This is a genomic window from Nocardioides potassii (assembly GCF_021648885.1).
Classification (GTDB): Bacteria; Actinomycetota; Actinomycetes; order Propionibacteriales; family Nocardioidaceae; genus Nocardioides; species Nocardioides potassii.
The window spans coordinates 459,001-512,716 of record NZ_JAKJHZ010000007.1; the positions used below are offsets into that span (position 1 = coordinate 459,001).

The window sequence follows — 53,716 nt, forward strand, 5'->3', positions numbered from 1 at the left end:
CGACGCGCACGGTGGGAACACCGACACCCGCGGTGTCCGTCCCTCGATCGTCGTCCTTCCCTCCCTCGACGTGCAGGCGCACGTGAGGCCGATCGCGACCAGGGGCGGGGCGCTGACCCCACCACCAGACCCGCGGGACGTCGGCTGGTGGTCCGGTGGCGCGCGACCCGGCGCGCGGCGGGGGGCCGCCGTGCTCGCGGGCCACACGGTCCACACGGGTGGCGGTGCCTTCGACGACCTCGACGACCTCGACGAGGGCGACCGGGTGATCGTGCGGAGCGCTCGGCGCACGGTCGCCTACGAGGTGGCGTCCGTACGCGTGCTCAGCCGTGCTCAGCTCGCACGTCGCCACCGGACGATCTTCGCGCGCTCCGGTCCCGGCCGCCTCGTGCTCATCACCTGCGAGGACTGGGACGGCGCGGCGTACCTCAGCAACGTCGTCGTCACGGCCCGGCCGGCCACGGCCTGAGCACGCTGACGTCAGAGACGCTCGCGCAGCCAGGCGAAGTCCGCGACGTGCTCGGCGGCACCGCCGGGCGTCTCGCAGATGACCGGGGCGCCGGCCTCGCGGACGACGGCGGCGAACTCGTCGGGCGGCAGGTGACCGTTGCCGAAGTTGGCGTGCCGGTCCGCGCCGGAGTCGAAGTCGTCACGCGAGTCGTTGGCGTGGACGAGGTCGATGCGGCCGGTGATCCCGCGGACCTTCTCCACCGCGTCGCCGAGCTCGATGCCGCCCGCCCACGCGTGGCAGGTGTCGAGGCAGAAGCCGACCCGGTCGGCACCCTCGGCCGAGGAGATCGCGTCCCACACGCCGGCAATCCGGTCGAGATGGCGGGCCATCGCGTTGTCACCGCCGGCGGTGTTCTCGATCAGCAGCGGGATCTTGATGTCCGTCGCCTCGATCGCCTTGCGCCAGTTGTCGAAGCCGACACCCGGGTCGTCGTCCTTGTTGACGTGTCCGCCGTGGACGATCAGGCCCTTCGCGCCGATCTCCGCGGCCGCGTCCATGTGCTGCTGGAGCAGCTTGCGGCTCGGGATCCGGATCCGGTTGTTGGTCGTGGCGACGTTGACGATGTAGGGCGCGTGGACGTAGAGGTCGATCCCGGCCTCCTCCGCCGCCGCCCGCAGCGCCGATGCGCCACCGTCGTACCGGACCTCAGGACCCTTGTAGCCCTGCGGGTCACCGAGGAAGAACTGCACCAGCGTCGTGTCACGCGCGACCGCCTCCGCGACCGGGTCGGTCTGCTCGACGTGGGCTCCGATGGCGAGGGTGCTCATGGCGTCCAGCCTAGGAGCACCCACAGACAGCCGACCACGACGGCGACCAGCGCTGCCACGGCCGCCCACGCCGGCCAGTCGACCGCGCCCACCCCGGCCGTACGACGACCGCGCGGCGGTGGTCCGAGCCGGTCGGGCACCGGTGGTCCGACCGGGTCCGGCAGCGGTAGCCGGCGGAGCAGCCGCAGCGCCGCGCCGGAAGTGGCCAGGCGCTGCTCGGGGTCCTCGACCAGCAACCGCTCGACGAGGGGTCGCAGCGGGTGGGAGGGGACCGCGGTCTGCCGGGCGGGGGGCAGGCCGGTGATCATCTCCAGCACCACGCGGCCCGCGGCGTAGAGGTCCTGCCTCGGGTCGGGTGGCGCACCGCGTGCCTGCTCGGGCGCCATGTAGCCGTCGGTGCCGATGGCGCCCGGGACGGTCGTGAACCGGTGGTCGGCCACCGGCGCGGCGACGCCGAAGTCTCCGAGGCGCAGGTGCGGGGGCCTGTCACCGGTCGCCTCGAGCAACAGGTTGGCGGGCTTCACGTCACGGTGCACGAGCCCGGCGGCGTGCACCGCGGCCAGCGCCTGGAGCAGCTGCTCGCACAGCAGCCCGGCCGTACCGGCATCGAGCGGGCCGTGCTCGCGCAGGAGGTCGGCGACCGAGCCACCCCGCACGAGCTCCATCGCCAGCACGACGAGGTCGTCCTCGGCCGCCCACCCGTGGGGGGCGACGACGTGCGGGTGCCGGACGCGCACCGCCTGCTCGCGCACGAACCGGGCGAGCACGGCCGAGCCGTGCTGACCGAGCACCTTGACCGCGACGTGGCGGCGGGTCCGCTGGTCCCACGCGCGCCAGACCGACCCCATGCCCCCCGCACCGACCTGGTCGAGCAGGGCGTAGCGCCCCGCGACGACGGTCGGTGATCGCCAACGTCCTGCAGGCACCCGTCGACGTTAGGGGTTCGCGGGGCTGGAGCGCTCGCTCCATCCACAGCCGGTGCCGACGGAGCGCTTGCCGGGGACGGGCCCGTCGATGCACGCTGTGCGCCACGGCCGGATCGCGGCACAGGGGGAACGATGACCGACGCCATGCCTGCACCTGACACGGCACCCGCGCTGAATCCACCCCCACGGCGGCGCAACGAGTACGTGCTGGGCGTCCACGTGGGGGACTTCCTCGTCGTCGGTGCTGGTGCCTGGGCGATCATCGGCTCGGTGCAGGACTACTACACCGTGAGCCTCGCAGGCACGGGAACGGACGCCTTCGACGCATGGCACGGCTTGCTCAGCTCCCTCGGCGTCGTGCTGGCGGTCGCAGGCTCGCTCGTGCTGGTGATGTCACTGGCAGGCGTGGCCCGAACGCCCCTCCGGTCGGTGGTGCTCGTCCTCTACCTCACCGCCGCGGCCGCGACCCTCGCGTCGTACGTCGTCACGCCGAGCGGGCTGTGCGACGACCTGGTGTGGCTGGACACGGGCTGCGCCGGCGCGGAGGTCCACCGCGGCGACGGCTTCTGGCGGACCCTCATGGGCACGGGGGGCGGCGCCTTCGTGTTCGCCTACTGGAGCATCGTGCATCGGCTGCGCCGGCGGGCCGCCTGACGATTCCGGCCGGCCGGCGTCGCGCTGGTAGCCTTCCCCGGTTGCCTTCGGGCGACCGCGACGCCCGGCCCGTGCCGTACGCGTCACGAACGCACAGTCCTCCTGCCACGGAGAGCCCGTGGCCGCTCTAGCCCAGAGGAGGTGGAGACCGCTATGCGTGCCTATGAAGTGATGGTCATCCTCGACCCGAGTCTCGACGAGCGCACCATCGAGCCGTCGCTCGACAAGTACCTCAACGTGATCCGCAAGGACGGCGGCTCGGTCGAGTCCGTCGACGTGTGGGGTCGTCGCCGGATGGCGTACGAGATCAAGAAGAACGCCGAGGGCATCTACGCCGTCGTCAACCTGACGGCCGAGCCCGCGACGGTCAAGGAGTTCGACCGCCAGCTCACGCTGAACGAGTCGATCCTGCGCACGAAGGTCATGCGTCCCGACGCTCACTGAGCGCCTGTGGATGAGCCCTTCCGGCTGTCGGTGATCGCCTGTTTGATGGGCATCACCGGGAGCACCCCCCGGATCAATCAGCGCAGCAGCAGCACTTTCTGAGGAGACCTGGCATGGCAGGCGAGACCACGATCACCGTCATCGGCAACCTCGTCGACGACCCGGAGCTGCGGTTCACCCCCTCGGGGGCACCGGTCGCCAACTTCCGGATCGCGTCGACGCCGCGCACCTTCGACCGCCAGAGCAACGAGTGGAAGGACGGCGACACGCTGTTCCTCTCCTGCGCGGTGTGGCGTCAGGCCGCGGAGAACGTCGCCGAGTCCCTCCAGCGGGGCATGCGTGTGATCGTCCAGGGTCGCCTCAAGTCCCGCCAGTACGAGACCCGCGAGGGTGAGAAGCGCACCGTCTTCGAGATCGACGTCGAGGAGGTCGGCCCGTCGCTGCGCAACGCATCGGCCAAGGTCACCAAGACGCAGCGGTCCGGCGGCGGTGGCGGCTACTCCGGCGGCGGGGGCTACTCGGGCGGTGGCGGCCAGTCCGCTCCGGCCGACGACCCGTGGGCCAGCCCGACTCCGTCGCAGGGCGGCGGCAACCAGGGCGGCTGGGGCGGCCAGTCCGGCGCAGGTCAGTCCGGCGGCCAGGGTGGCGGCCAGTCCGCTCCGCCCAACGACCCGTGGGCCACGCCCGGGGTCAGTGGCGGCAACGACGAGCCGCCCTTCTGATCTGGGGAAATCTTTCATCAACCACCATTCCGTCCCTGATTGCCTTCAGGGCCGGGCTCACTGAAAGGGAGCACCACAATGGCCAAGGCAATTCTGCGCAAGCCGAAGAAGAAGGTTTGCCAGTTCTGCAAGGAGAAGGCGACCGGTGTCGACTACAAGGACACCACCCTCCTCCGCAAGTTCATCTCCGACCGCGGCAAGATCCGTGCCCGTCGCGTGACCGGCAACTGCGTCCAGCACCAGCGCGACGTGGCCATCGCCGTCAAGAACGCGCGCGAGCTGGCCCTGCTGCCCTACACGTCCACCGGTCGCTGAGAGGAGCACGAGACATGAAGCTCATCCTGACCCAGGAGGTCGACGGCCTCGGCGCCCCCGGTGACGTGGTCGAGGTGAAGGACGGCTACGGCCGCAACTACCTCGTCCCGCGTGGCCTCGGCATCAGGTGGACCCGTGGCGGCGAGAAGACCATCGAGTCGATCAAGACCGCCCGCACCGCTCGCGCGGCGCGCGACGAGGACCACGCCACCGAGATCAAGACCAAGCTCGAGGCGAGCCCGGTCAACGTCAAGGTCCGTGCCGGTGAGGGCGGCCGCCTGTTCGGCGCCGTCACCACCTCGGAGATCGCCGACGCGATCGCCGACGTCTCGGGCGAGAAGGTCGACCGCCGCACGATCGTCGTGGCGAACCCGATCAAGACGCTCGGCTCGCACTCGGTGTCGGTCAAGCTGCACGACGAGGTGTCCGCCACGGTGGCCCTCAACGTCGTCCCCTCCTGATCGAGCCGCGACACCCAGCACCACCACGTACGGCCCGCTGCCTCTCCGGAGGCGGCGGGCCGTTCGTCGTTCCATCCGGGGCTTGCCGGGGGGCTCGTGCGCTACTGGGTGGGGCGCTCGCAGAGGAAGGGAGGGCGTGAGCCGCCGGAGTGGTACTCGTAGGTCGTGCCGTCGACCTCCAGGGTGATCCGGGCGCCCTCGATGATCGACATCGTGTAGGTCATCCCCTTCTTCGCACACCCGCGGCTCCCGTCGCTCCAGGCCACCTCCTGGACCGCGACCACCGTCACGTCGGCGGCGTCGATGCCCAGCACGGCAGCGAGGTCGTCGACCGACGCGCGGACGTCGGGCGCGTCCGCACCGGGAACGGGGGACGAGTCGTCGCTGGGCCCTCCACTGGGCGTCTCGGTCGGGTCGTCCACTGCGGTCTCCTGGGGTGCGGTGGGTCCTGGGTCGTCGCCGCACCCGGTGAGGAGGAGGCCCAGCGCGACTGCGCCGAGCAGGGTGCGTGCGCGGACCACCTCGACAGCGTAGGCCTCACCGCGTGACCGGTGCTCCCGTGACCAGCCAGGCGTCGCCGCGGGCGCGCCACACGAGCAGCGCACCTCGCGCGCCCATGAACACGAAGGTCATCGCCACCCAGACCATCACCAGGCCGTGCGGGAGGGTGGCCGCCCACAGTGCGGCGGGGGCGTAGGCCGCCAGCACGACAAGACCCGCCCAGGCGAGGAAGGCGCCGTCGCCGGCACCGATGAGGACGCCGTCGAGCACGAAGACCACCCCGGCGAGCGGCTGCCCGACCGCTGCGACGAGCAGCACCGGCACGAGCAGGTCCTGGACCGCCTCGTCGCTCGTGAAGAGCGCGCCGACGACCGGGGACACCGCCGCCAGGACGACGCCGGCGACCAGCCCGCTGCCCCAGCCCCACTGGATCATCCTCCGGGTCAGGCGTCGGGTGGACTCGACGTCCCCGCTGCCGAGCGCGCGGCCGGTGAGGGCCTGGGCGGCGATCGCGATGGCATCAAGGGCGAACGCGAGGAACGACCAGAGGGTGATGGCGACCTGGTGGGTCGCGACCGGTACGTCGTCGCCGCCGCCGACGCGGGCCACGGCGTAGGTCCCGACGAGCAGGCACGCCCGCAGCGCGAGCGTACGGATGACGAGGGCGACGGCGGCGTGGGCGGCCGCGCGGATGCCGGCGAGGTCGGGGGTCAGCGGGGCGCCCTGATCCCGGGCGGCGCGGACCACGACCGTGACCAGCCAGGCGGCGGAGACGACCTGGGCGACCACGGAGCCGATGGCGGAGCCGGCGATGCCGAGGTGGAGGCCGTGGACGAGCAGGAGGTTGAGCGCGATGTTGAGCCCGTTCCCGACGACGGCGACGACCAGTGGCGTACGTGTGTCCTGCAGGCCCCGGAGCACGCCGGTCGCGGCGAGCATGACCAGCAGCGGCGTGGTGCCGAGGAACGCGACCCCGAGGTAGGTCGCGGCGTGACCGGCGACCTCCGTCCCGGTGTCGAACGCCCCGACGAGCACCGGCGTGCCGAGGATCCCGAGCACCGTCACGACTGCCCCGATGGTGATCGCGAGCCACACCCCGTCGATGCCCTGGGCCAGGGCGGCGCGCAGGTCTCCCGCCCCGAGGTGGCGCGCCACGCTCGCGGTGGTGCCGTAGGCGAGGAAGACGCAGAGCCCGACGACCGTCTGCAGGACGACCGCGGCGATGCCGAGGCCGGCGAGCTCGGGCGTTCCGAGGTGCCCGACGATCGCCGCGTCGGAGAGCAGGAACAGCGGCTCGGCGACGAGGGCGAGGAAGGCGGGCACGGCCAGCCGCAAGATCTCGCGGTCGACGGCTCTCACGAGGTTCACCCTAGGAACACCTCGTCCTGTCCTCACGCGGCGCCTGCCCTAGTGGACGCGGCGCGCGTCGTACATAGTCCGTTCGGACCAGCTGTGCATCGTCGTGTGGATGAACCGGCGTCGAACGGGCGTCGCGACCCGATGTCGACAAAGCAACAGGCGTCATCCAGATGGCGGACAGGTGAACAACCCCGCGGGCCACCTATTCTCCGTCCACAGGGTGTGCATGACGTTCGCGCAGGTCAGAGCAGTATGGATCCCGAACAATTCCTGATGTCCACAGGACGGTCCACGGCCCCTCCACGGCCGTCGCGGTGTCGTCCACGGCACTCACCAGGTTGTCCACAGAGCCTGTGGACAACTGGCTGTCCAACGGTCCTCGGAGCACGTAGGTTCGCCCGCGGCGAGGGTCCCCGCTCGGGTGCTGCCGACACGCACGACGTCGTAGGACGCCGCTGTCGGTGGTCGTCCCTAGCGTCGTGGCACGGTCAGGGCAGCAGCACCAGGCAGCACGGCAGCACGGCGAAGGGAGCACGGGTGAGCGTCACCTTCCAGGGTGGGTTCCAGGGGGACACCGACGAGGCGTGGGGCGACGGTCCCGCGGCCTACGAGCCCGGTGAGTCGCCCCGCTCGGCGGGCGACCGGACGCCCCCGCAGGACAACGCCGCGGAGCAGAGCGTGCTGGGCTCCATGCTGCTGTCCAAGGACGCGATCGCCGACGTCGTCGAGGTCATCAAGGGCGTCGACTACTACCGACCCGCGCACGAGGTCATCCACGACGCGATCATCGACCTCTACGGCCGCGGCGAGCCCGCCGACCCGATCACCGTGGCCGCCGAGCTGGTCAAGCGTGGCGAGCTGCAGCGCGTCGGCGGCGCTCCCTACCTCCACACGCTGTCGGCCAACGTGCCGATCGCGGCCAACGCCGGCTACTACGCCGAGATCGTGCGCGACAAGGCCGTCCTCCGGCGCCTGGTCGAGGCCGGCACCCGCATCGCCGCGCTCGGCTACGCCGGGGAGGGCCAGATCGACGACGTCGTCGACAGCGCCCAGGCCGAGGTCTACAAGGTCACCGAGCGGCGGGCGAGCGAGGACTACGCACCGCTCAGCGACATCATGAGCGGCGTCCTCGACGAGATCGAGATGATCGGCAACCGCGAGGCGGGCCTCTACGGCGTGCCCACCGGGTTCGCCGACCTCGACGACCTCACCAACGGTCTCCACTCCGGCCAGATGATCATCGTCGCCGCCCGACCCGCGATGGGGAAGTCGACGCTCGCCCTGGACTTCTGCCGGGCCGCGTCGATCCACAACAACCTGACCAGCTGCTTCTTCAGCCTCGAGATGACGCGCTCGGAGATCATGATGCGCCTGCTCTCCGCCGAGGCGAAGGTGCCCCTCAACCACATCCGCAACGGCACGATGCGTGACGACGACTGGGAGAAGCTCGCCCGCAAGATGGGCCAGGTATCCGGGGCACCGATGTTCATCGACGACAGCCCCAACATGACGATGATGGAGATCCGGGCCAAGGCGCGGCGGCTCAAGCAGCGCCACGACCTCAAGCTCATCGTCATCGACTACATGCAGCTGATGAGCTCGGGCAAGAAGGTCGAGTCGCGCCAGCTCGAGGTCTCGGAGTTCTCCCGCAACATCAAGCTCCTCGCCAAGGAGCTCGAGCTGCCGATCATCGCGCTCTCCCAGCTCAACCGTGGTCCCGAGCAGCGCGGCGACAAGCGGCCGATGATGAGCGACCTGCGTGAGTCCGGCTCGCTCGAGCAGGACGCCGACATGGTGATCCTGCTCCACCGCGACGACGTCTACGAGAAGGAGTCGACCCGCCCGGGCGAGGCGGACCTGATCGTGGCCAAGCACCGCAACGGACCCACCCGCGACCTCACCGTCGCCTTCCAGGGCCACTACTCCCGTTTCGTCGACATGGCCCAGGGCTGAGCCTGACCCGGGACCCGGTCAGCCGACGTACCGCTCGGCCACCTGCTCGAACCGGACCTTCGAGGTGGCGACGATCTCGTCGTAGTCGTCGGCGCCGAGCTGCAGGATCCGCAGCAGCGGTGCGACCTCGTGACGTCGCTCGGCGCACTCGGGCGAGTGCGGGTCCGTGTCGGGGTCGCCGATCTCGGACGACATGACGCATGCCAGCGCCACCGCTGCGCTGATCGCGGACAGGTCGTCGCGCACCTCGTGGTGCTCCCGGATGCCGTCGACGATCGTCAGCGGAAGGCCCCATGCCTCGGCGACCACGCCCCCGATGTCGGCGTGCGTCAGGCCGAAGACCATCCGCTCGGTCTCGAGGACGTCCTGCCCGTCGGTGAGGGCTGCCAGTGCCACGGTGTCGAGGATCTGCTTGCCGAAGTGGCGGGCGAGCACCACCTTGCCGAAGTCGTGCAGCAGGGCGGCCGTCCCCGCCTCGGCGGGGACCGGGACCCGGGCGCGGGAGCGGATCACCTCGGCCGAGATGGACGCCGTCACCGACCGCTGCCACAGCGCGCCGGCCTGCAGGCCGTACGCCGGCAGCGCCTGCAGCATCCGGCTGCCCACGCGGGAGGCCATGGTCAGCGACAGCAGGGTGCTGGTGCCGAGACGGACGACGGCATCACGGACGTTGGTGATGTTGGCACGGTGCCCGAGCGCCGCCGAGTTGGCCCGCCGGAGCACGTCCGCGGTGAGCGAGACGTCCAGGGACACCGTGTCGCTGATCTCCTTGATGTCGGAGTCCGGGTCGGAGACCAGGCCGGCCAGCCTGGCGACGGTGTGGGGCAGCGGCTCCACTGACTCGGCAGCGGCCAGCAGGTCCGCGGTGGGGACGAGGGGCGCAGTGGTCACCTCCTGGTGATCGGCCCGACAGGGGCCGACCTGAGGCGTTCGGGCCGGACGAGCCGGACGAGCCGGACGAGCCGGACGTGGTCTCAGTCCGGTCCGACCGGGTGGGCCAGGTCGTAGGCGCGGGAGACCTTCAACGGGACGACCATCCGCCAGGCGTCGACGACGAGCTCGCGCGCCTCGGCCGGGTCGAGCTCGGCCAGCCTGGCCTCCACCCAGTGGAAGCGCATGTCGGACTCGCCCGGCAGGTGGAACCGGGGGTCGTTCCCGACGAGCGCGGCCCGCTCCTCCTTCGGGAACGCGAACCCCATCACGGCTTCGTCGCGGGAGAAGGCGACGTAGACGATGGACCCGACCCGGAACTTGAGGCGGCCCGCGACGTGGGCGACGTAGGACCGCTCCAGCGCCTCACCGAGAGGCAGGACGTCGTCGACGACTGCCATCGGGTCCCCTCCTTCCCAGCACTCCGAGTATGCGACGGGACACCCGGGACGGGCGAGCCAGATCGGACCGGTCACACCCCGAGGCAGGGCCAAGCCTCGACGGAGGTTGCCCGCCGCTGGGGTGAGGCGATGAGTTGGTCGGTCCGCCTAGCGTCGTGGACGGAGGGACGAGACCCAGGAGGAGAACCGTGGCGCACCAGCCACCCAAGGCCGTGCAGGAGGCCGCCCAGCGCGCGGAGCGCTGGATCGAGGACGGCAAGGCCGGCAAGGGCTTCACCGACGTCGGTCGTCGGCGTGCCGCGCAGCTCGCCAAGGGCGAGGAGGTCAGCGACGACGTGGTCAAGAAGATGCAGGCCTACTTCGCCCGCCACACCGTCGACAAGGACGCCGAGGGCTTCACCCAGGGTGGCGACGGGTTCCCGTCGCCCGGGCGGGTGGCATGGGACGCCTGGGGTGGTGACGCAGGTGAGCGCTGGGTCCGTGGCATCGACCTCGACTGACGACGTGCTCGCCGATGACGCGGCGCTGCTCAGCCTGACCTACACGAGCGCCGCGACCCGCCTGATGTCGGTGGCCGAGCTCGTCGAGCTGATCGAGCAGATCCGCCCCAAGAACGAGCGGCTGGGCGTGACGGGCCTGCTGCTCTACAGCGGCGGCAACGTGATCCAGACCCTCGAGGGGACGTCGTACGCCGTCGAGGCGCTGTTCGACGCGATCCAGGCCGACCCGCGCCACGGCGACGTGCACGTGGTCGAACGCCGCTCGGTCGGCGAGCGCTCCTTCGCGACCTGGTCGATGGGGTTCCGCAACGTCTCGGCCCGCGAGGTCGCCGATATGCAGGACTTCGGCGCCTTCGCCCGCGACTCGGTGGGGCACGACCTCACCCCGCACGCCAGCTCGGCCTTCGAGCTGCTGGAGAAGTTCCGCGTCAACGCGCTCTGATCGCGTCACCCGCGATGCCCCGCACGTCGCCAGCACGACGCCCGGGCGACGCGAGGGGGTGGCCGGGATCACCCGACGAGCGATTGGGCGCCGCCCGGGTCACCCGCCTAGGCTCGGGGACGAAAGGGAGTAGTCCCCAACAGGTGCGTCGACACGCTGACCTCCGGGTCCGGCGCACCGGGCCACCCTCGCGGTGGCGGACGAGACTTTCGACCAGTTCACACGACTCCTGCATGGACGTGCCTGGTCGAAGGCGCGTCCCACTCCCGGGTCGTCCTCCGGCTGGGCCGGAGAGGCCACCATGGAAGCCCTGCTGCTCAGCACCGCCGTCATCTTCGTCGCCGAGCTCGGCGACAAGTCGCAGCTCATGGCGATGACCTTCGCAACGCGCTACAAGGCGCGTGACGTCATCATCGGCCTGACGATCGCCACGGCGATCGTCCACCTCGTCTCGGTGGGCATCGGTGCCGCCATCGGCGGGGCCTTCGCGGACTACCAGGGCGCGATCAACATCGTGGCCGGCATCGCGTTCCTCGGCTTCGCCGCCTGGACGTTGCGCGGCGACGAGCTCACCGACGAGGAGGCCGACAAGGTCCGCAACAGCCAGGGCGCGGCGATCCTCGCCGTCGGCGTCGCGTTCTTCCTCGCCGAGCTGGGCGACAAGACGATGCTCGCCACCATCACGCTGGCCACGCACGAGGGCTGGTTCGGCACCTGGATCGGCTCGACCCTCGGCATGGTCGCGGCGGACGCGCTCGCGATCGCCGTCGGCGCCCTGCTCGGGCGCCAGCTGCCCGAGAAGGCCGTGCGGTACGGCGCGACCGCGGCGTTCGTGGTCTTCGGTGTCCTGCTGGTCGTGCAGGGCGCGACCGCCTGACCCCCCGGCCCACACGTGTCCGGGAGATGGCCCTCCGGGCCGCCGATGAGGGGCCACGTCCCGGACACGTGTGGCGGCAGGCCCCACCCCTCCGGGCTGGACGTCGACCGCGCGGGTCGTACGTTGGGAGCCATGCAGACTCGCACCCTCGGAAATCAGCAGGTCGGCGCCATCGGCCTCGGCCTCATGACCTTCGACCAGACCGGGACGCAGCCGCGCCAGCAGCTGCTCGACACCGTGACCGCCGCCCTCGACGCGGGCGTGACGCTCTTCGACACCGCCGACGCCTACGGCCCGGGTGGCGAGAAGGGCGCCGGCGCGCAGGGCGAGAACGAGCGCCTGATCGCCTCGATCCTCGACGAGCTCGGCGTGCGCGACCGGGTGTTGCTCGCCACCAAGGGCGGTCACGTCCGCACCGACGACGAGGGCGGCGGCTGGGACACCGACAGCTCCGCGGCCCACCTGAAGCAGGCCGTCGACGACAGCCTGCAGCGCCTCGGCGTGGACCAGCTGTTCCTGTGGCAGCACCACCGACCCGACCCGAAGGTGCCCTACGACGAGGTGATCGCCACGCTCAAGGAGATCGCCGACAGCGGCAAGGTCGCGCACATCGGCCTCTCCAACGCGAACCCGGACCAGATCAGGGCCGCGCACGCGGTCCTCGGCGACGCCCTCGTCAGCGTGCAGAACCAGTTCTCGCCGGCCTTCCGCAGCTCCAAGCCGGAGATCGACGTGTGCGACGAGCTCGGCCTCGCCTTCCTGCCCTGGAGCCCGCTCGGCGGGCTGTCCAACGCCAAGGAGCTCGCCGACAAGCACCCCGCCTTCGCCGAGATCGCCGAGGACCGCGGGGTCAGCGCCCAGCAGGTCGCCCTGGCGTGGGAGCTCGCGCAGTCGCCGGTCGTCATCCCGATCCCCGGGGCCAAGCGAGCCTCCTCGATCACCGACTCCGCGGCCGCCGCGGACCTCGAGCTGACCGACGACGAGCTCGCGCGCCTCGACGCCAGCTGAACCGCTCGGCGATGGGCAGGCCGCTCCTCACCCGGGCCGTCGACACTGCGATGGACCGCTCACTGGTCCTCGGCTACACGACGATCGGCCTCGCGGTGAGGCGCGCCCTGCCCGGATGGCCACCCGACCCGGCTCCCCGCGCGCTCGAGGGCCGGCACGTCCTGGTCACGGGAGCGAGCTCGGGCCTCGGCATCGCGACCGTCGAGGGGCTCGCCGACCTCGGCGCGGTCGTGCACATGCTGGTGCGCGACGAGGCCAAGGGCTCGGGGGTCGCCGACCGGATCCGGGCCGCGCGGCCCGGCACGGAGCTCAGGCTCTGGCGCTGCGACGTGGGCGACCTCGACGACGTACGACGCTTCGCTGCCGGGCTGGCCGCCGAGGTTCCGAGCCTCCACGCGATCGTGCACAACGCGGGCGTGATGCCGCCAAGGCGCACCGAGTCGCCGCAGGGCCACGAGCTCAGCATGGCCGTGCACGTCGTGGGGCCCGTGGTGATGACCGAGGCCCTGCGGGGCCCGCTCGCAGGTGGCCGGGTGGTGCTCGTGAGCAGCGGCGGGATGTACGGCCAGGCGCTGCGGGCGGACGACCCGGGCTACCTCACGGGCGACTACTCGCCGACGACGGCGTACGCGCGCTCCAAGCGCTGGCAGGTCGAGATGGCCCCGCTGCTCGGCAAGCGGTGGGCGTCGGACGGCACCACCGTCGCGACGATGCACCCCGGATGGGCCGACACCCCCGGGGTGCAGGAGTCGCTCCCGCGCTTCCGCTCGATCACCCGGCCGGTCCTGCGCGACGACGCCCAGGGTGCCGACACCAGCATCTGGCTGGCCGCCGTCGACCCGGCTCCGCCGACCGGGCTGTTCTGGCACGACCGGGTGGAGCGGCCGACGTCCCTGCTGCCGTCGACCCGCCCGTCGGACGACGTACGCGCGCGGGCGTGGGCGTGGCTGCAGGACGCGGCCGCGCTCGGGTAGAGCGCGGCGGAAGACTTGACTCGTTCAAGTAAAGGGGGCAGGGTGGAAATCGATGGACCACCACGACGCCGAGGCTGACTTCGAGGGGCTGCTGCGGGCCGCCGACCTGCGGGTCACCCGGCCGCGCCTCGCCGTGCTGCGAGCCGTGGGCCGCCAGCCGCACGCCGACACCGGCAGCGTCCTCGCGGCCGTCCGGACCGAGGAGCCGACCGTCTCGCACCAGGCCGTCTACGACGTCCTCGGCGTGCTGAGCGAGTCCGGCCTCGTCCGCCGGATCCAGCCGGCCGGCTCGGTCGCGCGCTACGAGCTGCGGGTCGGCGACAACCACCACCACGTGGTCTGCCGCTCGTGCGGCACGGTCGCCGACGTCGACTGCGCGGTCGGCGTACGCCCGTGCCTCCATGCCTCCGACTCCCACGGCTTCGTCATCGACGAGGCCGAGGTCACCTACTGGGGCCTGTGCCCCGCCTGCGCCACCCAGAAGTCCGCCACCAGCAACTGAGAGGGACCCATGTCCGACCAGGAAGACACGACGCCCACGAGCCCGCAGGGCACCGACCGCAAGGCCGAGGCCGGCTGCCCGGTGATGCACGACTCCGCGACCGCGCAGGGCAGTGAGAGCGAGAACCCGGCGATCGACTCGCCGACGCCGAAGGACGGTCGTCCGCGGACCAACCAGGACTGGTGGCCCAACCAGCTCGACCTGTCCGTGCTGCACGCGCACTCGCCGAAGGGCAACCCCCTCGGCACCGACTTCTCGTACGCCGACGCGTTCGCCGAGCTCGACGTCGAGGCGCTCAAGAGCGACATCGTCGACGTGCTGCGCACCTCGCAGGACTGGTGGCCCGCGGACTTCGGCCACTACGGCGGCCTGATGATCCGGATGAGCTGGCACGCAGCCGGCACCTACCGCGTCCAGGACGGCCGCGGCGGTGCGGGAGACGGCAGCCAGCGCTTCGCGCCCCTCAACTCCTGGCCCGACAACGCCAACCTCGACAAGGCGCGGCGCCTGCTCTGGCCGGTGAAGCAGAAGTACGGCCAGAAGATCTCGTGGGCCGACCTGCTCGTCCTCGCCGGCAACGTCGCGCTCGAGGACATGGGCTTCGAGACCTTCGGGTTCGCGTTCGGACGCGAGGACGTGTGGGAGCCCGAGGAGATCATCTGGGGTCCGGAGGACACCTGGCTCGGCGACGAGCGCTACTCCGGCGACCGCGAGCTCGGAGAGAACCTGGGCGCGGTCCAGATGGGCCTGATCTACGTCAACCCCGAGGGCCCCAACGGCAACCCCGACCCGGTCGCCTCGGCCCGTGACATCCGCGAGACCTTCGGCCGGATGGCGATGAACGACGAGGAGACCGTCGCCCTCATCGCCGGTGGCCACACGTTCGGCAAGACCCACGGCGCGGGCGACCCCGACCTGGTCGGCCCCGAGCCCGAGGGCGCTGAGCTCGAGAACCAGGGCCTGGGCTGGATCAGCTCGTACGGCTCGGGCAAGGGGGGCGACACGATCACCTCCGGGCTCGAGGTCACCTGGACCGACGTACCGACGCAGTGGAGCAACCGCTACTTCGAGATCCTCTTCGGCTACGAGTGGGAGCTCACCGAGAGCCCGGCCGGCGCCAAGCAGTGGGTCGCCAAGACCGACGACGCGATCATCCCCGACGCGCACGACCCGTCGAAGAAGCACCGCCCGACGATGCTGACCTCCGACCTCGCGCTGCGCGAGGACCCGGCCTACGAGAAGATCTCGCGCCGCTTCCTGGAGAACCCCGACGAGTTCCGCCTGGCCTTCGCGAAGGCCTGGTACAAGCTGCTCCACCGCGACATGGGCCCGGTCGGCCCGCACCTGCTCGGCCCGTGGGTCCCCGAGGCCCAGCTCTGGCAGGACCCGGTCCCGCCGGTCGACCACGAGCTCGTCGGAGACGCCGAGATCGCCGATCTCAAGGCCAAGCTGCTCGACTCGGGCCTCTCGGTCCAGCAGCTCGTCTCGCTGGCGTGGGCCTCGGCCGCCACGTTCCGTCGTACCGACCGTCGTGGTGGTGCCAACGGCGCCCGCATCCGCCTGGAGCCGCAGCGCGGCTGGGCCGTGCACGCCGACCTCGACCTCGACACCTCGCTCGCGGCGATCGAGCGCGTGCAGCAGGACGCCGAGGCGGCCGGCACGAAGGTGTCGGTGGCCGACCTGATCGTCCTCGGCGGTGCCGCGGCGATCGAGAAGGCGGCGAAGGACGCCGGTCACGACGTCAGCGTCCCCTTCACCCCGGGTCGTACCGACGCCACCCAGGACCAGACCGACGTCCACTCCATGGGCTGGCTGGAGCCGCGCGCCGACGGCTTCCGCAACTGGCTGCGCCCGGGCGAGAAGCTGCAGCCCGAGAAGCTGCTGCTCGACAAGGCCTACCTGCTGGGCCTGTCCGCGCCGCAGATGACCGTCCTGCTCGGTGGCCTCCGGGCGATCGGCGCCAACGCCGGCGGCACCGCCCACGGCGTGCTCACCGACCGTCCGGGCACGCTGACCAACGACTTCTTCGCCAACCTGCTGTCCCCGGGCACGCAGTGGAAGGCGTCGCAGTCCGACGAGGGCGTCTACGAGATCCGCGACGTCGCCACCGGGGACCTCAAGTGGACCGCCACCGCGGTCGACCTGGTGCTGGGCTCGAACTCCCAGCTGCGGGCGCTCGCCGAGGTCTACGCCAGCGACGACGCGAAGGAGAAGTTCGTCACCGACTTCGTCGCCGCGTGGACGCAGGTCATGGACAACGACAGGTTCGACCTGCGGGGCTGACCCGGTGGCCGTGCAGACGGAGCACTTCAAGGGAACCGACCTCGCGGGCGACCGGTGGGTGCCGTGGTACCTGCCCCACTGGTCGTCCCGCGAGGAGTCGCGGGCGACGTACGACGTCGCGTCCTCGGTGCTCCGTCTGCGCATCCCCACCACCCAGGGACTGTGGTGCGCCGAGCGGCACCACCCGGTGCTGCGCACCTCGAGCGTCGCGTCCGGGCTGTACGCCGGACCGCTTGGGTCCACCGTCGGGCAGCAGCCCTTCGCCGACGGCCTGACGGTCTCCGAGGAGCAGGAGCCCTTCCGGGGCTGGCTCGTCGAGGGCGGACGGCTGACCGTGCGCGCCCGGGCCGACCTGACCGCCCGCTCGATGGTGTCGGTCTGGCTGACCGGTTTCGAGGACGAGCCCGACCGGTGCGGCGAGGTGTGCGTGTTCGAGGTCTTCGGCGACACCGTGACGCCGTCGTCCGCAGGGGTCGGGGCCGGTGTGCACGCGTTCCGCGACCCGTCGCTGCGCGAGGACTTCTCGGTCACCCCGGTCGAGCTCGACCTGCGCGAGTGGCACGACTTCACCGTGACGATGTCGGCCGACGGCTGCACCTGGTCGGTCAACGGACAGCCGCTGCGGACCGGCGACCAGTGCCCGTCGTACCCGCTCCAGATCTTCGTCGGCGTCTTCGACTTCCCCGACCGCGAGGACGGCACGACCCGCGACCACGAGCCGACCTTCGAGGTCGACTCGATCGTCCACGAGGTCGGCTGAGTGGTCGACCGCGCAACACCCAACCTGCCGTCCCGCGACCTCGAGGCGACGGCCGCGTTCTACGCCGCGATCGGGTTCGCGACGACGTACCGCGACCCGGGCTGGCTCATCCTCGAGCGCGGCTCGCTCGTGCTGGAGTTCTTCCACGACCCGGGCGTGGACCCGGCCACCACGTCGGCAGGCTCGTGCCTGCGTGTCGACGACGTCGATGCGCTGTATGCCGCGTGCGCGGCCGCGGGCATCCAGGAGACGCACCTCGGCTGGCCCCGGCTGCACCCGCCGCAGGTCGAGGACTCAGGCCTGCGGATCGGCGCCCTGGTCGACCCCGACGGCAGCCTGCTCAGGCTGGTCCAGAATCACCGTGACCCCGTCGCCGACGCGGATCGTGCCGGAGGAGAGCAGCCGGAACACCGTCCCGCCGCGGGGTGACTTCAAGGCCTGCATCGCGCCGGGCCCGAGCCAGTCGTCGAGCAGCCGGCACGGCGCGGCGATCCGGACGACCTCGAGCTCGACGTCGCCGATCCGCATGCGCTCCCCCGGCCGGGTCGGGATCGGTCCGTGGTCGAGCGTGACGTTGCGCCGCGTGAGGCCCGGGTCGACCGGGCGCCCGAGCACCTCCTCGGCGGCGGCGAGGTCGTCGAGCGCCTGCACCGTCACGTGGCGGTGCTTCGCACCGTGGTAGCGGTCTCCGACCAGGCCGACCCCCGCCTCGGCCTCCACGGCGTCGACCGACCTCGTCGGGATCTTCCGGCCGGGTGCGAGGTGGATGGCGGCGACGCGGGAGTTCACGCCACGGACGGTACTTCGTGGCCGAGTCCTACGGTTGTCGGCCCAGATCTCGGCTGACAACCGTTGTGGTCACCGGACATCCGGTGACTCCAGCCCGGCCCCTGTCTGTCTGTACGACGTCCGCCCAATGCGGTCGCGGAGCGTCCGCAACCCCGGGCATGCTCGGACGATGGACACTCACCTCCTCGACGCCAAGGGCGCGCTGCAGCACTACCTGCAGGGTGCGCGCGACCCGATCCTCTGGAAGCTCGACGGGCTCGGCGAGCGCGACCTGCGGTTGCCCCGGACGCCGACCGGCACCAACCTGCTCGGCATCGTCCGCCACGTCGCCAACGTCGAGATCGGCTACTTCGGCCCGACCTTCGGCCGTGAGTGGCCCGACCCAGACCACCCCCTCTTCGTCACGGACGAGCAGGCCGACGCCGACCCGCAGGCGGACTGGTGGGTGCCGGCGGAGGTGAGCGCCGCCGAGGTGATCGACTTCTACCGCGCGGTCTGGGCCTTCAGCGACGCGACCATCGCGGACCTCGACCTCGACGCCCGCGGAGCGGTACCGTGGTGGCCGCCGGACCACCGCGACGTCTCCCTCGCCCGCATCATCGTGCACGTCATCTCCGACACCACCCGGCACGGCGGCCACGCCGACATCCTGCGTGAGGCCATCGACGGCGCCGCCGGGCTCCGGCCGGAGTCCACCAACCTGCCCGACCTCGACTGGGCGTCGTACACCGCGCGGCTGACCGCAGTCGCCGAGCAGTTCCCGCCGGACTAGTCAGAGGAGAGCAGAAAGTCGGAGGCGCTGTCGGCGGTGAGCCCTACTGTCGGGTGATGCCCATCGACGAGGTCGACCCGGTCCCGGCGGACCCCGCCGCGCCCCAGGTCGAGGCGCACCTCCCGCCCGGGGTGACCCGCGGGCCGGAGACGATGCGCGCGTTCCACGCGGTGCTGGGCAACACGCTCGTGGCCAACGTGACGTCGAGCTTCCTGTGGTTCGCGCTGACGTTCTGGGCCTACCTCGAGACACGGTCGGTGATGGCGACGGCGATTATCGGCGGCGGCTTCATGCTGTTCACGGCGGTGTGCGGCACGTGGTTCGGCACGCTCGTCGACCGCCACCGCAAGAAGCAGGTGATCGTCGCGTCGTCCACGGTCACCCTGGTGGCCTATACGGTGTCGGGACTGTTGTGGCTCCTCCTCGGCGAGCGCCGCCTCGCCGACTGGGAGAGCCCGGCGTTCTGGTTGTTCACCGTCGTGATCCTGGCCGGCAGCGTGGTCGAGAGCATGCGCAACATCGCGCTGTCGACGACGGTGACGCTCCTCGTCCCGGAGGACGGGCGCGACAAGGCCAACGGACTGGTCGGCACCGTCCAGGGTGTCGCCTTCATGATCACCAGCGTCTTCAGCGGGTTGAGCGTCGGCCTGCTCGGCATGGGCTGGACCCTGGCCATCGCGATCGCGCTGACGGGCGCCTCGCTGCTGCACCTCCTGCCGATCACGATCCCCGAGCTGGCTCCCGAACCGGACGAGGGCGGCTCGAAGCTCGACGTGCGCGGGGCGATCGCCGCGATCCGCGTGGTGCCGGGACTGGTCGCGCTGATCCTGTTCTCGACGTTCAACAACCTGGTGAGCGGGGTCTACATCGCGCTGATGGATCCCTACGGCCTGACCCTCTTCAGCGTCGAGACGTGGGGGCTGGTCCTCGGCGTCACCGGTCTGGGTTTCGTGGTCGGCGGCGGACTCGTCGCCAGGTTCGGCCTCGGCGCCAACCCGGTCCGCACGCTGCTGCTGGTCAACCTCGGCATCGCCGTGCTCGGCATGACCTTCACGGCGCGTGAGTGGGCGTGGCTCTACGTCGTGGGCATCTTCGCCTTCATGGCGGTCATCCCGGCCGCCGAGTCCGCCGAGCAGACGATCCTGCAGCGGGTGGTCCCGTTCCGGACCCAGGGTCGCGTGTTCGGCTTCGCCCAGAGCGTCGAGCTCGCCGCCAGCCCCATCTCCGCGTTCCTGATCGGCCCGATCGCCGAGTTCTGGCTGATCCCCTACATGGAGTCGTCCGACGGTCGCTCCACGTGGGGCTGGCTGGTCGGCAGCGGCGAGGCTCGTGGCATCGCGCTCGTATTCATCGCGGCCGGCGCGATCATGCTCGTCACCGTCCTGCTCGCGCTCGCCTCCGCGCCCTACCGCCGGCTGTCGACGGCATACGCCGTCGCGCCGCCGCAGCAGCTCGAGGGCAGCGCCCCCGCTTGAGGCAGGACCGGGAATCCGTCAGGCGGGCATCCGCGCCCGCAGAAAGCGGACCGTCCGGTCCATCGCCGCGACGAAGGCGGGCCCGAACGCGTGCCCGTCGTCGTACCACTCGAGGGTGGAGTCGACGCCGGCGGCGGTGAGCGCCTTCTGCGTCGCCGTCGCCCATGGCGGTGGGCACGTGTCGTCGAACCGGCCGTGCACCATCAGCACCGGCTCGGTGATCTCGTCGAAGTCCGGCCGCGGCGAGACGCCCCTCCAGAACCCCGGGTCGTCCTTCGGCAGGCCGTGGCGGCCGCGGAAGCCGGCCTCGAGCTCGGCCAGCGGAGCGTCTGGCCGCTGGAACTGGGCGAAGTTCTCCGCCTCGAGGCTCGACACCGAGGCCCATCCGACCCCGGCGGCGAACAGGCCCGGCTCCGCGACGAGGGCCTTGAGCATCACCCCGCCTCCCATCGACCGACCAAAGAGGGCGATCCGGTCCGCGTCGACGCGGACGTCGTCGGAGCTGCTCAGCGCACGGGCGGCTGCGATCACGTCGGCGGCGTAGCCGAGCCGGACGGCCTGCTCGATCCGCGGGTCGTCGGTCGACTCGGCGTGGTTGCGGTAGTCGACGTGCAGCGCGACGTAACCCTGCTGGGCCAGGAACCCGCGCTCCCGGGTCATGCCCTGGCCGCGGACGTAGTGGGCCGGGTCGATGTAGCCGTGCGCCAGCACCACCGCGGGGAAGGGGCCACGTCCCGACGGCACGTTGAGGACCCCGCTGATCCGCAGCGGCGCGCTCCCGCGGCCCGCCGTGGTCGAGCGGAAGGAGACGTCGTACGACGTGTAGGCGGGGGTGCGCTCGCGGACCGCCCCGAGGCGCAGGTCGCCGCCGGTGAGGTCGGCGGCCGCGAGGGCGGCCATCGAGACCGGGCGCGGCTCCTCGGTGGGTTCCTCGGTGGGCTCCTCCGTCGGCTCGGGCGTCGGCTCCTCGCTCGGCGTGCTCGCGCTCGACGACGGGGACGAGGTCCGGGTCTCCTCCTGCGACGACGTGCACGCCGCGAGGAGGGGCAGGGTCGCGAGTGCCGTTGCGCCGCGGCGCCAGGTGCCGTCCATGCGACCAGTGTGCGGGAGCAGTCCCAGCCCCGGGGCGTGTCACACATCCGGCCGCCCGTTCGTCGAGAGGTTGGATGATGCCGAACGAGAGGGTGGGACGGATGGACGAGACCGAGGTCTTCGAGGCCGAGCGGCCGCGCTTGCTGGGCATCGCCAGCCGGGTGCTGGGTGACCACGCCGAGGCGGAGGACGTGGTGCAGCAGGCCTGGCTGCGCCTCGACCGTGCGCTCGCACGCGACGCCCAGCCCGATTCGTCCGGCGAGATCGAGAACCTCCCGGCCTGGCTGACCACCGTCACCACCCGGCTGTGCCTGGACCGGCTGCGCTCGCGCACCCCGGTCCCGATGGACGACGACCTGTCGGACCTGGAGGACAGCGCTCCCGACCCGGCCGACGACGTCGCCCTGGCCGACACCGTCGGCATCGCGCTGCAGGCGGTGATCGACCGGCTGTCGCCGCGCGAGCGGGTGGCGTTCGTGCTGCACGACAGCTTCGGCTTCGAGTTCGGCACGATCGCGGCCGTCCTCGACACGACGCCGGTCGCGGCGCGCAAGCTCGCGTCGCGGGCCCGCTCGAAGGTCGCCCAACCGGCCCCCGAGGACGCCCTCGCGGACTGGGAGGTGGTGGACGCCTTCATGGCCGCGGCCCGCGGCGCGGACTTCGAGCGGCTGCTCCAGCTCCTGGCGCCCGACGCGCACATCGGAGCGGACGACGTCGCGGCGCTGTCCGGGACGCCGACATCCATCGAGGGCCGGGACGAGGTGGCCACCTTCTTCAACGGCAGCGCGCAGGCGGCGCTGCCGATCTACGTCGGCGATCGCCCGGCCTACGCCTGGTACCACCGCGGCGAGGCCCGGGTGGTCTTCGACTTCACGATCGCCGACGGCCGGGTGCAGAGCATCATCTGCCGCGGCGAGCCGACGACCCTCGCCCAGGTCGTACGCCGTTCCGGCGTCGAGGTGGTCACACCTCGCGCGCGCCGATCGTCAGACCAGTGAGAGCCCACTAGAGGGAGAGACGATGAAGACGATGACCTGCCGCCAGCTCGGCGGACCCTGCGACCTGCCGCACCACGGCGATACCCACGACGACGTGATCAACGCCCAGGACCGGCACCTCAAGCAGATGGAGAAGGACGGCGACGCCGCCCACCAGCCGGCGCGCGACGAGATGAAGGGCCGGTGGCGCCACCCGAGGAGGTCGCTCGGCTGGTACCGCGAGATGAAGCAGGCCTTCGCCGACCTGCCGGAGGACTGAGCACCTGGGTCAGCGACGCTCGCGCGGCAACGCGCAGGTCTGCGCGAGGCCCAGCGCCCAGCAGGTCGGGCAGCCGCGGAGCAGCACGCCGGCCGGTGCGATGAGCAGCAGTGCCCACGGCCCCGCCCACGGGAGAAGCACGAACGCCGCCACCATCAGCGGCAACCCGATGGCGCCGCGCACCAGGTGGCGCGCCACGCTGCTGCTGGCGAACATGGTGTCGGGCTGGCTCACTCCTGTTCTTCGGGGCGGGCCCGAGGAACGGATGGTCAGCGGCGGCGGTCGGCCAGGACGTACGCCGCACCGGCCGCCGCGGCGGTGACCCCGAGGACGGACGGCCACGTGCCGACCTTCTTCGCCAGCGGGTGGGAGACGCCCATCGCGGTCCAGTAGGCCGCCGACAGGCCCGCGACCAGCGGCGCACCGCCGACGGCGTACCACTGCCGCGCCGCGAGCACGTTGGCACCGAGCATCGCGGCCCCACCGAGGGGACGTACGCCGGTCTGCTGGGCGAGCGTGAACCCGCCGACGAGGCCCCCGGCGAGGAGCGGTGCGGTGGGGATGCGGGTCAGGTCAGGCACGGATCGAGCCTAGCCAGCGGTCCGCGACGACCACAGGGAAGGCAGTTCGCGGCTCCGCGGTCTCCGGCCCCGCTCAGGAGGCGTCGCGGCGCCACGAACTGCCGTCATGATGCGGCAGCCGACCGTCCGCAACCGCCGTTAGCGTCGGTGGCATGAGCAACGACAGCACCGAGGAGAACACCGATGCCTGGGTCCCGCCGCCGTGGGAGCCGCCGATCGACGCGACCGAGGCCGAGCACCTCGTCGGCGCACTCAACCGGATGCGGGCCACCCTGCGGTGGAAGGCCGACGGGCTCGACGAGGCCGGGCTCGCCCACCGCATCCCGTCGTCGACGCTCTCGCTGGGCGGGCTCCTGCGCCACCTCGCGCTGGCGGAGGACTACTACCTGACCACCAAGCTGCGGGGTGAGGAGCTCGTCGAGCCGTGGACGTCGCTGGGCCGCGATGACTCCGACGAGTGGGAGTTCGAGGCCGACCACTTCACCGCCGCCGAGACCTACGCGATCTTCGACGAGGCCGTCGTGCGCAACACGGCTCGGATCGAGGCCGCGATCGCGGACGCCGGTGGCACCCTCGACCTGGTCGCGCACGTCGACGACGGCAACGGCAACCACCCGCGCCTGCGCCGCCTGCTCATCGACCTGCTCGAGGAGTACAGCCGCCACACCGGCCACGCCGACCTCCTGCGTGAGGCGGTCGACGGCCGCACCGGCGAGGACCCGGACGGGGACTGGGTGCCGGCCTGGCTGCAGGGAGGTCCGCGTTAGGCGAGTCCCGCCCACGGGTCCTCGCGCCGCCACAGCGTCGGCAGGTGCAGCGCGACGCCCTGCTGCTGCGCGAGCCCGGTGAGGACGCGCATGGTGACGTCGAGGTCGTCGCCGGCGTAGGGCAGCGCCCGCAGCGGCGCGTCGAGGCCCCGGAAGAAGTCGTCCCAGTGCGTCAGCACGACGCGACGTGCGCCGACCGCCTCGACGGTCTGCGCCCAGTAGGCACGGATGTAGTCCTCCGGCATCACGCCGAGCTGGCCGACGCCGAGGTAGGCGACCTCGGCGCTCCGACCGTCGAGGGCGCCCTCGACGTAGCCGGCGCTGCCCTGCAGCAGTGCCGTCCGGCCGCTGGTGTGCTCGACCACGATCGACCACGCTTCGCCGCACCGGTAGGCGCCGGTGCGCACCGGCGGGACGACCGGGGCGTCGATCGTGCCGGGGAACCGGTCGGGCGGGCAGTGGTCGGACTCGACATGGGTGAGGGTGAACGCGCCGTAGGTCCGCGGCCGACCCGGGGTCACGACGTCGATCCGCGTGGGGTCGAGGCCACCGCCGCGGCCGACGTTGGCGGCCGACTCGCCCCCGACCAGCACCGCGCCGGTCCGTTGCGCCACCACCGCGGAATCGAGGGCGTGGTCGAAGTGCGTGTGGACCGGAGCGACCGCCGCCAGACGTCGACCACCCGCGCCGAAGCCCAGCCGATCCAGCGCGGCGTCGATCCGTGCCTCGTCCGGAGCGATCGAGCGCAGCAGGACGGTCGGCAGCGACGGCCGGGAGAAGTAGCCGTCCGTCATCACCGCGCTCCCGCCGTCGTCGAGCAGCAGGCTGGCCACGCCGAGGAAGGTCACCCCCATCCCACCGTCGGAGGCGGCGGGCACGTCGAAGCGGTCGGCGTGACGCGAGAGGTCGGGGCGGCCGAGCTTGAGTCGCACGGCGTCAGGCTAGCGGCCTACTTGGACGGCTCCGGGGTGTCGACGTCGACGTCGGGGCAGCCCACCTTGGGGTTCAGCCCGGTGTAGTTGAGCGGGCCGGCGGCGATGTTGGCGATGATGTCGCTCGTCTCCGAGCAGTTCGTCTTGGTGTCCTCGAAGTAGCCGCGCTGGAAGGCGGCGAACGCTCCGATGACCAGCCAGATCACGAGCAGGATGCCGATCAGTCGTCCCATGGGGGTCCCTCCTCGACCAGGACGGCGGGGTAGCCGTCCGGCCGATCATCACCCCGGCCCCGACGACGTACCACCCTCGCAGGGGTAGGGGGCCCTACGCTGCGGTCATGACGATCGTCGCCGTGGTCCTCGCCGTCCTGGCCGCCCTGCTGCACGTCTACATCTGGGTGCTCGAGTCGTTCCGCTGGACCGAGCCCGCGACCCGCAAGACCTTCCGCACCTCTGAGGCTGACGCCGCGACCACCCGCGAGATGGCCTACAACCAGGGGTTCTACAACCTCTTCCTCGCCGTGATCACGATCGTCGGAGTGGCGATGATCGTCGGGGACCAGGCGAGTGTGGGTACGGCGCTGGCGCTCGCCGGCACCGGCTCGATGCTGGCGGCCGCCGTCGTCCTGATCACCCGCGACCGCTCGATGGCGCGTGCCGCGGTGACGCAGGGCACCTTCCCCCTGCTCGCCGTGGTCTTCCTGCTGCTGCAGCTCTGAGGCGGTCACTGGCCCAGGAACGCGTGCACCGACGAGACGACCGAGGCGCCCTCGCCGGTCGCCGAGGCGACCCGCTTCATCGAGCCGGAGCGGATGTCGCCACCGCAGAAGATGCCGGGCATCGTCGTGGCGAGGTCCTCGGGCGGGACGTCCTCGACCCACTGCTCGCGCGGGATGTCACGACCCGTCAGCACGAAGCCACGCTCGTCGCGCAGGACCGTGTCGGGCAGCCAGCCGCACTCCGGCGCCGCGCCCAGCAGGAGGAAGAGCCCGCGGGCGTCGACCCGCTCACGCTCGCCCGTGGTGACGTCCTCGACGGTGAGCCACTCGAGGTGGTTCACGTCGTCGGCGCCGCCGTCGACGACACAGGCCGAGCCGCGCACGGTGATGCGCGGGTTCCACTCGATCTCGTTGATGAGGTACGACGACATGGTGGCCGTCAGGTCCGGTCGCCGGACGATGATGGTCACCTCCTTGGCGAAGCGGGCGGCGTGGATCGCCGCCTGGCCGGCCGAGTTGCCGCCGCCGACGATGACGACGTGGTCGCCGGCGAGCTCGCGCGCGGCGGCCATCGCCGCGCCGTAGTAGACACCGCGGCCGACGAGCTCCTCGATCGAGTCGACTCCGAGCCGGCGGTAGTTCACCCCGGTCGCCACCAGAACGGAGCGGGTGTGCACGTCGCCGCCGTCGGTGTGCACGATGTGGTGGCCGCCGTCGTGGCACGGTGAGATGCCGGTGGCGGGCCAGCCGGTGAAGAAGCGGGTCCCGAAGCGCAGCGCCTGCCCACGCGCCCGCTGGGCGAGCCGCATGCCGGAGATGCCGCGCGGGAAGCCGAGGTAGTTGCGGATCATCGAGCTCGTGCCCGCCTGCCCGCCGATCGCCTCGGCCTCGAGGCAGACCGTCGAGAGGCCCTCGCTCGAGGCGTACACGCTGGCCGCCAGGCCCGCGGGGCCGGCGCCGACCACCACCAGGTCGACGACCTCGTCGACGTCGATCTCGTCGGGGCGGCCGTAGAGCTGGTTGGCCAGCGATCGCACGTCGGGGCAGTGGCCGCACCAGCCGGCGAGCGAGGAGACGACCGGCCAGCGGCCCTCGTCCTCGGGGCAGTTCGCCATCACCTCGCGGCCGACCTCGCTGTCGGGGTGGTGAACTCCGGCGGGCAGGCCGACCCGGGAGAGGTAGTCGAGCAGCTCACGGGTGAGCGCGTCCTTCTCCGGGGTGATGATGCGGACGTTCTCGACGACCGGCGCCGCGACGGTCGCGTTCCACTCGTTGAGCATCTCGCCGACGGCGCCGTGGAACTCCTCGTCCCGTGGTCCCTGTGGCATCAGCAGCAGCGCGTCGACCTTGCCGGCCGCGACCGCGTGGCGGAAGTCGGCGTTGTCGGCGCGGAACCGGCTGATGTGGGACACGATCAGCCGCCGTGCGGTCGGCACGGTCTTGCGGGTGCCGGAGATCAGGCCGTAGAGCTTCTGCTGGTCGTGGTCGCTGTCGATCACGAACAGGGCGACCTGGTGGCCGCTGCCCATCAGGTCGCGGGCGGTGTGCTTGGCGGTCACCTCGTCGTGCACGAGGCGGACGTCGTACTCCCGCTCGTAGCGCGCGAAGGCCTCGGCCAGCACGTCGCCGTGGTGGGCCGAGGCGATGACGATCGCAGGTGCTCCCATGTGGATCTCCTGGGTGTGGGTCAGCCGGTGAGGTTGTGGACGTAGCACCACCGCCAGGACTCGTCGGGCTGGGCCGACTCCATGACGGGGTGGAGGGTCTCGTGGAAGTGGGCGGTCGCGTGCTTGCCGATCGAGGAGTCACAGCAGCCGACGTGGCCGCACTCGAGGCACTGGCGCAGCGAGACCCACGGGGTGCCGTCGGCCAGGCACGTGGCGCAGGCCGGGTCCTCGACGGTCTCGATCGCCGAGTAGGAGTCGAGGTCGTCGCAGTGCCGGCCGGCAGAGAAGGCGAGCGACCCGATGCGGGTGCGTGCGGGCGCCTCGGCCGCGGCGTCGAGCATCGACTCCTCGACGTCGAGCATCGCCAGGACGCCGCTGACCACGTCGGAGGGGATCTTGCCCTTGCTGCGCACGAGCAGGACCTTGGCGCGCTCGGCCTCGATCATCTCGCCGCGGACGCGGGCGTAGAGCTGGGACGGCGTCTCGGCGTCCTCCGCCGTGGCCAGCTGCTCCCAGGCCGCGAACGAGCGCTGGTCGATGCGGGCCCGGATCTGCTCGGAGACCCCGTGGTGGTCGTCGTACTCGAGTTCCTCGAGCTTGGCCAGACCGGCGTCGGCGGCCTGCTGGAGCAGCGCGGCCCGGGCCAGGGCGTCCTCGGCGGGATCAGGTGCCGGTACGCCGAGCACGCGGGTGACCAGCGGGAGCGTGAGTCCCTGCAGGAGCAGCGTGCCGGCCACGACCGTGAAGGCGACCAGCAGCAGAACCTCGCGGTGGGCGGTGTCCTCCGGGATGACGAACGCGGCCGCCAGCGTGACGACGCCACGCATCCCGGCCCACCCGAGGAGGAAGGTCCACGAGGGCGGGATCGGGTTGGTACGGCGGAACATCCAGGTGGCGTACATGTAGACGAGCCGGACGACGATGACCGTCGCGAGCGTGGCCAGGCAGATGAGCGCGATCCGGCCCACCGGGAGGGTCGACTGGCGGACGTCCTCGAGGATCCAGTCGAGCTCGAGGCCGATGAGCAGGAAGACCGTGTTCTCCAGCATGAAGGCGACCGTGCGCCAGGTGATCCGCTCGGTGATCCGCGACTGGGCCGTCTGGATGATGGGCGCCTTGTGGCCGAGCAGCAGGCCCGCGACGACGACGGAGATGACGCCGGACGCGTGGATCTCCTCCGCCGCGACGAACGCGGCGAACGGCGTGAGGAACGAGATGCCGGTGTCCAGCACCGGGTCGGTGATCCGCTTGCGGAGCCAGGCGACCAGCAGGAACAGCGCGACGCCCACCAGTGCGCCGCCGCCGGCCGCGCGGACGAAGTCGAGGCCGACCTCGACGACCGTCAGGCTGCCGGCGAGGAAGGCGATCGCGGTGCGCAGCGCCACCAGGGCGGTCGCGTCGTTGAGCAGCGACTCGCCTTCGAGGATCGTGACGACCCGGCGTGGCAGCCCGATCCGTCTCGCGACGGCGGTCGCCGCCACCGCGTCGGGCGGCGCGACCACGGCCCCGATCGCGATCGCGGCCGCCCACCCGACGTCCGGGAGCAGCCAGTGCACGACCGCCGCGACGGCGAACGTGGTGACGACGACGAGGAGCACCGAGAGCCGCAGGATCGTCCCGCGGTTGGCGTTGAAGTCGACCAGCGAGGTCTGGATGGCCGCCGCGTAGAGGAGCGGCGGCAGCAGGCCGAGCAGCACGACCTCGGACTCGAGGCGGATGGTGGGCACTCCCGGGAGGTACGACGCCACGGCGCCGACCACGACCAGCAGGAGCGGCGCCGGGACGCGCAGGCGGTCGCTGACGGCCGAGACCGCGAGGACCACCGCGGCCATCGAGACCAGGAGGAGGGCGAGTTCCACCTGGAGATCATCGCGGGTGGAGCCCGCCGGAATCCATCGCGTTCGCGCTCAGCGCACGACGTCGTAGCGCTGGAGCGTGATGCCGTTGGAGTAGGCGGCGTGCTCGACGAGCTCGAGCTTCGTCTTGTCGAGGGCGGTGCCGTCGACGAACAGCCGCTTGCCGCTGCCGAGCAGGAGCGGGAAGACGAGCAGGTGGTAGCGGTCGACCAGGCCGGCGGCCGCGAGGCCCTGGGCGAGGGTCGGGCTGCCGTGCACCTGGATCTCGCCGCCCTCGGTCTCCTTCAGCGCCGCGACGTCGTCGATCGAGCGGAGCACGGTCACCTCGCCGTCGCCCCACGGTGCGGTGTCGCCGTCGAGCGTGGTGGACACGACGTACTTCGGCATCGCGTTGTAGGTGGCGAACTCCTCCATCGACGGCCACACGGGCGCGAACTCGTCATAGCTCTGGCGCCCGAAGAGCAGTGCCGTCGCCGACTCGGTCTCCCGGCCCTTGATGTCGTAGGCCGCGGGGTCGAACTCGACGTCCTTGAACGTCCACCCGCCGTGGGGGTGGTTGCCGCCCCCGGGGGAGTCGACGATGCCGTCGAGGCTGATGAACTCGGTGATGACGATGGGGCGCATGTCGGTGTCCTGTCTTCGGGCGGGATGGGGGGTGGGTGGTCTCAGCCGACGTGCGCCGAGACGAGGTCGTCGATCTGGTTGATGGCGGACGAGGCGCCCTCGACGACACCCATCGCGAGCACCGTCTGGAGCGCGTCCGCGGTGGCGTACGACGACACGTAGGTGGCCCGGGTGCCTGCGTCGGTAGCGGTGAACGTGTAGTGCTGCCGCGACTCCGGCATCGCGGTGTTGGCCGCGAAGGTCTCGTCGAGGGCGAAGCCGTCGCGGAACGTGAAGCCGTCGGGGCGGTCGACCGTGTCGATGTCCCAGTAGGCGTAGTACTTCTCGCCCTCGGGGGTCGTCAGGTAGTAGTTCATCCGGCCGCCGGGGGCCAGCTCGTGGTCGACGAAGGTGGCCGGGTGGGTCGGCGGGCCCCAGACGCGCTCGAGCTGGCGCGGGTCGGCGTACACCTCCCACACGCGCTCCACCGGCGCGGCGAAGTCGGCGGTGATGGTGAGGGTGAGGGCCTCGAGGTCGTGCTGGACGTCGGTGACGGGCATGGGTTCAGTCCTTCTTCGTGTCGGGATCGGTGGTGGTCGGGGAGGTGCTGGCCTCGGCGGCGAAGAGCTCGTCCATCCGGGAGACCCGGCCTCGCCACAGCGCCTCGAGCTCGGTGAGCATCGCGCCCACCGAGCGGACCGCCTCGACGTCGCCGCTGGCGAGGGCCTCGCGGCCCTGCCGGCGCTTGGTGAGGAGGCCCGCCTTCTCGAGCACGGCGACGTGCTTCTGGACGGCCGCGAAGCTCATGTCGTAGCTCCGCGCCAGGGTCGAGACGGAGTGCTCGCCGGCCAGGACGCGACGCAGGATGTCGCGCCGCGTCCGGTCGGCGAGAGCGTGGAACCAGGCGTCCGCCCGGTCCTCCCGCTCGGTCTTGGTGGTCTCGGCCATGCCACAAAAATACAACCAATCAGTTGTACGTTGTCAAGGGTCGGCTCCTAGCGGGTGGTCAGGGCCCTCGGATCGCGCCCGCGCATGAGGGCCGAGCCGCTGGGCACTGGTGCCTCCTAGGGGTGGAACCCTCGCCGCTCAGGGGTGGAACTCCTCGCGTGCGGCGTACCATCGACGCGGTGCGGGAGCGTGCCGCGATCTCGAAGAGAAGTAGGGGCACCGACCGTGCACAGACTCAAGGAGGGTCTCCGTCTGGGAGACCGCTACCTGCTGGAGGAGCGCATCGCCTCCGGCGGGATGGCCGACGTCTGGCGGGGTCTCGACGAGGTGCTCCAGCGCCAGGTCGCGGTGAAGATCATGCGGGCCGACCCGGACAACGAGGAGATCTTCGCCGAGCGCTTCCGCGACGAGGCACTGCACTCGGCGGCCCTGCTGCACACCAACATCACCACGGTCTTCGACTACGGCGAGGACGACCACCTGTCCTACCTGGTGATGGAGCTGGTCGCCGGCCACCCGCTCTCTACGATCATCCGTGAGCAAGGAGCACTGCCGCCCGACACCGTCCGCTCGGTGCTCGCGCAGGCCGCCCTCGCGCTCGGCACCGCCCACGAGGCCGGCGTCGTGCACCGCGACGTGAAGCCGGCCAACATCCTCATCCGCGAGGACGGCGTCGTGAAGCTCACCGACTTCGGCATCGCCCGCGCGATGGACGCCATCGGGCACACCCGGGTCGGGGAGATGCTCGGCACGCCCAACTACATCAGCCCCGAGCAGGCGACCGGCGAGCAGGCGACGGGTGCCAGCGACCTCTACGCCCTCGGCGTCGTGGCCCACGAGATGCTCACCGGGGTCCGGCCCTTCGACCGCGGTACGCCGATCGCGACCGCGCTCTCGCACGTCAACGAGCCGCCGCCGCCGCTCGACGACTCCGTCCCGGCCGAGCTGCGTGCGGTGGTGGCCGCCCTGCTCGAGAAGGACCCTGCCGCCCGCCCGGCCAACGCGCTGGCGGTCGCGGTGATGCTCGGCGTGGCTCCCAGCGAGCTGGCCGGCCTCGACGTCGACGCCGCGGACGGCGTCAGCGGTGGCTACCTGGTCCTCCCCGTCACACCGGTCACGCCGACGCCGTCCGTCGAGGCGTCCGAGCATCCGCGCGCCGAGCAGGCCTTCGAGCAGGCCCCCGAGCAGGCGTCCGAGCCGGCCGTCGTCGACACCCCGACCGTGGCCACCCGGCCCGAGGACCTGCTCGACTAGACCCCCCACCAGGCGCTCGACCGGGCGTGCGTCAGCGCTTGGTCGCCTCGTCGATCAGCGTCGCGAGCGCCTTCGGCTGGGTGAACATCGGCCAGTGACCCGAGTCGATGTCGACGAGCTCGAGGCGGTTGGCGGACGAGAGCTCCGGGACGTCACCGTCGTCGATCCACTCCTGCGCCTCCGCCGGGCTGAACTCCGGGCAGATGAGCGTGAGCGGTACGTCGTGGCGCGCCTCGCTGGTCCAGTGCACCTCGCCGCGGGTCACGCCCACGGGCACGGGGATCATCCGGGCGAGCAGGTCGGACTTGAGCTGCTCGGACATGTCGTCGGAGTCGGGCCCCTCGAACTTCTCCCACCCCGGGAAGGGCATCGCGCCGTCGACCGGCTCGAAGTAGTCGGCGTACTTCTCGCCGTCCGTCGACGGGAAGCCGCCGATCAGGGCGACGCCCGTGATGGCGTCCGGGCGCTGGTCCGCCGCGGCCCAGGCGAGGGTGCACGCGGCCGAGTGACCGACCACGAGCGGGGACCCGTCGGCGGCGTCGACCGCTGCGAGGACCGCCTGCACCTGGTCGTCGTACGACGCCCCGGTGGCGCCGTCGCCCTGGCCGGGCAGGGTGAGCGGCACGGCGTGGTGCCCGAGCGCCTCGAGCTCGGGGACGACCTGGTCCCACGCCGAGCCGTCGAGCCAGAGTCCGGCGATGAGCACGATGTCCATGGGTTCTCCTTCATCGGTGGTGTTCGACCCTCGCCTCCACCGTAGAGATGGTTCCGGACGCTCCACGTCCGGAACCGGTGCGACCATCTGTCCATGAGTGAGATCAGCCCGACCGCTCGGGCGCTGCGGGCGCTCGACATCCTGCAGGGCCGTCCGGGCATCACCGCGGCGGAGCTGGCGACGCGGCTCGGGGTGACCGAGCGGGCGGCGCGTCGCTACGTCGCGATCCTGCGCGAGGCCGACATCCCGGTGGAGTCCACCCGGGGGCCCTACGGCGGCTACACCCTCGGCCGCGGGCTGCGGCTGCCGCCGCTGGTCTTCTCCGCGACCGAGGCCCTCGGCCTGGTGATGGCCGCGCTCGACTCCCAGCACGCGGTCGCCGATCCCGACGACCCGGTGGGCTCCGCGCTCGGCAAGATCCTGCGGGTGCTGCCCAGCAACGTCGCCCGGCAGGCGGTCACCCTCCGGGAGACGGCCCGCGCCGTGCCGGAGCGCTTCCCGGCGAGGCCGGACCCCGAGGTGACGACCGAGCTGGTCGCCGCCGTGGCCGCCCAGCGCCAGGTGCGCCTCGGCTACCGGACGGCCGCGGGCAACGCCCGCACGTTCGAGGTCGACCCGTGGTCAGTCGTCGTGCGCTACGGCCGGTGGTACCTGCTGTGCCACTCCCACCACGCCGACGAGCTGCGCACCTTCCGCATCGACCGGATCACCGCGGTCGAGACGCTCGAGGGCACCTTCGACGTGCCGGGCGACCTCGATCCAGCGGCGGAGCTCGAGTCCAACCTCGGCAAGGGGTGGGAGCACGAGACCCACGTCGTGTTCGAGCAGCCGCTGGAGGAGGTGCGACCGTGGATCCGGCCGACCCTCGGCGAGCTGCGCGCCCGGCCCGACGGGGGGTGCGAGCTGGTCGGCACCACGAGCAACGCCCAGGCGTACGCCGGCGAGTGGCTGGCCGGCGTACCGCTGCCGTTCACGGTGGCGGGTGGCCCCGAGCTGAAGGCCGCCGTGGCGGCGGTCGGTGCGCGGTTGACGGCCGCGGTCAGCGGCTGACCGCAACCTCCTGGGCGAGGTTCCAGCCGTCGGAGATCGGGAGGTAGTCGCCGCTCCAGAAGGTCCCCGGGTCGTACCAGGTCGCGCGCCGGTCGTCGCGCAGGACGCCCATCTCGATGTAGCAGGACGCCACGATCTCCGCGCAGAACGCCGCCTCCGGTGTCACGCGCTGGCTGCGCTTGCGCCGCGGGACGTAGGCGTCGCGACCGCGGAGCCAGCGCGCGCCCAGCCGGGCGATGCTCGGGAACGAGACGCCGTCGAGCCGGGCGATCGTGCGCAGCAGGCCGTCCTCCTCGGCCTGGCCGATCTCGGGCTCGAGCTGGCGCACCCACGCGTCCTGGTCGTACTCCGTCTGCCACCTCGACACCGCCTCCCGCAGGTCGTGGAGCTGGACGCCGCGGTGGTGCCCGCCGGTCCAGACGTCCATCTGCTTCTTGCCGAGCTCGGCGTGGAAGATCAGCGGTGGGAGGTCGTCGACGACGACCGCGATCCCGACATGGTTGACCGGCGAGTTGGTCACCGCGCGGATCGCGCGGTCGGGGGCGCGACGGCCACGGAAGAGCCAGATGTCGCCGCTGCGCGTGAGGTCGACCGCCTGGTCGAGGGTCAGCACCATGCGCGGAAGTCTGCCCTAGGCACTGGCTACTCTTGGGCGATGCGCGTGTGGAAGATCCTCGGTCTCGCCGGGATCCTGGCCGGTGTCGCCACCGGTGCTGCGGTCGCCCGCGACGAGCGCGTACGGCGCCACTACGACGCGGGCGAGATCCGCGACCGGCTGCACCAGAAGCACGACGAGGCCGTGGCCCGCGCCGAGGACTGACGCCCGCTGGTCGAGGAAGGCGCCCTGGCGCCTGTCACGAGACCTCGGCACCTCGGTTTCGAGACGGTCGCTGCGCGACCTCCTCAGCCAGCGGTGGGAAGTGCGAGGCGGACGGCGATCGCGAGCATCACGATCCCGATGAGGACGTCGAGCACCTGCCACGCGCGGGGGTCGGCGAGGCGCGGCGCGGCCAGGCGGGCGCCGTACGCCAGCCCGGAGAACCACGCGATGCTCGCCACGCACGCACCCAGCGCGAACCACCAGCGACCCGGCGTGCCGTGGGTGCCCGCGATCGAGCCGAGGAGCAGGACGGTGTCGAGGTAGACGTGCGGGTTCAGCCAGGTCAGCGCGACCGCCTTGGCGACCACGCCGGCGCGCTGCTCGACCGCCGCCTCGCCCGCAGCGAGGGCCTGCGGGCGCCGGGCCCGCAGCAGCGACATGACGCCGTACGCCGTCAGGAACGCGACGCCGAGCCAGCGGATCACCTCGACCGCCCACGGCGCGCGGTCGACCACCACGCCGATGCCGGCAACGCCCGCGACGATGAGCACGACGTCGGACAGCGCGCAGACCGCGACGACGAGGCCGACGTGGCTGCGGCGCAGGCCCTGGCGGAGGACGAAGGCGTTCTGCGCGCCGATCGCGACGATGAGGGACAGGCCGGTCAGCAGCCCGGCGACGACGTCTCCCACGCGGTCAATGTAGAGGTCGGCTGGACCCGGGCGACCCCGGGACGGCCCTGACAGATGTCAGGGTCCGCTGGGGGATCTATCCCATGGCAGCGGCTTCCGCGTGGCTGCCAGACTTGCCGGCATGACGGAGCGACCCACGGGGGAGACGGCGCCGGGCGGTGTCGCAGCGAGCGCGATCGACCTGACGAAGACCTACGGCAAGGGCGAGGCGGAGGTGCGCGCCCTCGACGGCGTCACCGTCGACCTGATGACGGGGGAGTTCACCGCGGTGATGGGCCCCTCGGGCTCCGGGAAGTCCACGCTGATGCACTGCCTGGCCGCGCTCGACACCCCGACCTCTGGCGAGGCGGTCGTCGACGGCACCTCGCTGGGCCGGCTCAAGGACAAGGACCTGACCACGCTGCGCCGCGAGCGGGTGGGCTTCGTCTTCCAGTCGTTCAACCTCGTCCCGACGCTCAGCGCGGAGGAGAACATCCTGCTGCCGCTGAGCCTCGCGAACCGCAAGCCAGACCGTGAGTGGTTCGACCAGGTCGTGACCGCGGTCGGCCTGCGTGACCGGCTCGGGCACCGCCCCAGCGAGATGTCGGGGGGCCAGCAGCAGCGCGTGGCCTGCGCGCGCGCCCTGGTGAGCAAGCCGTCGATCGTCTTCGCCGACGAGCCGACCGGCAACCTCGACTCGACCAGCTCGGCGGAGGTCCTCGGCTTCCTGCGCCGCAGCGTCGACGAGTTCGGCCAGACCGTCGTGATGGTGACGCACGACCCGGTCGCGGCGTCGTACACCGACCGGGTGCTGTTCCTCGCCGACGGTCGCATCGTCGACGAGCTCCGCTCGCCCGACCGGGACCAGATCCTCGACAAGATGGCGCGGCTCCAGGACGCGGCGGCCGCGAAGGCGGCGGGCTGACATGCTCCGGCTGACCTGGCGCAACCTGCTCGCTCGCAAGGTGCGCCTGCTGATGAGCACGCTCGCGATCGTCCTCGGCATCGGCTTCCTCGCCGGCGTGATGACCTTCAGCAGCGGGCTCAACAAGACCTTCGACAACATCCTCGAGGGCTCGACCTCGGACGCCGTTGTGCGGCCGGCCGGCGACCTCCAGGGCGCGAACGCCGGTGTCAGCACGAGCCAGGTCGTGACGCCTGCCGACGTCGACGAGCTCGCGGCCCTGCCCCAGGTGAAGGAGGCGGTCGGGTCCATCGACGGCGTCGGCTCGTTCCTGCTCGGCAAGGACGACAAGCTCGTCGGCGGCCAGGGCGCGCCGACGCTGGCGTTCAACTACGCCCCGAGCGAGAACATCGCCGGCGAGCAGATCCTCGAGCTCAGTGCGGGTCGCTGGCCCGAGAAGCCGGGCGAGGTCGTCCTCGACACCTCCTCGGCCGAGCGCGGCTCCTACGGGCTCGGCGACACCGTGAGCCTGATCGTGCCGAGCGGCAAGGACCCCGAGCGGAAGTTCACCCTGGTCGGCACGGCCGACTTCAACGGCGGCGGAACGGCAGGAGCGACGCTGGTGCTGCTCGACACCGCCGAGGCGCAGGACATCTTCCTCGACGGCCAGGACGCCTTCACCACCGTCTCGCTGACCGCTGCGGACGGGGTGTCGCAGCAGCAGCTCGCCGACGCCGCCAAGACTGTTGCGCCGAAGGGCTTCACCGCGGTCACCGGTGACGAGGTCGTCAAGGAGTCGCAGCAGCAGATCGGCCAGTTCCTCGACGTGATCTCCTACTTCCTCGTGGCCTTCGCCGTGATCGCGATCGTGGTCGGGGCGTTCATCATCTTCAACACCTTCTCGATCCTGGTCTCCCAGCGCGTGCGCGAGTCCGCGCTGCTGCGCGCGCTGGGCGCGAGCAAGCGGCAGGTCACCCGCTCGGTGCTGGTCGAGGCCTTCCTCATGGCGATCGTCGGCTCCACGCTCGGACTCCTGCTCGGGCTCGGCCTGTCCCGTGCGCTCGCCGGCCTCTTCCGCACCTTCGGCCTCGACATCGCCGGCGAGGTGCTGACCCTGACGCCGTTCACGATCGTGGCGGGCTACGTCGTCGGCATCGTCGTCACGATGCTCGCGGCCTACGTCCCGGCCCGTCGTGCCGCGAAGGTGCCGCCGGTCGCGGCAATGCGCGACGACCTCGTCGTGCAGGAGAAGGGCATGACGCGCCGGCTGGTGCTGGGCTCGATCGCCATGGTGATCGGTACGGCGCTGGCCGCGGCGGGACTGGCCGGCGCCCCCGGCACCGACGCGATCTGGATCGGCGCTGGCGCGGTCATCTGGGTCGTCACCACCGCCGTCCTCGCGCCGGTGCTCGGCCACCCGGTGCTCGTCGCGTGCCGTTCCGTCTTCGGTCGGCTGTTCCGCACCCCGGGTCGGCTGGCCGGGGAGAACGCGCTGCGCAACCCCCGCCGCACCGGTGCGACCGCCTCCGCGCTGATGATCGGCCTCGCCGTCGTCTCCGCTGTCGGCGTGCTCGCCTCGTCGCTCGGCGCCACGCAGGACAAGATCGTCGACAAGGAGTTCACGGCCGACTTCCTGGTCCAGATGCCCACCTTCCAGGGCTTCCCGGCGCGCTACGGCAACGAGATGGAGAAGATCAACGGCATCGCCGAGGTCTCGCGGCAGCAGGGATCGCCCGTCAGCGTCGAGGTGCCGGGCCGGGCCAAGCCCGACCAGTCCTTCGCCGCCGCGGTGGACCCGGCGTTCTTCAAGGTCTACGACCTGAAGATGCTCGACGGCCGCGCGTCGGTGACGGGCGACCAGGTGCTGCTCAGCAAGAGCCGCGCGAGCGACTACGAGGCGGGTGTCGGCGATACGATCGAGGTCGCGTTCCCCGGCGGGAGGACGATCCCGCTCGAGGTGAGCGGCATCTTCGAGCCGACCCCGACGACCAGCGGGATCACCGTTCCGTTCTCGGTGTTCGCGGAGGCGGGCATCAAGCGCAGCGACTCCTCGATCAGCATCACCCTCGCAGACGGCGCCGACCGCAACGCGGTCAAGTCCGACCTCGAGTACACCGTCAAGGACCTGCCGATCCTGTCCGTGCAGGACAAGGAGGAGTTCAAGGACCTCATCAGCGGCCAGGTCAACCAGCTGCTCTACGTCATCTACGGCCTGCTCGCCCTCGCCGTGGTCATCGCGGTGATCGGCATCGTCAACACCCTCGGCCTCAGCGTGCTGGAGCGCACCCGCGAGATCGGCCTGCTGCGCGCGGTCGGCCTGTCGCGGCGCAAGCTGCGCTGGATGATCACCCTGGAGTCGGTGGCGATCGCGGTGCTCGGCGCCGTCCTCGGGATGGCGCTCGGGCTGGTCATCGGCGTGGTCCTGCGCGAGTCGCTCAAGGACGACCTCACCGAGCTGTCCCTCCCCCTCGGCAGCCTGGTCGCCTTCCTGGTGGTCGCGGTGCTGTTCGGCGTGCTCGCGGCCGTCGTACCCGCCATCCGCGCCTCGCGGATGAAGGTGCTGCAGGCCATCGCCACGGACTGACTACCCGGGGCGGTGAGGACATCCACGGGGTGCGGTGGCACCGTGGACGAGTGAGCGACACACAACTGAAGACGTCAGGGGACAGGTCCGACCGCAGCTTCTTCGGACAGCCCGGGGTGCTGGCGAACCTGTTCGGGGTCGAGCTGTGGGAGCGGTTCAGCTTCTACGGCATGCAGGGCATCCTGCTGATCTACCTCTACTACTCGGCCGCCAAGGGCGGGCTCGGCATCGACGAGGCGGTCGCCACCGGCATCGTCGGTGCGTACGGCGGCGGGGTCTACCTCTCTACCATCCTCGGCGCATGGCTGGCCGACCGGCTGATCGGCCCCGAGCGGACGCTGTTCTACTCGGCGATCTGCGTGATGCTCGGGCACATCGCGCTGTCGCTGCTGCCGGGCCTGACCGGTGTCGGCGTCGGTCTGGTGCTGATCGCGCTCGGCTCGGGCGGCGTGAAGGCCAACGCGACCTCGCTGGTCGGCTCGCTCTACGACGAGCACGACCCGCGTCGCGACGCGGGCTTCTCGCTGTTCTACATGGGCATCAACATCGGTGCCCTGATCGGTCCGCTGCTGACGGGCCTGCTGCAGGAGGCGGCCGGCTTCCACTGGGGCTTCGCCGCCGCCGCGGTCGGCATGGCGATCGGGCTCGCGCAGTACGCCGCCTTCCGCGGGCGGCTGCCCGAGGAGACCAACCACGTCGCCAACCCGCTGCCGGCCGGTCGCGGGATGCTGTACGGCGGCGCGGCCGTCGTGGTCGTCGTACTGATCGCGGTGCTCACGTGGGTCGACGTGATCACCGCCAGCCGGCTGTCCAACATCGTGATCGGCATCAGCCTGGTGGCGGCGATCGCGTACTTCGCAGTCATCCTCGGCGACAAGCAGGTCGAGGGCCGCGAGCGCAGCAGGGTCTTCGCCTTCATCCCGCTCTTCGTGTGCAACGTCGTCTTCTGGTCGCTCTACCAGCAGCAGTTCACCGTCGTGACGATCTACGCCGACAAGCGCCTGGACCGCAACCTGTTCGGCTGGGAGATGCCGGTGTCGTGGGTGCAGTCGATCAACCCGGTCTTCATCATCGTGCTCGCCGGCGTCTTCGCGGCGCTGTGGACCAGGCTCGGTGACCGGCAGCCGGTGACGCCGTTCAAGTTCGGCGCCGGCACCGCGTTGATGGGCGTGGCGTTCTTCTGCTTCCTGCCGATGCCCGGTGGCGAGAACACCGCCCCGCTCCTCGGCCTCGCCGGCATCCTGCTCGTCTTCACCGTGGCCGAGCTGCTGATCTCTCCGGTGGGCCTGAGCGCGACGACCAAGCTGGCGCCGCGGAAGTTCGCGACGCAGATGGTCGCGCTCTACTTCCTCTCGATCGCCCTCGGCACGGCGCTCGCCGGCACGCTGGCGGGCTACTACAACCCGGACGACGAGTCGCCGTTCTTCATCTGGATCGGGCTCGCCTCCGTCGTCACGGGCGTCGTCGTGATGCTGGCCTCCAAGCCGATCCACAAGCTCATGGCCGGGGTCGACTGAGATGCTGGAGTCGCTCGGCTGGGGAGCGGTGGCGGCGAGCTCGCTGCTGATCGGCGCCGTGCTGGCGCTGGTCCGCACGTGGTCCGACCGGCTCGTCGGGCTGGTGCTCGGCTTCGGTGCGGGAGCGCTGATCGCGAGCGTGTCCTTCGAGCTCGCCGAGGAGGGGCTCAAGATCGGGAGCTCGTACGCCGTCGCGATCGGGCTGGCCCTGGGCAGCCTCGTCTTCTTCAGTGCGGACAAGCTCGTGCAGCGCTGGGGCGGCCGGTCCGGCGGCTCGTCGGCTGGCGCGCCCCTGGCGGTCGGTGCCTTCCTCGACGGCATCCCCGAGCAGATGGTCCTCGGGATCGGCATCGCCTCCGGGCAGGGCGTCAGCGCCGCCCTGCTCGTCGCGATCTTCGCCTCCAACCTGCCGGAGGCGATCGGGTCGGCCGCCGACATGAAGGGTGGCGGTCGATCGGGCCGCTCGGTCGTCGGCCTCTGGGCCGTGGTCGCCGCGCTCTGCGCCCTCGCGACCGGCGGCGGCTACGCGCTCTCCGACCTCGTCTCGAGCGAGGGCCAGGCGCTCATCGACGGCTTCGCCGCCGGCGCGCTCCTCACGATGCTGATCGACTCGATGGTCCCCGAGGCCAAGGAGAAGGCCAAGGACCTCGCCGGGCTCGCGACCGTCGTCGGCTTCGCGCTCGCGGCCGGGCTCTCGCTGCTCGGCGGCTGACGCTCCGGGCGCGGCGCCGCGTCAGTAGCCGCCCTCGGGTTCGACCATCTCACCGCGGACGCCGAGCAGGCGGACGGGGCGCTGGTCGTCGAGGGCGAGGAAGAGGTCGAAGGCGGTCTGCGCGATCACCTCGACGTCGTACGTCGGCTGCTTGAGCTTGCGGACCTTCGTGAACGTGAAGAACGGCGCGAACCGGACCTTGAGGTGGACGCGCTGGACCGCCCGCTCCTCCTTCCGTACGTCGTCGACCACCCGGGAGGCGAGCTCGGCCAGCGCGGCTCGCACCTCGTCGGGGGTGACGAGGTCGGACTGGTACGTCGTCTCGCGACCGTGGGCACGCGCCACCCACGGGGTGTCGTCGGGGCGCGTGCGGCCACCACCGCGCCCGAGCCGACCGAGGTGCGCGCCGCTCGCCGGGCCGAACGCCGCGACCAGCGCGTCCTCCTCGGCCGCGGCGAGGTCGGCGACCGTCCGGATCCCGATCGCCTCGAGCCGGCCGCCGATCCTGCTGCCGACGCCCCAGAGCGCCGTGGTCGGGCGTTCGCCCATGACCTCCATCCAGTTGTCGCGGGTCAGCACGAACGTGCCCTGCGGCTTCCCGAACTCGGTCGCGATCTTCGCCCGCACGAGGGTGTCGCCGATGCCGACCGAGCAGTGCAGGCCGGTCGCCTCCAGCACCGCCGCCTGGACCGATCGGGCGGTCGCCACCGGGTCGTCAGCCTCGATGCCGACGAAGGCCTCGTCCCAGCCCAGCACCTCGACCACCGCGCCCGGCGTCGCGCGCAACGTCGCCATCACCCGCGCCGACGCCTCCTCGTAGACCGGGAAGTCGACCGGCAGGAACACCGCGTCGGGACAGCGCCGCTTGGCCAGCTTGAGCGCCAGCCCGCTGCGCACGCCGTGGGCGCGCGCCTCGTAGGACGCGGTCGACACCACGGCCCGCTCGGTCGGATCGCCTCGCCCGCCGACCACCACCGGTAGACCGACCAGCTCGGGTCGGCGCAACAGCTCGACGGCGACGAGGAACTGGTCCATGTCGACGTGGAGCACCCAGTGGGTCACCCGACCATCGTGCCCGAACCGTCCGATGTCCCACCCGTCCGTTCCTCCGCCATGGGATGTCGACGAACGTGCACTTCCCCATGTCAGCTGACCGAGGGAAGCGCCCACTGGCCGACATCCCATGGTGGGCGGTCGTCTCCGGGGGCACCCCTGCGGGCGGACCGGGCGCCCGCCCGGCGGCGTACGGTCGCGAGATGAGCAGCGACCAGGACCCCTACGCCGAGCACCCGGAGAAGTCCGCCTTCCCCACCGCGGGCGAGCGCGTGTCCGACGAGGACCGGCAGCGGGCGCTCGACGCCGAGCCCGAGGGCAACGCGTCGGTGGGCGACACGGTGGACACCGACGACGTCGACTCGAGCGCCCACGAGGACGGGCCGGGCTCGCAGGAGGTCGACGAGCAGGTGCACGAGGACGAATGAGGACCCCGCGCCGTCGCGGGTAGACTCCCCGACCGCTGAAGGGTGGATCTCCCACCGATCACGTCCAGCTCCTGGGGGACCCACATGGCCGGTACCGACGCACCGCGGCGCCAGCGACTCGCGTTCCTGCTGCCCGTCTACAACGAGTCGGACGGCATCGCCGAGTTCCACCGGGTCCTGCAGGAGACGGCAGCCGTGCTGGAGGCCGACCTCGACGTGCAGTTCGTCTACGTCGACGACGGCTCGCGCGACGACTCCCGCGAGCGGCTGATCGCGCTCCGCGAGCAGGACCCGCGGGTCGTCGTCATCGGGCTCTCGCGCAACTTCGGCCACCAGAAGGCGGTGACGGCGGCCCTCGACGCCGTCGACGCGGACGCCGTGGTCATCATGGACACCGACCTCCAGGACCCGCCCGCGGTCACCGTCGAGCTCGTCGAGCGCTGGCGCGCCGGCGCCGACGTCGTCTACGCGCAGCGCCGCTCGCGCACCGACACGTGGTTCAAGCGGACCACCGCCGACGTGTTCTACCGCGTCCTCGAGCGCACCTCCTCGATCGAGATCCCCCGCAACACCGGCGACTTCCGCCTCCTCGACCGCCGCGTCGTCGAGGAGCTGCGGCGCTACCGCGAGCACAACCGCTTCCTGCGCGGCCTGACCAGCTACGTCGGGTTCCAGCAGGAGGCCGTCCTCTACGACCGTGACGCCCGCTTCGCCGGGACGACCGGCTACCCACTGAAGAAGATGGTGCAGTTCGCCGGTGACGGCATCTTCGGCTTCTCGACCGCACCGCTGGTGCTGATCAGCCGGATCGGCTTCTTCTTCTCCGCGCTCAGCGCCGTGGGCATCCTGTACGCCCTCGGCGTTCGGCTGCTGACCCCCGAGCGCGCGGTGCCGGGCTGGGCGTTCCTGGCGATCATCCTGCTCCTGGTGGGCGGCGTGCAGATCACCATGCTGGGCATCCTCGGCAGCTACCTGGGTCGCGTCTACACCGAGGTGCAGCAGCGCCCGCTGTACGCCGTCTCGCTCCGCGCCGGGTCGCCGTGGCGCGACGAGACGTCGTACCGGCCCGACCGGCACGCGTCCGACAACGTCGACCCCGCCGACCTCGGGCGAGCCTCCCGTGGCTGACGGGCGGGCGGCCCTGGGCCGGTTCGCCGTCGTGGGAGTGGTCAACACGGCGATCGACTTCGTGCTCTTCGGCCTGCTCGCCCTGGCGGGCTGGCCGCTGCTGCTGGCCAACTTCGTCTCGACCAGCGCGGGGATGACGTTCAGCTTCTTCGTGAACCGGTCGTGGACCTTCGGCTCGACGCGCAGCATCCGCAGCACCGTCCTGCCGTTCCTGCTGGTCACAGCCGTCGGCCTGTGGGTGATCCAGCCGCTGGTCATCGTCGCGGTGGGCGGCCTGCTCGACGCCGCGGCGCCGTCGCTGCCCGAGCAGCTGCGCCAGGTGTGGGTCCCGAAGGCCGTCGCCATCGGGGTCGGCCTGGTGTGGAACTTCTCCTGGTACCACCGGTCGGTCTTCCGGGCCGCGGACGAGGACGTGAGCGACGTGTCCCGTGAGGAGAGGATCCCGTGAACCGACCTGCCGAGGGCCTCGTCGTCCGCACGGGGTCGCTGGTGGTCGCCGCCGGCTTCCTGTGGGTGACGCTCAACGTGCTCGTCGCGCCGAAGTACGGCGTCGTGCGCTGGCCGCGGGTCGGGGTGCCGGTCGCCGCAGCCGTGGTGCTGGTCGTGCTCGTGCTCGCCGTCGTCGCGTCGCGCGGGCTCGTCCGTCGGCTCGAGGAGCGGCCGTGGCTGCGCCGCGTGCTGCTGCTGGTCGCGCTCCTCGCGATGTTCGCGGTGCAGGTCCGGCTCGGCTACTCGATCCGGTTCAACCCGGGCTGGGACGCCGGCTTCCTCGAGACCCAGACCCGCGGCATCGTCGACGGCACGATCCCCGTCGAGTCAGTGGCCGCCACGCTCGCGGCGTACCCCAACAACCTGTTCCTGGCGTCGCTGATGACGCGGTTCTGGGAGCAGTGGCTCGGCGCCGGTCACACCGACGGCGACCTCGGGCTGGTGCTCGTCAACGCGGCGGTGCTCTGCGCGTCGGTGGTCTTCGTCTACCTGGCCGCGCGGCGGCTCGGCGGCCCCGCGACGGCGTACGTCGCCTCGCTGTTCTGCGTCGTCTTCGTGGGGGTCTCGCCGTGGATCGGCGTCGTCTACTCCGACACGGTCGGCATGCTCCCGATCGCCGTCCTCGCCTACCTCGCCGTGCTGCTGCGCGACGTCACCGGCTGGGCCCGGCCCCTGCTCTGGCTGGCCGTCGGCGTCGTCGGGGCGCTGGGCTACGCGATCAAGCCGACCGTGGTGTTCGCCGTGCTGGCGCTGGTCGCCGTCACCGTGCTGACGACTGCGTGGCGCACCTGGTCGAGCCGGGACGCGCTGCTGCGCGTGGGTGCCGTGCTGGGCCTGGGCGTCGGAGCGGTCATCGGGCTCCAGGCCACGACGCTGACCATCGACGCGGCCGAGCTCAGCCCGCCGCCCGGCCAGACCGGCGCGGCCTTCCCGGTGTCGCACTTCCTGATGATGGGCGCCGCGGAGAAGCCCGGGCCCTACAACCCGTACTACGGCGCGTACCGCGACGAGGACGCGCTGGCAACGCTCGCTGTCCCGATCGGTGAGGAGCGCGAGCGCCACGGCTTCGAGGAGTACAAGGCCCGCGTGTCCGCGATGGGCCCCGTCGGCTACGCCCGTTTCCTCAACGACAAGGCGACGTGGACCATGGGCGACGGCACCTTCTTCATGTACGGCGAGGGGAGCATGGCCGCCGTGCCGACGCCGTTCGCCCACGGCTCCGCGACCGACCGGCAGGTCCAGTCCTTCCTCGGGCTCCACGGCGACCGGTTCTGGATGGTCGCCGACACGTGGCAGGCGTTCTGGCTCGTCGTGCTGCTGCTGATGGCGGCCCCGCTGGTCCTGCGCGACCGCGACCTCGACTCGCTCCCCGCCGCCGCGATGCGGGCCGGGCTCCTGGGCCTGGTCCTGTTCGTCCTGTTCTTCGAGGGCCGGTCGAGGTACCTCTACCTCTACCTGCCCTTCTTCCTCCTGCTCGCCTCGACGGCGGTCGTCGCGATCGCGCGGCGGGTGCGACCGGAGCGAGAGGCCCAGCGGGACGCCGAGACGGACGCCGAGGTCGCGCCCGCCGGGTGACGGATCCCTGGACGTCAGCCGAGGAAGTCGCTGAGCCCCTCGAGCAGCCGGTCGACGTCGGAGTCGTCGGTGTAGGCCGCGAGCCCGATCCGGAGGCCGGAGTCGACCGGGAGGCCGAGGGCGCGGAAGGTCTCCACCGCGTAGAACGTGCCTGCCGGGACGAGGACGTCGCGCTTCGCGAGTGCCTCGTAGGCGTCGACGGGCAGGTGGTCGCGCAGGGTGAGGAACAGCGTCGAGGTCCGGTCGGCCGCTCGCGAGTGAAGGGTGAGTCGCTCGCCGAGCGCGGCGAGGCCTTCCTCGATGCGCAACCGCAGCCGCAGCTCGTGGTCGGCGATCGCCGACGCCGCCGAGACCAGGCGCTCACGTCGCGTCGAACCGGCGCCGACGGACGCGATCAGGTCGACGGCCGCCGCGACCCCGGCGAGCAGCTCGTAGGGCAGCGTGCCGAGCTCGAAGCGCTCCGGCACCGCGTCGCTCGACGGCAGCAGCTTGTCGGGGCGCAGGGTCTCGAGCAGGGCGGGGTCGGCGACCAGCGCGCCGCAGTGGGGGCCGAAGAACTTGTAGGGCGAGCAGACCAGGAGGTCCGCGCCCATCGCGTCGATGTCAGGAGCGGCGTGCGCGGCGTGGTGCACCGCGTCGACGTGCACCAGTGCGCCCACCTCGTGCGCCCGCGCCGCGACGGTCGCGACCGGCGGGCGGGTGCCGAGGAGGTTGGACGCGGCGGTCATCGCGACGAGCCGGGTCCGGTCGGTGATGGCCTCGAGCGACGACAGGTCGAGCTCACCGGTCGCGGGGTCGAGCCGGAGCCACCGCACCGTCGCGCCGACGCGTTCGGCGGCCTGGATCCACGGGCGCACGTTGGAGTCGTGGTCGAGCTCGCAGACGACGACCTCGTCGCCGGGCGACCAGGTGCGCGACAGCGTGCGCGAGACGTCGTACGTCAACGCGGTCGCGCTGCGGCCGTGGACCACGCCCTCGGGCACCCCACCGACGAGGTCGGCGATGGCGGAGCGGAAGCCGACCACGGTGTCCTCGGCGTTGCGCTGGCTGATCGTCGCGGCACCGCGCTGCGACAGCGGGCCGGTCAGCGTGCGGGCGATCGCCTCGCCGACGACCCGCGGCGTCTGGGTGCCGCCGGGGTTGTCGAAGTGGGCGATCCCGGACTCCAGCGAGGGGAACCCGGCGCGGAAGGCTGCGACGTCGAAGGCCATGCCTCAGACGCTAGTTGGCGATGTGGACGACCGCGTCACCGGAGTTGACGAGGGGCGCCTCGGTGCGGCCGATGACGACGCCGTCGCGGTTGGCGTAGACCGCACGCAGGGTCTTGCCGAAGGAGTCGAAGAGCGTGCCGAGCCGCTCGCCGTCGGCCACCTGCTGACCCAGGTGGGCATCGAGGTGCAGGATCCCGGTCCGTCGCGCGCGCACCCATCCGCTCGAGCGGCACTCCAGGCTCGGCTCGGGCGGCAGCTCCTCGACCGGCTCCGTCATGCCGAGCGTGGCGAGCACGCGGCGTACGCCGACCACGCCCGCCTCGACCGCGTAGTCGTCGAAGCGCAGCGGCTCGCCTGCCTCGTAGAGCAGCACCTTCGCGCCCTGCTCGCGCGCGGCATGGCGCAACGACCCGTCACGGATCCTGGCGTGCAGCATCACCGGGGCGCCGAAGGCGGCGGCCAGCTCGCGGGTGCGCTCGTCGTCGAGGTCGGCGCGCACCTGGGGGAGGTTGCTGCGGCGGTCGGAGCCGGTGTGCAGGTCGATGCCGACCTCGCAGCCGGCGACGATCTCGCGCATGAAGAGGTAGGCGATCCGGCTGGCCAGCGACCCCCGGGCCGAGCCCGGGAAGGACCGGTTGAGGTCGCGCCGATCCGGCAGGTAGCGGTCGCCGGTCATGAAGCCGAGCACGTTGACGATGGGCACCGCGACGAGGGTGCCGCGGAAGGTCTTGGGGTCGAGCCCGGCCATCACCTGGCGCACCACCTCGACACCGACGACCTCGTCACCGTGGATGGCGGCGTTGACCCAGATGCACGGCCCGTCCTCGCGGCCGTGGACGACACGGACCGGCAGTGTCACGTCGGCGCCGGTGACCAGCCGGGTGATCGGCAGCTCGATCGCGCGGGCCGTGCCGGCACGGATCCGGACGCCGCCGATCGCGAAGGACTCCCGCACCACTAGGCCTCGGTGGTGCGCGCGGGAGCGGTCATGGCGCAAGGGTAGTGGCCAGCAACTTTCCGTCGGTCCGGCTCGTCTCCCCGACGACGAACGACCGTCGACCTCGGACCGAAGGACCTCCCATGCGCTCGCTCCACCTCGCGACCACCGGCCTGCTCGCCGCGACGTTGCTGGCCACCCCGACGGCGTACGCCGCCGGCGAGACGTGCCAGGGCCGACCGGCCACCGTCGTGGGTACGCCGAACCAGCTGGGGCTCACCGGCACCGAGGGCGACGACGTCATCGTGACGAACGGCGCGACGAGCACGTCCACCCTGGGTGGGAACGACCTGGTGTGCGTGACCGGCGGGAGCCAGTTCGGCGACGTCCGGCTCGACGCCGGGTCCGGTGACGACGTCGTCGACGCAACCGCGGTGGTCGGCGGGGTCTCCGTCCAGCTCGGCGCGGGCGCCGACACCTACACCGGCTCGGCGTACGACGAGCGGGTCGCCGGCGGCGCCCAGGGCGCCGACACGGAGCGCGACGTGATCACCACCGGAGCCGGCGGGGACGACGTCGTGGTCTCGGGGACGCGGCGCGACCTGTCGAACGCCGACGTCGTCATGATCGGCGCCGACGACGGCCAGGGCTTCGGCAACGAGGTGTACTGGTCCGGGCCGTTGGCGCCCGGCGGCCGCCTCGACGGTGGCGGAGACGCGCTGCTGGGGTTCGACACCGTGCCGGGGTCGGTCGTGGTGGACGCCGTGGCCGGCATCCTGTCCCACGACGGCGTCGTCGTGCTGTCGTGGACCGGCGTCGACCGCTTCAGGGCGGGGAGCGACCGGACGACGGCGCCGGGCCGCTTCGAGTTCCGCGGCAGCGACCGCGACGAGTCGCTCGAGCTCGTCTTCGCCCAGGCCTACCAGGGTCGCCAGCGTCTCGACCTCGGTGGCGGCGACGACACCCTGCTGCTCGGCGACGAGAACCTCGGCGCCCGCGGCAGCCGCTACCTCGGTGGTGCCGGTGACGACCACGTCGCCCTCTCCGCGGGCACGCGACTCGACCTCGACCTGGAGCGTGAGCGGATCAAGACCTGGCCCGCCGGGAGCGTCTTCCGCAGCACCTTCGCCGGGTTCGAGTCGCAGCTCGTCTCGGCGAAGCGGCTCGTGCTGAAGGGCACGAACCGGTCCGAGGACCTGCGCTTCTACGCGTGCCGGGCGACCGTCAAGGGTCGCGGCGGCGCCGACGACATCCGGCAGAGCCGCGGCAACGACTACTTCGAGGCGGGGCTGTGCGACTCGCGGTCGTTCCGGCTCTATGGAGGCGGTGGCAACGACGTGCTCCGCGGCGGTCGCGGGCCGGACCTGGTCGTGGGTGGCAGCGGCCGGGACACGGCGTACGGCAACGCGGGGCGCGACCGCTGCAGTGCGGAGAAGGCGCGGTCGTGCGAGGTGCGGCTGCGCTGAGCTCGACGGGCTACTTGCCCCAGTTGCGGCGTCGTACGGACCGCCGCGGCCTGCCGCCCGCGTAGGACCGGGCGGAGTCGACGAGGAAGCCGCGCTCGAGGGCCTCGCGACCGATCAGCAGCCGGAAGCCCATCTCGTCGCGGTTGCTCAGCGTCATCACGGTCGTGATGGTGCGCCCGGCGAGGGTGACGTCGAGGTTCACGGCGTATCGCTGCTCGACCTGCCCGTTGCTCGACCGCACCTCGCGCGAGTCGAGCACCGGCAGGGTGAGCTCGACGACGTCGTCGTCGGACCGCTGCCAGGGGTGGACGGAGAAGCGGACCCATTCGGCGCCGTCCTGCTCGAACGCCTCGAGGTCGAAGGCGTGGATCGCGGACGAGCGCGCGCCGGTGTCGATCTTGGCCTTGACCCAGTCGAGCCCGGCCTCCGGCAGGGCGACCCACTCGCGCCAGCCGACGACGGTCGGCTGCGCGGTCTCGTCCGCGGGGGAGGGGCTGGCTGGCACGCGATCCATCCTGTCAGGCCCGTCGGATGGGGTGGGCATGCGAGTGGTTGTATGACGTCCCATGAAGCTCGCCATCCTCTCTCGGGCCCCGCGCTCCTACAGCACCCAGCGACTCCGCACGGCGGCCCTCGACCGCGGGCACGACGTGAAGGTGCTGAACACGCTGCGCTTCGGCATCGACCTGACCGGTGACGAGCCCGACCTGCTCTTCCGCGGCAAGCAGCTGTCGACGTACGACGCCTGCCTGCCGCGCATCGGCAACTCGATCACCTACTTCGGCACCGCCGTCGTGCGGCAGTTCGAGCAGATGGACGTCTACACGCCCAACACCAGCTACGGCATCGCCAACAGCCGCGACAAGCTGCGCGCGACCCAGATCCTCTCGCGCCACAAGATCCCGATGCCGGCGACGACCTTCGTGCAGGACCGGGCGGACGTGATCCCCGCGATCGAGCGCGTCGGCGGGGCGCCCGTCGTGATCAAGCTGCTCGAGGGCACGCAGGGCATCGGCGTCATCCTCGCGCCGACCCTGAAGGTCGCCGAGGCGATCATCGAGACGCTGCAGAGCACCCGGCAGAACGTGCTGATCCAGCGCTTCGTCAAGGAGAGCAAGGGCCGCGACATCCGCGCGCTCGTCGTCGGCGACCGCGTCGTGGCGGCGATGCGGCGCGTGGCGCAGGGCGACGAGTTCCGCTCCAACGTCCACCGCGGCGGCAGCGTCGAGCCGGTCGAGCTCGACGAGGAGTTCGAGCGCGTGGCGGTCCGGTCGGCGCAGATCATGGGCCTGCGGGTCGCGGGTGTCGACATGCTCGAGGGCCGCAACGGCCCGCAGGTGATGGAGGTGAACTCCTCACCCGGCCTCGAGGGCATCGAGGCCGCGACCAAGCTCGACGTCGCCGGCGCGATCATCGACTACATCGACAACCAGGTCGCCTTCCCCGACATCGACGTGCGGCAGCGGCTCACGGTGTCGACCGGCTACGGCGTGGCCGAGATCGTCGTCCACGCGGGCTCCGACATGGTCGGCAAGAAGCTCGGCGACTCGGGCCTCGACGACCGCGACATCACCGTGCTCACCCTCCACCGCGGGCCGCACGTGATCCCGAACCCGCGCAACAAGACCGTCCTTGAGGGCGAGGACCGGCTGCTGTGCTTCGGCAAGCTCGAGGAGATGCGCTCGATGATCCCCGACCGCAAGCAGCGCCGGGTCAAGCGCCTGATGAAGAAGCACCTGCCGCCGACGACCTGACCCTCTCCTCGGGACGTCATACGGATGGGGCATCCGCCTGCCCCGACCCTATGACGTCCTGCGGTCAATGGCGCGGGCGTGTGTGCCAGAGCCAGGCGAGTCCGACGAACGGCAGGACCAGCGGCAGCCAGCCGTAGCCCTCGCCGTACGCCGACCACACGGTCTGGTCGGGGAAGAGCTCCGGGTCGAGGACGGTCAGCGTGCCGACGGTGAGCACGCCGACGAGCTCGAAGCCGACGGCCGCCCAGGCCAGCCGGCGGGGCGCGGGACCGACCTCGGCGAGGCCCAGGGTGGCGGCGACGTAGACGAGTCCGGCGACGGCGGACAGCGTGTAGGCGAGCGGCGCCTCGGACGCCTTGGTGCCCAGCTGCACGAGCGAGCGCGCGGTGGCGGCGAGGGCGAAGACGCCGTACACCGCGACGAGGGCGCGGCCGGCCCCGGACCGCGTGGAGGTGCGGATCGAGGTCATGGCCACACCTGCAGGATGCGTACGACGACGAAGGCCTGCGCGAGCCCGGCGACCATCAGCACCGCAGTGGCCCCGCGGCTGCGCTCCGCGAGGGACCAGACGAACCCGATCGGCAGGAGCAGCAGCCCGGCGACGAGGTAGCCGAACAGCGTGACCTTGCCGCCGCCCGACAGGGAGACGTCACCGACCTGGACCGCCGCGACGCCGAGCAGCACGAGGGTGCCGAGCTCGATGACGCCGGCGAACCCGAGCAGTCCCCAGTCGGGGGTGCGGTCGAGGACGACGTAGACCAGCACGACGACCGCGAACGCCAGCGACGCCACGAGCAGGGCGAGGGGCAGTGGTCCGTCCACGGCGTCGATCCTCTCAGGTCGACCCGCAGGATGCCGGGTCAGCCCAGCGCACGCTGGGCGGCGAACAGCTCCGACTGGATCTCACCCATCGTGCGGGTCTCCTCGGGGGCGATCCACTGCACGAAGGAGACGCGGAACACCGAGATGGCCGCGTCAGCGGCGAGCTCGGCGAGAGGGTCCTCGACCCCACGCTCGCGCAGTGCCTGGGCGACCGCCGCGGCGAGCGACCCCATCTTGAGCGACTCCCGCTCGCGGAGACCGTCCTCGGAGCTGATCGCCTGGTGCCGCCGCCGCGACCAGGGCCGACGCTCCTCGGTGAAGAAGTCGCGCGACCCGACGACGGCGGCCTCGGCCAGCTCGCGCGGCGACGCCTCGACCGGCGCGGCTGCGACGGCGTCGACGAAGGCGTGGAGCAGCCTGTCCTGCCCGTCGAAGAGCACCTCGCGCTTGTCGGCGAAGTGGCGGTAGAAGGTGCGCTCGGTCAGGTCGGCGCGGGCGGCGATCTCGGCGACCGTCGTCCGCTCGAACCCGTGCTCGAGGAAGAGGTCGAGCGCCGACTGCTGCAACCGCTCGCGTGCCCCCGGTTGCCAGCGTGCCATGTGCCCATCCTAGGTGATGGCAGTCCCTGACATCGTGGTGCTACGATGATGTCACGAACTGACATCACTACGAGGAGGAACCATGCGCGTCTTCGTCACCGGAGCATCCGGCTGGATCGGGTCCGCCGTCGTGCCCGAGCTGGTCTCGGCCGGGCACTCCGTCCTGGGCCTGGTCCGCTCCGACGCCGCTGCCGAGCGGGTCCGCGGCGCCGGCGCCGAGCCGCTGCGCGGATCGCTCGACGACCTAGGCTCCCTCCGATCGGGTGCGGAGCGTGCTGATGCCGTGATCCACCTCGCCAACAAGCACGACTGGTCGAACCCGGCGGAGTCCAACCGCGCGGAGCGAGCCGCCGTCGAGGCGCTGCTCGACGCCCTCGAGGGGTCCGGGAAGCCGTTCGCCCTCGCAGCAGGTACGGCGTTCGCGCCGGGGCGCCTCGTCACGGAGGACGACGCCAACCCCGCCTCCGGCCCCGACGCACCCCGCGGTGGGACCGAGGCGCTCGCCCTCGACGCGGTCGCGCGCGGCGTGCACAGCATCTCGCTGCGGTTCGCCCCGACGGTCCACGGCGCGGGAGGCGAGCACGGCTTCATCCCACAGGTCGTCGAGGCAGCCCGCCGCAACGGCGCGGCCGGCTACGTCGGCGACGGGTCCAACCGTTGGTCGGCCGTCCACCGCCGCGACGCGGCCGTGCTCGTCCTACGCGCCCTGGAGACGGCTTCCGCGGGCAGCCGGGTGCACGTGGTCGCCGAGGAGGGCGTCACCACGCGCGAGGTCGCGGAGGCCATCGGCGCCGCGCTGGGGGTGCCCGCCGTGTCGGTGGCTCCGGCCGACGCGGGGGACCACTTCGGCTGGATCGCGGGCTTCTGGGGCCTCGACATCCCGGCGTCGAACGCGCTCACGCGCGAACGGTTCGACTGGACCCCGGCCCACCCGACCTTGCTCGAGGACATCCGTTCGGGTGCCTACACCTGCTGAACGGCCGGGAACTCCTTCATCGCCTGGTCGGCGATCTTCTTCATCATGTAGCCGTCGATGCCGCCACCGACCAGGCCGCCGGCGACCGGCACGCCCCGGCCGAACCGGCTGAGCGCCTTCTCGCTGACCCCGCGCATGAGCCGGAAGCCGACCGCCTTGTTGACGACCATCAGGGCGGCCGGAGGCAGCCCGCGGAGCGCGTACGTCGTCGCGCGACTGCCGGCGGAGGCCATCCCGGCCTTCTTGAGCACCTCGTCGGAGTCGGAGCCGACCAGGGTGAGCAGGATCGCGGTGCGCACCC

63 protein-coding genes and 1 pseudogene (2 of these 64 running past the window's edge) are annotated in these 53,716 nt (G+C 71.7%); 36 read left to right on the plus strand and 28 right to left on the minus strand.

The annotated features are described in order from the left end of the window. Positions 1-469, plus strand: the 3' portion of a protein-coding gene (locus L2K70_RS12870) for a class F sortase (RefSeq protein ID WP_236402546.1). The gene continues 176 nt to the left of window position 1, outside the view; only the last 469 of its 645 coding nucleotides appear in the window; its start codon lies beyond the left edge, outside the window; its stop codon occupies positions 467-469. A gap of 11 nt (positions 470-480) precedes the next feature. Here L2K70_RS12870 and L2K70_RS12875 read toward each other — a convergent pair whose 3' ends face one another. Beyond that, the gene (locus L2K70_RS12875) at positions 481-1,278 is read right to left on the minus strand and encodes a deoxyribonuclease IV (RefSeq protein WP_236402549.1); all 798 of its coding nucleotides are present in this window, start codon (positions 1,276-1,278) and stop codon (positions 481-483) included. Further along, positions 1,275-2,204 carry a serine/threonine-protein kinase gene (locus tag L2K70_RS12880; RefSeq protein WP_236402552.1) on the minus strand — a complete coding sequence of 310 codons (930 nt, stop codon included), beginning with the start codon at positions 2,202-2,204 and terminating at the stop codon, positions 1,275-1,277. Before L2K70_RS12880 ends, L2K70_RS12875 begins: the two co-directional genes overlap by 4 nt. A 144-nt stretch (positions 2,205-2,348) precedes the next feature. On the opposite strand from L2K70_RS12880, the gene L2K70_RS12885 reads away from it, so the two are divergent. The 5 genes from L2K70_RS12885 (at position 2,349) to rplI (ending at position 4,800) form a co-directional block, all read left to right on the plus strand. Next, the gene (locus tag L2K70_RS12885) at positions 2,349-2,858 is read left to right on the plus strand and encodes a hypothetical protein (RefSeq protein WP_236402553.1); all 510 of its coding nucleotides are present in this window, start codon (positions 2,349-2,351) and stop codon (positions 2,856-2,858) included. Between the two features lie 153 nt (positions 2,859-3,011). Beyond that, positions 3,012-3,302 carry a 30S ribosomal protein S6 gene (rpsF, locus tag L2K70_RS12890; protein ID WP_129426827.1) on the plus strand — a complete coding sequence of 97 codons (291 nt, stop codon included), beginning with the start codon at positions 3,012-3,014 and terminating at the stop codon, positions 3,300-3,302. 113 nt (positions 3,303-3,415) lie between these two features. Then, positions 3,416-4,024, plus strand: coding sequence for a single-stranded DNA-binding protein (locus L2K70_RS12895; protein WP_236402554.1), 609 nt, complete (start codon positions 3,416-3,418; stop codon positions 4,022-4,024). 78 nt (positions 4,025-4,102) lie between these two features. Next, the gene (gene rpsR / locus L2K70_RS12900) at positions 4,103-4,339 is read left to right on the plus strand and encodes a 30S ribosomal protein S18 (protein ID WP_056603689.1); all 237 of its coding nucleotides are present in this window, start codon (positions 4,103-4,105) and stop codon (positions 4,337-4,339) included. A 14-nt stretch (positions 4,340-4,353) separates the two neighbouring features. Further along, complete coding sequence (gene rplI / locus L2K70_RS12905; RefSeq protein WP_236402555.1) at positions 4,354-4,800, plus strand: 50S ribosomal protein L9; 447 nt, start codon at positions 4,354-4,356, stop codon at positions 4,798-4,800. A gap of 101 nt (positions 4,801-4,901) precedes the next feature. On the opposite strand, the gene L2K70_RS12910 is transcribed toward rplI, so the two are convergent. Both L2K70_RS12910 and L2K70_RS12915 read right to left on the minus strand, forming a co-directional pair. Further along, the gene (locus tag L2K70_RS12910; RefSeq protein ID WP_236402556.1) at positions 4,902-5,321 is read right to left on the minus strand and encodes a DUF8738 domain-containing protein; all 420 of its coding nucleotides are present in this window, start codon (positions 5,319-5,321) and stop codon (positions 4,902-4,904) included. A 16-nt stretch (positions 5,322-5,337) separates the two neighbouring features. Further along, positions 5,338-6,660: an MATE family efflux transporter gene (locus L2K70_RS12915; RefSeq protein WP_236402558.1), complete on the minus strand. Its 1,323-nt coding sequence runs from the start codon at positions 6,658-6,660 to the stop codon at positions 5,338-5,340. A gap of 537 nt (positions 6,661-7,197) precedes the next feature. On the opposite strand from L2K70_RS12915, the gene dnaB reads away from it, so the two are divergent. Beyond that, the gene (dnaB, locus tag L2K70_RS12920; RefSeq protein WP_236402559.1) at positions 7,198-8,613 is read left to right on the plus strand and encodes a replicative DNA helicase; all 1,416 of its coding nucleotides are present in this window, start codon (positions 7,198-7,200) and stop codon (positions 8,611-8,613) included. 18 nt (positions 8,614-8,631) lie between these two features. On the opposite strand, the gene L2K70_RS12925 is transcribed toward dnaB, so the two are convergent. Both L2K70_RS12925 and L2K70_RS12930 read right to left on the minus strand, forming a co-directional pair. Then, positions 8,632-9,504, minus strand: coding sequence for an HDOD domain-containing protein (locus tag L2K70_RS12925; RefSeq protein ID WP_236402560.1), 873 nt, complete (start codon positions 9,502-9,504; stop codon positions 8,632-8,634). 83 nt (positions 9,505-9,587) lie between these two features. Beyond that, the gene (locus L2K70_RS12930) at positions 9,588-9,944 is read right to left on the minus strand and encodes an MmcQ/YjbR family DNA-binding protein (protein ID WP_236402561.1); all 357 of its coding nucleotides are present in this window, start codon (positions 9,942-9,944) and stop codon (positions 9,588-9,590) included. A gap of 188 nt (positions 9,945-10,132) precedes the next feature. Here L2K70_RS12930 and L2K70_RS21695 point away from each other — a divergent pair, with 188 nt between their 5' ends. The 9 genes from L2K70_RS21695 (at position 10,133) to L2K70_RS12975 (ending at position 17,719) form a co-directional block, all read left to right on the plus strand. Beyond that, complete coding sequence (locus L2K70_RS21695) at positions 10,133-10,444, plus strand: hypothetical protein (RefSeq protein WP_236402562.1); 312 nt, start codon at positions 10,133-10,135, stop codon at positions 10,442-10,444. Then, a complete protein-coding gene (locus tag L2K70_RS21700; protein ID WP_236402563.1) occupies positions 10,425-10,886 on the plus strand; it encodes a BLUF domain-containing protein in 462 nt (153 codons plus the stop codon). Before L2K70_RS21695 ends, L2K70_RS21700 begins: the two co-directional genes overlap by 20 nt. A gap of 301 nt (positions 10,887-11,187) precedes the next feature. Continuing rightward, a complete protein-coding gene (locus L2K70_RS12945) occupies positions 11,188-11,763 on the plus strand; it encodes a TMEM165/GDT1 family protein (protein WP_236402564.1) in 576 nt (191 codons plus the stop codon). Between the two features lie 132 nt (positions 11,764-11,895). Then, positions 11,896-12,771 (plus strand): aldo/keto reductase, encoded by an 876-nt coding sequence (locus L2K70_RS12950; protein WP_236402565.1) that lies wholly within the window; start codon positions 11,896-11,898, stop codon positions 12,769-12,771. Positions 12,772-12,782: 11 nt separating this feature from the next. After that, positions 12,783-13,745, plus strand: coding sequence for an SDR family NAD(P)-dependent oxidoreductase (locus L2K70_RS12955; protein ID WP_236402566.1), 963 nt, complete (start codon positions 12,783-12,785; stop codon positions 13,743-13,745). A 52-nt stretch (positions 13,746-13,797) separates the two neighbouring features. After that, complete coding sequence (locus tag L2K70_RS12960) at positions 13,798-14,247, plus strand: Fur family transcriptional regulator (RefSeq protein WP_236402567.1); 450 nt, start codon at positions 13,798-13,800, stop codon at positions 14,245-14,247. Positions 14,248-14,256: 9 nt separating this feature from the next. After that, positions 14,257-16,530 carry a catalase/peroxidase HPI gene (gene katG / locus L2K70_RS12965; protein ID WP_236402568.1) on the plus strand — a complete coding sequence of 758 codons (2,274 nt, stop codon included), beginning with the start codon at positions 14,257-14,259 and terminating at the stop codon, positions 16,528-16,530. A 4-nt stretch (positions 16,531-16,534) separates the two neighbouring features. Further along, complete coding sequence (locus L2K70_RS21705; protein ID WP_236402569.1) at positions 16,535-17,290, plus strand: glycoside hydrolase family 16 protein; 756 nt, start codon at positions 16,535-16,537, stop codon at positions 17,288-17,290. Next, positions 17,291-17,719 carry a bleomycin resistance protein gene (locus tag L2K70_RS12975; protein WP_372477487.1) on the plus strand — a complete coding sequence of 143 codons (429 nt, stop codon included), beginning with the start codon at positions 17,291-17,293 and terminating at the stop codon, positions 17,717-17,719. Here L2K70_RS12975 and L2K70_RS21215 read toward each other — a convergent pair. Beyond that, positions 17,711-18,079: pseudogene (locus L2K70_RS21215) on the minus strand (MOSC domain-containing protein); the annotation flags it as partial. The gene L2K70_RS12975 and the pseudogene L2K70_RS21215 overlap by 9 nt on opposite strands. 169 nt (positions 18,080-18,248) lie before the next feature. On the opposite strand from L2K70_RS21215, the gene L2K70_RS12985 reads away from it, so the two are divergent. Beyond that, positions 18,249-18,851: a DinB family protein gene (locus tag L2K70_RS12985; protein WP_236402570.1), complete on the plus strand. Its 603-nt coding sequence runs from the start codon at positions 18,249-18,251 to the stop codon at positions 18,849-18,851. A gap of 56 nt (positions 18,852-18,907) precedes the next feature. Continuing rightward, a complete protein-coding gene (locus tag L2K70_RS12990; RefSeq protein ID WP_236402571.1) occupies positions 18,908-20,326 on the plus strand; it encodes an MFS transporter in 1,419 nt (472 codons plus the stop codon). Positions 20,327-20,344: 18 nt separating this feature from the next. On the opposite strand, the gene L2K70_RS12995 is transcribed toward L2K70_RS12990, so the two are convergent. Further along, positions 20,345-21,418 carry an alpha/beta hydrolase family protein gene (locus tag L2K70_RS12995; RefSeq protein ID WP_236402572.1) on the minus strand — a complete coding sequence of 358 codons (1,074 nt, stop codon included), beginning with the start codon at positions 21,416-21,418 and terminating at the stop codon, positions 20,345-20,347. 101 nt (positions 21,419-21,519) lie between these two features. Between L2K70_RS12995 and L2K70_RS13000 the strand changes: the two genes are divergently transcribed. Continuing rightward, positions 21,520-22,416, plus strand: coding sequence for a sigma-70 family RNA polymerase sigma factor (locus tag L2K70_RS13000; protein ID WP_236402573.1), 897 nt, complete (start codon positions 21,520-21,522; stop codon positions 22,414-22,416). 22 nt (positions 22,417-22,438) lie between these two features. Next, positions 22,439-22,675 (plus strand): hypothetical protein, encoded by a 237-nt coding sequence (locus L2K70_RS13005; protein ID WP_236402574.1) that lies wholly within the window; start codon positions 22,439-22,441, stop codon positions 22,673-22,675. Between the two features lie 9 nt (positions 22,676-22,684). Here L2K70_RS13005 and L2K70_RS13010 read toward each other — a convergent pair whose 3' ends face one another. Then, a complete protein-coding gene (locus tag L2K70_RS13010) occupies positions 22,685-22,909 on the minus strand; it encodes a hypothetical protein (RefSeq protein WP_236402575.1) in 225 nt (74 codons plus the stop codon). 35 nt (positions 22,910-22,944) lie between these two features. Beyond that, positions 22,945-23,256, minus strand: a complete 312-nt coding sequence (locus tag L2K70_RS13015; RefSeq protein ID WP_236402576.1) for a hypothetical protein — start codon at positions 23,254-23,256, stop codon at positions 22,945-22,947. 152 nt (positions 23,257-23,408) lie between these two features. Here L2K70_RS13015 and L2K70_RS13020 point away from each other — a divergent pair, with 152 nt between their 5' ends. Then, positions 23,409-24,023: a mycothiol transferase gene (locus L2K70_RS13020; RefSeq protein WP_236402577.1), complete on the plus strand. Its 615-nt coding sequence runs from the start codon at positions 23,409-23,411 to the stop codon at positions 24,021-24,023. On the opposite strand, the gene L2K70_RS13025 is transcribed toward L2K70_RS13020, so the two are convergent. Both L2K70_RS13025 and L2K70_RS13030 read right to left on the minus strand, forming a co-directional pair. Further along, on the minus strand, positions 24,020-24,955 hold the full coding sequence (locus L2K70_RS13025; RefSeq protein WP_236402578.1) for an MBL fold metallo-hydrolase: 936 nt from the start codon (positions 24,953-24,955) through the stop codon (positions 24,020-24,022). The genes L2K70_RS13020 and L2K70_RS13025 overlap by 4 nt on opposite strands. 17 nt (positions 24,956-24,972) lie before the next feature. Next, entirely contained in the window at positions 24,973-25,188 is a 216-nt protein-coding gene (locus L2K70_RS13030; protein WP_236402579.1) for a hypothetical protein, read from the minus strand. A gap of 107 nt (positions 25,189-25,295) precedes the next feature. Between L2K70_RS13030 and L2K70_RS13035 the strand changes: the two genes are divergently transcribed. Further along, positions 25,296-25,676 carry a DUF1304 domain-containing protein gene (locus tag L2K70_RS13035; protein WP_236402580.1) on the plus strand — a complete coding sequence of 127 codons (381 nt, stop codon included), beginning with the start codon at positions 25,296-25,298 and terminating at the stop codon, positions 25,674-25,676. Positions 25,677-25,681: 5 nt separating this feature from the next. On the opposite strand, the gene L2K70_RS13040 is transcribed toward L2K70_RS13035, so the two are convergent. The 5 genes from L2K70_RS13040 to L2K70_RS13060 are packed head-to-tail and all read right to left on the minus strand — an operon-like array spanning position 25,682 to position 30,750. Further along, positions 25,682-27,343, minus strand: coding sequence for an NAD(P)/FAD-dependent oxidoreductase (locus tag L2K70_RS13040; protein WP_236402581.1), 1,662 nt, complete (start codon positions 27,341-27,343; stop codon positions 25,682-25,684). Between the two features lie 20 nt (positions 27,344-27,363). Then, positions 27,364-29,202, minus strand: a complete 1,839-nt coding sequence (locus L2K70_RS13045; protein ID WP_236402582.1) for a Na+/H+ antiporter — start codon at positions 29,200-29,202, stop codon at positions 27,364-27,366. A gap of 48 nt (positions 29,203-29,250) precedes the next feature. Next, a complete protein-coding gene (locus L2K70_RS13050; protein WP_236402583.1) occupies positions 29,251-29,823 on the minus strand; it encodes a dihydrofolate reductase family protein in 573 nt (190 codons plus the stop codon). A gap of 41 nt (positions 29,824-29,864) precedes the next feature. Continuing rightward, positions 29,865-30,362 carry an SRPBCC family protein gene (locus L2K70_RS13055; protein WP_236402584.1) on the minus strand — a complete coding sequence of 166 codons (498 nt, stop codon included), beginning with the start codon at positions 30,360-30,362 and terminating at the stop codon, positions 29,865-29,867. Between the two features lie 4 nt (positions 30,363-30,366). Then, positions 30,367-30,750, minus strand: coding sequence for an ArsR/SmtB family transcription factor (locus L2K70_RS13060; protein WP_236402585.1), 384 nt, complete (start codon positions 30,748-30,750; stop codon positions 30,367-30,369). Between the two features lie 225 nt (positions 30,751-30,975). On the opposite strand from L2K70_RS13060, the gene L2K70_RS13065 reads away from it, so the two are divergent. After that, positions 30,976-32,004 carry a protein kinase domain-containing protein gene (locus tag L2K70_RS13065; protein ID WP_236402586.1) on the plus strand — a complete coding sequence of 343 codons (1,029 nt, stop codon included), beginning with the start codon at positions 30,976-30,978 and terminating at the stop codon, positions 32,002-32,004. 31 nt (positions 32,005-32,035) lie between these two features. Here the strand turns inward: L2K70_RS13065 and L2K70_RS13070 are convergent, their stop codons facing one another. Continuing rightward, positions 32,036-32,719: an alpha/beta fold hydrolase gene (locus tag L2K70_RS13070; RefSeq protein WP_236402587.1), complete on the minus strand. Its 684-nt coding sequence runs from the start codon at positions 32,717-32,719 to the stop codon at positions 32,036-32,038. A gap of 93 nt (positions 32,720-32,812) precedes the next feature. Here L2K70_RS13070 and L2K70_RS13075 point away from each other — a divergent pair, with 93 nt between their 5' ends. Next, complete coding sequence (locus L2K70_RS13075; protein ID WP_236402588.1) at positions 32,813-33,769, plus strand: helix-turn-helix transcriptional regulator; 957 nt, start codon at positions 32,813-32,815, stop codon at positions 33,767-33,769. Here the strand turns inward: L2K70_RS13075 and L2K70_RS13080 are convergent. After that, positions 33,759-34,385 carry a hypothetical protein gene (locus L2K70_RS13080; RefSeq protein ID WP_236402589.1) on the minus strand — a complete coding sequence of 209 codons (627 nt, stop codon included), beginning with the start codon at positions 34,383-34,385 and terminating at the stop codon, positions 33,759-33,761. The genes L2K70_RS13075 and L2K70_RS13080 overlap by 11 nt on opposite strands. A gap of 39 nt (positions 34,386-34,424) precedes the next feature. Here L2K70_RS13080 and L2K70_RS13085 point away from each other — a divergent pair, with 39 nt between their 5' ends. Next, positions 34,425-34,589: a hypothetical protein gene (locus L2K70_RS13085; RefSeq protein WP_236402590.1), complete on the plus strand. Its 165-nt coding sequence runs from the start codon at positions 34,425-34,427 to the stop codon at positions 34,587-34,589. Positions 34,590-34,672: 83 nt separating this feature from the next. On the opposite strand, the gene L2K70_RS13090 is transcribed toward L2K70_RS13085, so the two are convergent. After that, positions 34,673-35,281, minus strand: coding sequence for a LysE/ArgO family amino acid transporter (locus tag L2K70_RS13090; RefSeq protein ID WP_236402591.1), 609 nt, complete (start codon positions 35,279-35,281; stop codon positions 34,673-34,675). Between the two features lie 121 nt (positions 35,282-35,402). Between L2K70_RS13090 and L2K70_RS13095 the strand changes: the two genes are divergently transcribed. From L2K70_RS13095 to L2K70_RS13110, 4 genes are read left to right on the plus strand one after another with little or no spacing between them, the layout of a single operon-like run. After that, entirely contained in the window at positions 35,403-36,185 is a 783-nt protein-coding gene (locus L2K70_RS13095) for an ABC transporter ATP-binding protein (RefSeq protein WP_236402592.1), read from the plus strand. A 1-nt stretch (position 36,186) separates the two neighbouring features. Beyond that, entirely contained in the window at positions 36,187-38,748 is a 2,562-nt protein-coding gene (locus tag L2K70_RS13100) for an ABC transporter permease (protein WP_236402593.1), read from the plus strand. A gap of 50 nt (positions 38,749-38,798) precedes the next feature. After that, positions 38,799-40,265 carry a peptide MFS transporter gene (locus tag L2K70_RS13105; RefSeq protein WP_236402594.1) on the plus strand — a complete coding sequence of 489 codons (1,467 nt, stop codon included), beginning with the start codon at positions 38,799-38,801 and terminating at the stop codon, positions 40,263-40,265. Between the two features lies 1 nt (position 40,266). Beyond that, positions 40,267-40,977, plus strand: coding sequence for a ZIP family metal transporter (locus L2K70_RS13110; RefSeq protein ID WP_236402595.1), 711 nt, complete (start codon positions 40,267-40,269; stop codon positions 40,975-40,977). 21 nt (positions 40,978-40,998) lie between these two features. On the opposite strand, the gene L2K70_RS13115 is transcribed toward L2K70_RS13110, so the two are convergent. Next, positions 40,999-42,039, minus strand: a complete 1,041-nt coding sequence (locus L2K70_RS13115; protein ID WP_236402596.1) for a DNA polymerase IV — start codon at positions 42,037-42,039, stop codon at positions 40,999-41,001. A gap of 194 nt (positions 42,040-42,233) precedes the next feature. Here L2K70_RS13115 and L2K70_RS13120 point away from each other — a divergent pair, with 194 nt between their 5' ends. From L2K70_RS13120 to L2K70_RS13135, 4 genes are all read left to right on the plus strand, one after another. Continuing rightward, positions 42,234-42,458 carry a hypothetical protein gene (locus tag L2K70_RS13120; RefSeq protein ID WP_236402597.1) on the plus strand — a complete coding sequence of 75 codons (225 nt, stop codon included), beginning with the start codon at positions 42,234-42,236 and terminating at the stop codon, positions 42,456-42,458. Positions 42,459-42,542: 84 nt separating this feature from the next. Then, positions 42,543-43,586 carry a glycosyltransferase family 2 protein gene (locus L2K70_RS13125; RefSeq protein WP_236402598.1) on the plus strand — a complete coding sequence of 348 codons (1,044 nt, stop codon included), beginning with the start codon at positions 42,543-42,545 and terminating at the stop codon, positions 43,584-43,586. After that, positions 43,579-44,034 (plus strand): GtrA family protein, encoded by a 456-nt coding sequence (locus L2K70_RS13130; RefSeq protein WP_236402599.1) that lies wholly within the window; start codon positions 43,579-43,581, stop codon positions 44,032-44,034. Before L2K70_RS13125 ends, L2K70_RS13130 begins: the two co-directional genes overlap by 8 nt. Beyond that, positions 44,031-45,650, plus strand: a complete 1,620-nt coding sequence (locus L2K70_RS13135) for a glycosyltransferase-like membrane protein (RefSeq protein WP_236402600.1) — start codon at positions 44,031-44,033, stop codon at positions 45,648-45,650. Before L2K70_RS13130 ends, L2K70_RS13135 begins: the two co-directional genes overlap by 4 nt. 14 nt (positions 45,651-45,664) lie before the next feature. Here L2K70_RS13135 and L2K70_RS13140 read toward each other — a convergent pair whose 3' ends face one another. Next, positions 45,665-46,861: a cysteine desulfurase-like protein gene (locus L2K70_RS13140; protein WP_236402601.1), complete on the minus strand. Its 1,197-nt coding sequence runs from the start codon at positions 46,859-46,861 to the stop codon at positions 45,665-45,667. Between the two features lie 10 nt (positions 46,862-46,871). Further along, positions 46,872-47,816: a succinylglutamate desuccinylase/aspartoacylase family protein gene (locus L2K70_RS13145; protein WP_236402602.1), complete on the minus strand. Its 945-nt coding sequence runs from the start codon at positions 47,814-47,816 to the stop codon at positions 46,872-46,874. Between the two features lie 125 nt (positions 47,817-47,941). On the opposite strand from L2K70_RS13145, the gene L2K70_RS13150 reads away from it, so the two are divergent. Beyond that, positions 47,942-49,264: a hypothetical protein gene (locus L2K70_RS13150; protein ID WP_236402603.1), complete on the plus strand. Its 1,323-nt coding sequence runs from the start codon at positions 47,942-47,944 to the stop codon at positions 49,262-49,264. Positions 49,265-49,274: 10 nt separating this feature from the next. On the opposite strand, the gene L2K70_RS13155 is transcribed toward L2K70_RS13150, so the two are convergent. Further along, positions 49,275-49,769, minus strand: a complete 495-nt coding sequence (locus L2K70_RS13155) for an ATP-dependent zinc protease family protein (protein ID WP_236402604.1) — start codon at positions 49,767-49,769, stop codon at positions 49,275-49,277. 61 nt (positions 49,770-49,830) lie between these two features. Between L2K70_RS13155 and L2K70_RS13160 the strand changes: the two genes are divergently transcribed. After that, entirely contained in the window at positions 49,831-51,018 is a 1,188-nt protein-coding gene (locus L2K70_RS13160; RefSeq protein ID WP_236402605.1) for a RimK family alpha-L-glutamate ligase, read from the plus strand. 64 nt (positions 51,019-51,082) lie between these two features. Here L2K70_RS13160 and L2K70_RS13165 read toward each other — a convergent pair whose 3' ends face one another. From L2K70_RS13165 to L2K70_RS13175, 3 genes are read right to left on the minus strand one after another with little or no spacing between them, the layout of a single operon-like run. Continuing rightward, the gene (locus L2K70_RS13165; RefSeq protein ID WP_236402606.1) at positions 51,083-51,487 is read right to left on the minus strand and encodes a hypothetical protein; all 405 of its coding nucleotides are present in this window, start codon (positions 51,485-51,487) and stop codon (positions 51,083-51,085) included. Further along, positions 51,484-51,840 (minus strand): hypothetical protein, encoded by a 357-nt coding sequence (locus L2K70_RS13170; RefSeq protein WP_236402607.1) that lies wholly within the window; start codon positions 51,838-51,840, stop codon positions 51,484-51,486. Before L2K70_RS13170 ends, L2K70_RS13165 begins: the two co-directional genes overlap by 4 nt. A gap of 38 nt (positions 51,841-51,878) precedes the next feature. After that, a complete protein-coding gene (locus tag L2K70_RS13175; RefSeq protein WP_236402608.1) occupies positions 51,879-52,439 on the minus strand; it encodes a TetR/AcrR family transcriptional regulator in 561 nt (186 codons plus the stop codon). A gap of 82 nt (positions 52,440-52,521) precedes the next feature. Between L2K70_RS13175 and L2K70_RS13180 the strand changes: the two genes are divergently transcribed. Next, positions 52,522-53,415 carry an SDR family oxidoreductase gene (locus tag L2K70_RS13180; protein WP_236402609.1) on the plus strand — a complete coding sequence of 298 codons (894 nt, stop codon included), beginning with the start codon at positions 52,522-52,524 and terminating at the stop codon, positions 53,413-53,415. Here the strand turns inward: L2K70_RS13180 and L2K70_RS13185 are convergent. Continuing rightward, on the minus strand, positions 53,403-53,716 hold the end of the coding sequence (locus L2K70_RS13185; protein WP_236402610.1) for an EcsC family protein. The gene runs 400 nt beyond the window's last position; only the last 314 of its 714 coding nucleotides appear in the window; the start codon falls outside the window, past its right edge; its stop codon occupies positions 53,403-53,405. The two genes, L2K70_RS13180 and L2K70_RS13185, sit on opposite strands and share 13 nt — an antisense overlap.

Excerpts from the sequence above, each read along its gene's own strand:
- L2K70_RS12955 (WP_236402566.1), top strand. The coding sequence starts at position 12,783 with ATGGGCAGGCCGCTCCTCACCCGGGCCGTCGACACTGCGATGGACCGC.
- L2K70_RS13165 (WP_236402606.1), bottom strand. The coding sequence starts at position 51,487 with ATGACCTCGATCCGCACCTCCACGCGGTCCGGGGCCGGCCGCGCCCTC.
- L2K70_RS13150 (WP_236402603.1), top strand. The coding sequence starts at position 47,942 with ATGCGCTCGCTCCACCTCGCGACCACCGGCCTGCTCGCCGCGACGTTG.
- L2K70_RS13060 (WP_236402585.1), bottom strand. The coding sequence starts at position 30,750 with ATGGCCGAGACCACCAAGACCGAGCGGGAGGACCGGGCGGACGCCTGG.
- L2K70_RS12990 (WP_236402571.1), top strand. The coding sequence starts at position 18,908 with ATGCCCATCGACGAGGTCGACCCGGTCCCGGCGGACCCCGCCGCGCCC.
- L2K70_RS12875 (WP_236402549.1), bottom strand. The coding sequence starts at position 1,278 with ATGAGCACCCTCGCCATCGGAGCCCACGTCGAGCAGACCGACCCGGTC.
- L2K70_RS13095 (WP_236402592.1), top strand. The coding sequence starts at position 35,403 with ATGACGGAGCGACCCACGGGGGAGACGGCGCCGGGCGGTGTCGCAGCG.
- L2K70_RS12995 (WP_236402572.1), bottom strand. The coding sequence starts at position 21,418 with ATGGACGGCACCTGGCGCCGCGGCGCAACGGCACTCGCGACCCTGCCC.
- L2K70_RS13180 (WP_236402609.1), top strand. The coding sequence starts at position 52,522 with ATGCGCGTCTTCGTCACCGGAGCATCCGGCTGGATCGGGTCCGCCGTC.
- L2K70_RS12895 (WP_236402554.1), top strand. The coding sequence starts at position 3,416 with ATGGCAGGCGAGACCACGATCACCGTCATCGGCAACCTCGTCGACGAC.
- katG (WP_236402568.1), top strand. The coding sequence starts at position 14,257 with ATGTCCGACCAGGAAGACACGACGCCCACGAGCCCGCAGGGCACCGAC.
- L2K70_RS13175 (WP_236402608.1), bottom strand. The coding sequence starts at position 52,439 with ATGGCACGCTGGCAACCGGGGGCACGCGAGCGGTTGCAGCAGTCGGCG.
- L2K70_RS13160 (WP_236402605.1), top strand. The coding sequence starts at position 49,831 with ATGAAGCTCGCCATCCTCTCTCGGGCCCCGCGCTCCTACAGCACCCAG.
- L2K70_RS13070 (WP_236402587.1), bottom strand. The coding sequence starts at position 32,719 with ATGGACATCGTGCTCATCGCCGGACTCTGGCTCGACGGCTCGGCGTGG.
- L2K70_RS13035 (WP_236402580.1), top strand. The coding sequence starts at position 25,296 with ATGACGATCGTCGCCGTGGTCCTCGCCGTCCTGGCCGCCCTGCTGCAC.
- L2K70_RS12985 (WP_236402570.1), top strand. The coding sequence starts at position 18,249 with ATGGACACTCACCTCCTCGACGCCAAGGGCGCGCTGCAGCACTACCTG.
- L2K70_RS13085 (WP_236402590.1), top strand. The coding sequence starts at position 34,425 with ATGCGCGTGTGGAAGATCCTCGGTCTCGCCGGGATCCTGGCCGGTGTC.
- L2K70_RS13000 (WP_236402573.1), top strand. The coding sequence starts at position 21,520 with ATGGACGAGACCGAGGTCTTCGAGGCCGAGCGGCCGCGCTTGCTGGGC.
- L2K70_RS13020 (WP_236402577.1), top strand. The coding sequence starts at position 23,409 with ATGAGCAACGACAGCACCGAGGAGAACACCGATGCCTGGGTCCCGCCG.
- L2K70_RS13030 (WP_236402579.1), bottom strand. The coding sequence starts at position 25,188 with ATGGGACGACTGATCGGCATCCTGCTCGTGATCTGGCTGGTCATCGGA.
- L2K70_RS12960 (WP_236402567.1), top strand. The coding sequence starts at position 13,798 with ATGGACCACCACGACGCCGAGGCTGACTTCGAGGGGCTGCTGCGGGCC.
- L2K70_RS13055 (WP_236402584.1), bottom strand. The coding sequence starts at position 30,362 with ATGCCCGTCACCGACGTCCAGCACGACCTCGAGGCCCTCACCCTCACC.
- rplI (WP_236402555.1), top strand. The coding sequence starts at position 4,354 with ATGAAGCTCATCCTGACCCAGGAGGTCGACGGCCTCGGCGCCCCCGGT.
- L2K70_RS13125 (WP_236402598.1), top strand. The coding sequence starts at position 42,543 with ATGGCCGGTACCGACGCACCGCGGCGCCAGCGACTCGCGTTCCTGCTG.
- rpsR (WP_056603689.1), top strand. The coding sequence starts at position 4,103 with ATGGCCAAGGCAATTCTGCGCAAGCCGAAGAAGAAGGTTTGCCAGTTC.
- L2K70_RS13080 (WP_236402589.1), bottom strand. The coding sequence starts at position 34,385 with ATGGTGCTGACCCTCGACCAGGCGGTCGACCTCACGCGCAGCGGCGAC.
- L2K70_RS12885 (WP_236402553.1), top strand. The coding sequence starts at position 2,349 with ATGCCTGCACCTGACACGGCACCCGCGCTGAATCCACCCCCACGGCGG.
- L2K70_RS13100 (WP_236402593.1), top strand. The coding sequence starts at position 36,187 with ATGCTCCGGCTGACCTGGCGCAACCTGCTCGCTCGCAAGGTGCGCCTG.
- L2K70_RS13120 (WP_236402597.1), top strand. The coding sequence starts at position 42,234 with ATGAGCAGCGACCAGGACCCCTACGCCGAGCACCCGGAGAAGTCCGCC.
- L2K70_RS12945 (WP_236402564.1), top strand. The coding sequence starts at position 11,188 with ATGGAAGCCCTGCTGCTCAGCACCGCCGTCATCTTCGTCGCCGAGCTC.
- rpsF (WP_129426827.1), top strand. The coding sequence starts at position 3,012 with ATGCGTGCCTATGAAGTGATGGTCATCCTCGACCCGAGTCTCGACGAG.
- L2K70_RS13005 (WP_236402574.1), top strand. The coding sequence starts at position 22,439 with ATGAAGACGATGACCTGCCGCCAGCTCGGCGGACCCTGCGACCTGCCG.
- L2K70_RS13040 (WP_236402581.1), bottom strand. The coding sequence starts at position 27,343 with ATGGGAGCACCTGCGATCGTCATCGCCTCGGCCCACCACGGCGACGTG.
- L2K70_RS13140 (WP_236402601.1), bottom strand. The coding sequence starts at position 46,861 with ATGGCCTTCGACGTCGCAGCCTTCCGCGCCGGGTTCCCCTCGCTGGAG.
- L2K70_RS13075 (WP_236402588.1), top strand. The coding sequence starts at position 32,813 with ATGAGTGAGATCAGCCCGACCGCTCGGGCGCTGCGGGCGCTCGACATC.
- L2K70_RS12950 (WP_236402565.1), top strand. The coding sequence starts at position 11,896 with ATGCAGACTCGCACCCTCGGAAATCAGCAGGTCGGCGCCATCGGCCTC.
- L2K70_RS13050 (WP_236402583.1), bottom strand. The coding sequence starts at position 29,823 with ATGCGCCCCATCGTCATCACCGAGTTCATCAGCCTCGACGGCATCGTC.
- L2K70_RS12930 (WP_236402561.1), bottom strand. The coding sequence starts at position 9,944 with ATGGCAGTCGTCGACGACGTCCTGCCTCTCGGTGAGGCGCTGGAGCGG.
- L2K70_RS13110 (WP_236402595.1), top strand. The coding sequence starts at position 40,267 with ATGCTGGAGTCGCTCGGCTGGGGAGCGGTGGCGGCGAGCTCGCTGCTG.